Here is a 57,671-nt window from a genome sequence, read left to right as displayed (position 1 = left end):
AGTTCATCTGGAAATTGGTACAGGTAAGGGCCAGTTTATTGTTGGTATGTCTGAGCAAAATAATGATATAAACTTTATCGGGATTGAACTAGCAAAAAGTATTTTGGTTAGTGCTGTACAAAAAGTATTGGATTCTAATCAAAAAAATATACGATTAATTAATGAGGACGCAAATAATTTAACCGAGCTATTTGGGGAAAATGAAGTGGATAAGATTTATTTGAATTTTTCTGATCCATGGCCAAAGGCGAGGCATGCAAAACGTAGACTAACTTATAAATCATTTTTAGACCAATACCGCCATATTTTAAAAGATGATGGTGAACTTGTTCTTAAGACGGACAACCGAGGATTATTTGAATATTCGCTTGTTAGCTTTTCTCAATATGGTTTGATCTTAGACGAAGTTTTGCTTGATTTACATGAGGTTAATGACCCGACTAACGTGATGACAGAATATGAAGAAAAATTCTCTAATAAAGGTCAAAACATCTATCGCTGTAAGGCGCGTTTTCCTAAATAAAAAATGAACGGAGCTATTGTAGCTCCGTTCATTTTTTAACTAGAAGCTTCTGTTGCTGCAACATCAATGATTGTACCAGTAGCAGCGTCAACATAAAATTCATATTGTGTATTAACGCCATCTACCGTTCTTGTAACACCACCACGGTAAACACTGTAATCCAACCCGTTTTTCACTAATTGTTCGGGTTTCATATATATCCACGATCCACTAACTGGACCCTGTTGCTTGAATGCTTCTTTTGCGATTTTTAATGCTTTTTCAGGAGAAACATGTTGTCGTCTAGTAATTTGATCACTAATTATGTAGCCAGCTAAAGCACCAACTCCAGCAGCAATCGTGATTTTTTTCCAATCCATTCGCACTTCACCTCAAGGTTAAAATTTTTAATTTAGTATTAGTATACCTGATTTTAGAAAAAATAGAAAACATCAACACATCTAAAAAGTGGAAACAATATCTATGTTTCGTTACAATTACATTATGTCAGTTAACATGGAGGTCATACATATGAATCAAGATACTTTGGAATTATTTCGTACTTTAACTGAATTACCAGGTGCTCCTGGCAATGAGCATTTTGTTAGAAAGTTTATGAAACAGGAGTTATCTAAATACGCAGATGACATTATTCAAGATAACCTTGGTGGCGTTTTTGGTGTGAAAAAGGGTACAGGACCGAAAGTTATGGTTGCTGGTCACATGGACGAAGTTGGTTTTATGGTTACCCAAGTAACTAAGAATGGGATGATTCGCTTTCAAACACTAGGTGGATGGTGGTCACAAGTATTACTTGCCCAACGTGTTCAAATCATTACAGACAACGGTCCTATAGTTGGGGTAATTGGTTCGATTCCACCTCATAATTTAACACCTGAACAACGTAACAAACCAATGGATATAAAAAATATGATGATTGATATTGGTGCAGACGATGAAGAAGATGTTAAACGAATTGGTGTAAAACCTGGACAACAAATTGTACCGATTACGCCATTTACGCCAATGGCGAATGAGAAAAAGCTTTTAGCAAAAGCTTGGGATAACCGCTATGGCTGTGGACTTTCCATTGAGCTATTAAAAGAACTGCAAGGTGTAGAATTACCAAATGAATTATACTCTGGTGCGACAGTACAAGAAGAAGTGGGTTTACGTGGCGCCCAAGTTGCAGCTAATATGATTAAACCAGATATATTTTACGCTTTAGATGCTTCACCTGCAAATGACATGTCTGGTGATGATAAAGAGTTTGGACAACTAGGTAAAGGTGCTTTATTACGTATCTTTGATCGTTCTATGATTACACACAAAGGAATGCGTGAATTTATTTTAGACACGGCTGAATCAAATGATATTCCTTATCAGTATTTCATTTCTCAAGGTGGAACAGATGCAGGACGTGTGCATCTAAGTAATGAGGGTGTACCTTCTGCAGTTGTTGGGATTTGCTCACGTTATATTCATACACATGCTTCTATCGTTCATGTCGATGATTATGCAGCTGCAAAAGAGTTAATTGTTAAACTTGTAAAAGCAACAGACCAAAATACGCTTGAACAAATTAGAAAAAACGTATAACTTCAGAGGAGGGACTAACGAGATTAAGCATCATTCGTTAGTCCTTCTTACGTTTGTACCAAAGCTAAAAAATAATAATATTTTTATAAACTTTGTTTGAACCTTTATTTCATATTTTCTATAGAGTGCGTCGTAACACAAGATGATGAGAGAATACAACGCAAGCAGTCATGAGTTCCCTTATATTCCTGTTTCTAACCAATTTTGAATCTGAGCGGTCATACAGTACGCTATATTAATAAAATGACATTGAAATCAATGCAATTAGGGTAAATAACGGATCTCATGACCGCCAAGATTTCCTTAGATTTTTGAGCGGTTATGAGAGACCTTATTTTCCTATTTTAGGCGATTTTAAAATCTAAGCGGCTATACAGTACGCTATTTCAGCAAAATGCACACGTAATTAATGAAATAAGGGCAAATAAGGGATCTGGTAGCCGCTAAAATAATATAAACGAAGATTTCGGACAAATAACGGATCTCATAGCCGCCAAAATCGAACATAGATGGCGGGTGAGTTAGTTACTGCGCATTTTACATCTACTCCGTATATCCAAAAACAATATAATTAATAAAACGAAGCAAAAGGAATGAAAAAAAATGATTATATATATCGGTTCAAAAAACCCGACAAAGATTAAGGCAGTAGAAAATATATTCTCTGAATTTGAAGTCAAAGCAGTTGAAGCAGCATCCAATGTATCACCTCAACCATTTACCGATCAAGAAACGCTCATAGGTGCTGTTAACCGTGCAAAAGAGTGTGCCGCTAAAGCAGAAGGTGTAATTGGGATTGGCTTAGAAGGTGGAGTCATGAAGTTAGGTGAAAAGATGCTTTTATGTAACTGGGGAGCGCTTGTCGATGAAACAGGTGAAGTGTATGTAGCAAGTGGTGCTCGAATCCCTCTACCACGTGAGATCACAGAACAACTAGAAGCGGGAAAAGAGCTAGGAGAAGTGATGGATCTTTTTACTAAGAAAACAAATGTTAGGAAACATGAAGGCGCAATTGGAATTTTTACAAAGGGATATGTTGGTAGAGAAGCGATGTTTACCCATGTGATGGAATTACTAAGAGGACAATATGAATTTAATAAAAAAGTGTAACCAATTATATCACAAAAAACTTGATCAATAGCTAACGGGTTCAGTTTTGAGATAGTTTAACCAGGTTTAGCATTATAAACAGCAAACAAAATGCTCAGAAAAAATTCTGAGCATTTTTTCATACTATTTGATTGTTCTTATTAAAACAAAGACCTAATCTTTTAAAGAAGGCGTCATCGCAGGATCAGCACCGTACCATGTTTGATGATCATTTTCCTGTGTATATGGTTCTATCCAGATAACACCGAAGTGAAATATTTGATCTTCTGTATATAAATTTGTTTTACATTCAATTCCATTGCTCAAATAATTACCTGTATAGTCGTAACCATCTTCCACCTCCATACCAAAACTCGCCTCTATACCTATTGTAAGTTTGATACGGCCCTTGTAGAATGCAATCGCTTCTAGCCTTTCACCGCTTTCAATATCTCCCTTTACATCAATCGATGGTAGGCAACATTGAATTTTCTGGTTTTTAGATCCTTTGCTAAATTTATATTGAATCATATATCTCCCATCAACATTTATGCATCTTTTGTCTAAAGGAACTCTTATTGCCTTGAATTGTATTTCTTCATTATCATAAACAACTTAATAGGACCAATAGGAGTTAGTAACATTAATATCCCACTTTCTATCGATTTGAATTAGTATTCTCATGTTTGTAAACTCTAGAGCTCTAGTTGAACATACCTTTTTTGTTTCACCTATGTAAATTTTAACATGAAATTCCAAACAAACATTTCAGGAAAAGGAATACCTCATTATTTGCAAGACGTAAAAATAGGAGTACAAAACGCTGCGCGAATTGTACTCCTATTTAATGTGTTATTTCTTGTTCTTTGTAGTACTGAGCCCGTTGGTTAAGCACAAGTTTTTTTGCATTATTTATAGATATACTCCATTACTTCTAATGCCTGATCAATCGTCTCCACGGTTACATTTGCTTTATTGGATAGTTCTTTTAATGGGTGGATTAGTGACTCAGGTCTCACGATTATAGTAGGTTTTTTTAGTGTAATTGCTGTGGAAGCATCCATTGCTGTATTCCATTGCTTATACTTCTCACCAAATAGAGCAATGACGACATCTGCTTTTTGCAATAACACTTCCGTACGAAAGTTGTTTATTGCTGATGCAGCATCATCACGATAGACATTTCCTGGCTGTTCACCTAGCACCTTTTCTCCAATTGCATCAGATAAATCGTGGTCTTCTTGTGGGCCAACAAATTCAATGGGTAAATTCTTTGCTTTTGCCTTTTCTTTTAAATGATTGCGCCAATCATCATGTATTTGTCCCGCTAAGTACACTGTTAAGTTCATATAGTCCCCTCCAATTGATTTTCTAATTACTATTTACCCATTATCTGTATTATATATGCCTGATTTTGGAGAATCCAATTGTTGAATTCAATCAAACCTTGTCAAATTTTTAATTCATAGTATTATAGAAAGGGGAGAAATGTATTAAGGGGGAATAAAGGACTAGATTTAACAGGAGGCTCCGAAAATGAAAATAACAAAATGGCATTTTGCCATCATTTTTGCAATCTTAGTTTTCCTCATGAGTGGTTGTAGTGAAACAGAGGAAGAAGTTTTGAAGGAAGCACAAGACATTGCGAGTGCTAAGTTTGAAGAAGAAAGTTTGGAATCCAACCAAGATGTAGAACATTTCTCACTTTTCTTACCAGAAGGCTTTACTATTGTAGAAGAAACAATGAATAATCTCTTACTCGAAAAAGAGGATAAGACTTATATCTTATTTTATAATCCACTTGAAGAGAAGACGAGTAGACTTAATTATGAAGCTGCGAATGCAATGGGGAATTTCACCTTACTGGAATCATTTGAGACAGATGATCGATTTGGCTATATAAGTGTTACCACATCTGGAGATGAAGAGGCTTCGTATGAGTTGCAAATTGGTGTAGGTGGTGCAAAAATCACTACAATGACCACACTCGACGACTTAGTGGAAGATACAGAAACTTTAATGCAAATGGCTAACTCGATTGCTTACACACAACAATAATTGAAACTTAATATAAAACTTGGTATCAACCAAGCGCATAAATCAAACACACGTAATTTTTATTGTATTTATTACGTGTGTTTTCATCTGAGATAAATTAAGCTTAATATTAGCTATACATACTAAGAATTGAACATTGCTCCACACTAATAGAAGGTTACTTTCACAAGGAGGATCAATATGAACTTTTTAGCAAAAAAAGGTGTGACACTGTCACCGAAAGAATACTTTATTACTGCATTAAGTTATATGGCGCTTGGACTTTTTTCTTCTCTTATTATTGGTTTAATTATTAAAACAGCAGGTGAACAATTAGCAAAGTTATTTGGCGAACTTGCATTATTTGATTGGTTAATTGAAATGGGCGACTTCGCAATGCAACCGATTGTCGTTGGTGGCGCAATTGGAGTTGCAATAGCATACGGACTAAAAGCCCCACCACTTGTTTTGTTTTCGGTATTATTTGCGGGGGCATTTGGTTATAGCCTCGGTGGTCCAGCTGGAAGTTACGTCGCAGCATTGTTTGCAACTGAATTCGGTAAGCTTATTTATAAAGAAACAAAAGTAGATATTATTCTAACACCGTTAGTAACCATTGTTGTTGGTTTTACTGCTGGAAAACTGATTGGGCCACCGATTGATACGTTTATGACAGGATTTGGTGACGTTATTAATTGGTCGACAGAACAACAACCGTTTATTATGGGTATTATTGTTGCTGTACTGATGGGGTGGGCGTTAACTGCTCCAATTTCAAGTGCCGCAATTGCATTTATGCTTTCATTGGATGGTTTAGCCGCAGGGGCAGCAACGATTGGTTGTGCAGCTCAAATGGTTGGTTTTGCTGTCGCTAGTTATAGAGACAATGGTATGGGTGGTGTTGTTGCTCAAGGGGTCGGTACGTCTATGCTTCAAGTTGCAAATATCTTACGAAAACCTATTATTATTTTACCTCCTACTATTGCGGGAATTATTTTAGCACCAATTGCAAGTGTGTGGCTAGATATGACGAATAACGAGGCTGGTGCAGGTATGGGGACAGCAGGATTTGTTGGTCAGATTATGACATTTGAAACGATGGGCTTTACCATAGAGGTTTTCTGGATGGTATTAATCCTCCACATTATTGCACCGGCGATCATTAGTCTTGTTGTTTCTGAACTTATGAGAAAAGCAGGATGGATTAAGCTTGGAGACATGAAAATAAAGTATGAATAATATATACTTGTTATTTAGGAGTTGATACAGTTGATAAAATTAGAATCAGTCGAACAATTTCATGAACAAATAAATAGTGGTGAAAAGGTAGTATTTTTATTCTCTGCAGACTGGTGTCCCGATTGCCGAGTGATAGAGCCACTTTTGCCAGAAATAGAAGAAAAATATCATAGCCTTACGTTTATATATGTCGACCGAGATCAATATATTGATGTTTGTGCAGAAAATGATATCTTTGGCATTCCTAGTTTTTTGGCATTTTCTGGTGGCAAGGAAGCTGGTCGTTTTGTGAGTAAAGATCGTAAAACACAACAGGAGATCGAGACTTTTCTAAATGGGTTAGACATATAGGTACACTATCTTCTTCTAGTGGCAAACCAGTAGAAGAAGTATTTTTGATAAAATCGACATAAATGCTAAAATTACAATTAGTTATTTTCTTCCTAAATGGAGATTGGAAAGGAGGAAATGGATATGAAAATGACAAGCATAAAAATGAAAAAGATTTTGGAGGAACGCTTTCAAAATCCAGACTGGAGAACGTCATTTAACAGAGATAAAGATATTTTTCGCGTTGAGTGGAAAGATACAAAACAAGGGATTTCGATAACCGTACCAAATGTAGTGGCAAAATATGAACAACGAGGGGAAGCTGCTGTTGCTGATTTAGAATATCATGTAAAAGAAGCATTGAAAATCATGAATGTCGAACATGTGTTGACTGGAAAGGAAAAAAATATCTTTCCTGTGATCAGGGCTACATCTTTTCCTAAGAAAACAAAATCGGGGATGAAGCTCATCTATTCGGATCATACTGCTGAAACGCGAATCTATTATGCGTTAGATCTTGGTTCAACCTATAAATTGATTGATGAAGAGATGCTAGAAAAAGAAGGTTGGACAATGGACAGGATTAGAGAGATCTCCATCTTCAATGTGCGCTCACTAGAAACTAATCCGAAAATTGATACAGTAGCAGACAACGACTTTTATTTTGTAGGTGCCCAAGATGGGTACGACGCAAGTAGAATTCTAAACGAATCGTTGTTGGAAGAAATGAAGGCAAATAGTAAAGGGGAACTAGCTGTCGCGGTTCCACATCAGGATGTATTAATTTTTGCTGATATTCAAAATGATACGGGCTATGACATTTTAGCTCAGATGACGATGAAGTTTTTTGCAGAAGGTCGTGTTCCTATTACTTCTTTACCTTTTATATATGAGGATAAGAAATTAGAACCTATTTTTATTCTAGCAAAAAACCGTCCTACTGAGCCCAAAAATACAAAAGGGGATGAATAATACATGGATATTTTTTATAATAAAGAAGGTATTGGTGATGTATTAATTTTGCCAATTAAGCAAGGTGATCGTTATGAGACTACATATGAAACATTTGGGGATGTAGTAAAGATTACGGACAAAACAAGTGGTGAACTATTAGGGTATAACATTTTTAATGCATCTAATTATTTTGCAATCAATGACAATGGAAAAATTAGTCTAACAGATGATTTGTTAAATGAAATCAGAACTGCTTTCGAAAAAAATAACCTAGAAGATAAGCTTGATATCGATTTATCACCTAAATTTGTTGTAGGCTTTGTACAAGAGAAAATGCCTCACGAAAATGCAGATAAGTTAAGCGTGTGTAAGGTAGATGTGGGTGATGAGCTTTTACAAATCGTATGCGGAGCACCAAATGTGGATCAAGGGCAAAAAGTGGTTATTGCTAAGGTTGGTGCCATTATGCCTAGTGGAATGGAAATCAAACCTGTTCAATTAAGAGGTATAGACTCTAGTGGCATGATCTGTTCTCAAAAAGAATTAGGTCTACCTAATGCGCCAGAAGAAAAGGGAATTTATGTGCTCGATGATGCTTATGAAATAGGTCAAGCCTTTCATTTCTAATAACCATAACAGGGTACAAGCCTTTGTCACCATTTTGTGACAAGGCTTTTTTCATACAATCAGAGAGTGTACATTTTCTACTTAGAAGTCTTTCGACGCAGTGGAAATATAGTTGTACCAAGCTTAAGAAAAAGGGCCTTGGTCTTCCCTTTAGGGACTACACATTCGCTAAAAGACGAGCGAATGCGAGTTTTTCTAATTGATCTATCCATTTCATACGGAAAACTGATAAAATGAGAGTTAAACAGTGACATAGAGAGAGTGAAAAGTAATGTGGGAGCATATAAAGAAAAAAATTAAATATATGTTTGACGAAGAATCGAAGGAAATTCCTTCATCAAAAGAGAGAAGTTATTCATTGGGGGAACAAAATACAGTTCAAACACGTGTTACCTATCAATATCCTAATGATCGGAATGTTGAAATTCCAATGAAAGCCCGTGCTCCTAAAATGGAAATATCAAGACCACAACAATCGTTGCAGCGAAGGAAAAGAGAACGTTTGGAAGAGAAATCAGAACAAACATCTGATCAAAGGGAACGGGTCCCTTTTAAACCAACGGATGTACCTTCTCCAGTTTATGGCTTTAAAAACAGGCCTAGTAAAGAGTCTTTAGACATCCCAGCTTTTATCCGTAAAGAAAATGATATAAATCATAAGGTAGAAGAGCAGGATCTTTCCTTTATTTCTAAGCATGAAGAAGTAGATTATGAAGAGAATCCTCCAGTGTCTAACTACATAGATAATGAGGTAGAAACAGTGGATTTACACGAAAGAAATGATCCATTTGTTCAAGAGGACTCAATCGATGAAGAGAAATACAAACCAGTCATAGAACCAGAAATAAATGTGACGGATAACAGTATCGATGTACCAGAAGCTAAGGCTGATCAACTAAATGAACCAATAATAGATTCAGATCCTATCGTTTTGAAAGAACAGGTGAGAGAAAGTAGGCAAACTCCGTTTAATGTCATGATGACGCCCAGGGACAAAAAGCGTCACCTAACTAAATCAATGACGGAAGAAAAAGTAGTGAAAGAAGATACCATTACGACAACAAATAAAGTACACCAGGGTCCACCAATTCACTTGTTAAATGACCGAGTAGAAAAGTCAACAGAGGATAGTACATGGGTAGAAGAACAAATCCAACTACTTCAGACCACTTTAAAACATTTTCACGTACGTGCAAAAGTTGTTAATGCGATGCAAGGACCTGCAGTTACCCGATTTGAAATTCAACCAGAGCCAGGGGTTAAAGTTAGTAAAATAAAAAACCTTAGTGATGATATTAAATTAAACTTAGCTGCTAGAGATATCAGGATGGAAGCCCCGATCCCAGGTAAAAATGCAATTGGAATAGAAGTTCCGAATCCGAAACCGCAGCCAGTTGTTCTACAAGAGCTCTTTGAAACAGATTCGTTTAAAAATGATCCTTCTCCATTAAGTGTAGCCTTAGGCTTAGATATTGCTGGACGACCGATTATTACAGATTTAAAAAAGATGCCACACGGTTTAATAGCTGGGGCAACCGGATCAGGTAAAAGTGTGTGTATTAATACGATTCTAATTAGTATGTTATATAAAGCGAATCATGAGGACGTAAGATTTTTACTCATTGATCCAAAGATGGTAGAGCTTGCACCCTATAATGAACTACCACATCTGGTTTCACCAGTTATAACCGATGTGAAGGCAGCCACGTCTGCGTTGAAATGGGCTGTCAATGAAATGGAAGATCGCTATGAAAAGTTTGTTCATGAAGGTGTAAGAGATATTGACCGATACAATAATAAGATCATGTCACAGAATCGTACATCTGAAAAATTACCTTACCTCGTCATTATTATTGATGAGTTAGCGGATTTAATGATGGCGTCTCCACAAGACGTTGAAGATGCAATTTGTCGAATTGCACAAAAGGCAAGGGCGTGTGGTATTCATTTGTTACTCGCAACGCAAAGACCATCTGTGGATGTTATTACTGGATTGATAAAAGCAAATATCCCTACTCGCATTGCTTTTAGTGTATCATCGCAAGTAGACTCTAGAACGATGCTTGATAATAGTGGAGCTGAGAAGTTATTAGGAAAAGGTGATATGTTATTTGTTGAAAATGGGGCTGGAAAAGCAGTTCGAATTCAGGGTGCTTTTGTTTCGGATGAAGAGATCTCACGTGTAACTGCATTTATCAAGAAATCTTCTCCACCAAACTATTTATTTGAACAAGAGCAATTATTACGACAACTAAATATGGACGAGGAAGAAGACGAATTATATGTAGAAGCGGTTGAGTTTGTTGTACAAAACAATGGAGCAAGTACTTCTCTATTGCAAAGAAGACTAAAGATTGGGTATAACCGTGCTGCGAGGCTTATTGATACAATGGAAATGAACGGAATTATTTCGGAGCAAAAGGGTAGTAAACCAAGAGATGTGCTTATTAGTGACCAGGACCTTGAGTCGCTCTTCTCTGATAAATATCTTTCATAACCACAGATTAAAATCAAATACTAAAGATTCATTCATAATTGTTTATTAAAAGTAACAGGTTATAACTTGTTTAAGAACGGCTATTCTAATATGATAGACAAAGACTAAGAAGTTTAAGGAGCAATTGTAATGAAGGAAATTACAAAAAAGTTAAATGGTGAAATTGAAAGACTAACAAATAAGACTTTTAAATTTGATGAGCGAATTAAAGAAGGTTGGTTTTCAGCCGTTTATTTTCTTAAAACAAAAGAAATTGCAGAAAAACTAGTCCCTGACAATCAAGTGACCATGCAATTTTTTCAAAAAGATAATGCAGTTCTTTGTGGTACTGATGAAGCGATTGCCTTGCTACATACATTTGCTGATCACCCGGAACAGTTAGAAATACGTTCTTTAAAAGATGGAGATAAAATAACCCCATTTGAGACAGTGTTAACCGTTACTGGCCCTTACCAATCGTTTGGTTATTTGGAAGGAATCATTGATGGAATTCTGGCGAGAAGAACGTCAGTCGCAACAAATGTATATAATGTGGTTAAAGCCGCACGTACTTCCGGAAAGCAAAAGCCAGTCATTTTTATGGGGGATCGCGATGATCATTATACCCAACAAGCTGGTGACGGCTATGCGGCCTTTATTGGTGGTTCTACCGCTCAAGCCACGCATGCCATGAATGAATGGTGGGGGAAAAAAGGAATGGGAACGATGCCCCATGCTATGATTCAAATGTTTGAGGGAGATATCGTTGCTGCTGCACATGCTTACAAGGAAGTATATCCGGATGATGATTTAATGGTCTTAGTTGATTACAATAATGATGTTATTAACGATTCTCTTAAAGTAGCTAGAGAGTTCAGAGACCAACTAATGGGGGTTCGCCTCGATACATCGAAAAATATGGTTGATAAGTATTTTTTAAGAAATCAACACTTGATGGGAACATTTGACCCTCGAGGTGTTAATCCTCAACTGATCTTTGCCTTACGTAAGGCTTTAGATGATGAAGGATATAATCACGTTAAAATCATTGTAAGTGGTGGTTTTAATGAGGAGAAAATTCGTGTGTTTGAACAACAGAATGTCCCTGTTGATGTTTATGGTGTCGGCAGAAATCTGTTAGATATCAACATCGGTTTTACAGGTGACAATGTATTACTGAATGGAAAAGATCAAGCAAAAGAGGGAAGACGTTATCGACCGAATCCGCGTTTGAAGGTCGTTGATTACACAAAATAGGGAATAATTAGAGGGAATATAAAGATGGTTATTCACCTATTCCAATTGATTTGCTATAATATTGTAATAGTTACCAGAGTGATCCGTATTTTTGTATCTTATTCATCACTCTTTTTGGAGGTTCTTGTTTATGACAACTTACCATTTTATTGGTATTAAGGGGACTGGAATGAGTGCACTGGCACAAATTCTTAATGACTCTGGAGAAAAAGTGCAAGGTTCAGATGTAGAGAAAGAATTTTTCACCCAGGCTGCTCTGGAGGAAAAAGAAATTCCGATTCACCCTTTTTCAAAGAATAACATCACAGAAGGATTAACAATTATCGCGGGTAATGCTTTTAAAGATGATCATGAGGAAATTCAAGAAGCAAAGCGACTAGGATTACCTTATTATCGCTATCATGAATTTTTGGGAGAATGGTTAAAACAATATACAAGTATTGCTATAACTGGTGCTCATGGCAAAACGTCAACGACTGGTTTACTTTCTCATGTCTTGGAACAAACCTATCCCATTTCTTATTTAATTGGAGACGGTTCGGGCAAAGGTCATGTGGATAGTAAATATTTTGTTTTTGAGGCTTGTGAGTATCGCAGACACTTTTTAAGCTATGAACCGGATTATTGTATTATGACTAACATTGATTTTGATCATCCTGATTATTTTACTAGCATTGAAGATGTATTCCAATCCTTTCAACAAATGGCTGGAAACGTAAAAAAAGGAATTGTTGCATGTGGAGATGATGAATATCTTCAACGAATTCAAGCAAAAGTTCCAGTAGTGTATTATGGGTTTTCCGATACGAATGATTTTCAAGCACAAAATGTTACAGAAACAGAAAATGGTACAACATTTGATGTATTTGTCAGAAATGACTTTTATGATTCATTTATCATCCCAACATACGGCAACCACAACGTGTTAAATGCTTTAGCTGTTATTGCTATTTGTCAATATGAAGGGATGAAGGCAGACGAGATTAAAAAATTGGATTCTTTTAAAGGCGTAAAGCGACGTTTTTCCGAAACAATTGTAGGAGACCAAATTCTTATTGATGATTATGCACACCATCCTACAGAAATTGAAGCTACAATTGAATCTGCAAGAAAAAAGTATCCAACAAAATCCATTACTGCTATATTCCAACCACATACGTACTCAAGAACGAAAACTTTCTTACAAGAGTTCGCAAGTAGCTTACGTAACGCTGATCATGTGTACTTATGTGACATATTTGGATCAGCTCGCGAAGGTGATAATAAGCTTACTATTGAAGATTTAAGGGTTCTAATTGAGAACTGTCACGTATTAGACTTGGATCAGACTGCAAAACTTAAAGAATATAAAGACAGCGTTTTGATCTTCATGGGTGCAGGAGATATCCAAAAGTTTCAAAAAGCATATGAATCGGAAATAAAAGGTATGAAAGAAGAAGGTTAATAATATAATTTGATAGAGGAATTTATCATTATATATAGAAGTAGTAAAGGGGAGGTAAATACCTTCCCTTTATTTTCTTTCTAATACGTTAAGTCTGTATAAAGTTTTGCTGCGAAGTGTAGTCGACGTGGCGAAAAACTTATTATTCCAAGTGTCTTGGTCATTCCTTTAGAGACTAACAGATTCGCTAAAGGCCGAGCATATGTGAGTTTTCTAATAAATGGAATGTAAGAAGAAATGATGATTACGTGAGTTTTGTATAAAACAAATGAATTTTGTGGATTTTAAGTATTAGAAGGTTTTAGGAGAGCTATAATGGGGTACATACTATAACATCAGTCCATGTAGGATACATATCGTACACATTTTAAAGGAGTTGGTCTAACTAAATGGTGAATTTACTCTATATCGCAGCAATTATAGTAGCTATTGCTTTTGCAGTTTTAGTGATCTATTTAGCAAAAGTCTTAAAAGCTACACAAAGAACAATGACACATGTGGCTGACACATTAGAAGGCCTTGAGAAGCAAATGGAAGGTATTACGTTAGAGACGACAGCGTTGCTAAACAAGACAAATACATTAGCGGAAGATATAAACACGAAAGCGACTAAAATGAATACGTTGGTTGATGGTATAAAAGGAATTGGCGACACAGTAAATGACTTCAATCAATCGCTCCGTGCTATGTCTACGAGTGTTACTTCCATGTCAACAAACAATCAAGAAGCTACTGCCCAAGCAATGAAATGGGGTACAGTGATCATGGAACTTTGGAAAAAGCGAAAACAATAGCCTGGCAAAACCTGAATCACTTTAAGTAAAGTAGGAGCAATTAGTACTTAATATATTTTTAGATCCACAAAATAAAGAAAAATATGGGAGGATTTAATATGAGTAACCAAGAAGAGCAAAATAATCAAAACCAAAACATTAATAGTAAGGACTTTTTAATTGGATCATTAATTGGTGGAATAGTGGGTGCTTCTGTAGCATTATTGTTTGCACCAAAATCAGGCAAAGAGTTAAGAGGAGATCTTAATCAAGGTGCGAGTTATGTAAAGGAACGCGCGAATGAATGGAAAGATGTAGCCTATGAAAAAGGAACTGAGTGGAAAGATATAGCACAAGAGAAGGGTACAGAGTGGAAAGATTATGCTCAGGAAACTTCTACAAAGCTAACTAAAAATGTAACAGAAAAATCAAATGAACTAGGTAACAAGTTCAAAGAAACTTCAAAGTCAATTCAGGATAAGATTAATAAAAGCCAAGACGTTACGGAACAAGCAGCGGAAGATGTTGCTCAAGCCATTGAAGAAGCATCTGAACAATTAGAAAATAAAAATAATTAATTATAAAGAGGTTGCTTAAACTTGAGCAACCTTTTTGTATACGATTTTTGTAGGATAGGGACACTAGGGTATGGATTTCAAATATAATAAATAGGGATGGGATTGTATTGACAATTAAAGTTATAGAAAATGAAATGCAATTTGAGGATATTAAAAATGACACTAAAGCGTTTATGTTATTAAAGCATAGCTTAACTTGTCCAATAAGTGCAGCTGCAGAAGCAGAATATCGTAGTTTTCAAGAAGAAGCTAATCTCCCTTTATATATACTTCATGTGCAAGAAGCTCGGGAACTCTCTAATACAATTGCTGACACATTCAAAGTGAAACATGAATCTCCACAAGTGTTACTTTTTAATAATGATCAAGTTGTTTGGCATGAATCTCATCAACGAATTAAACAAGATATACTTGCGAGTCATGCAGAAAAATTATAGTTGAATTAAGTTGATAAAAGATTCCTTGAAGGTGCCTTTATTCTACTCCATTTATAACAAGCACATGTTACATTCCATGTGCTTTTTTGTTCGAAATGAAATAATCTGATCCTATTAATATAATTTGAAAAATATGGTAAAATAAGAAAGGTAGTTATAGGAGAGGGGATCGTTCATTGCAGAAGAAACTAAGAAGATCAGTTCACGATAGGTCCATTGCGGGTGTATGCGTAGGTATAGCAGAGTATTTTGGTATTTCTTCTTTTGGAATAAGATTACTTTTTATTTTTTTACCTGCAAATCTAATCATTTATCTCATCCTCGTAAATACAATTCCTGATAGCCCTCCATCTTTATAAAATAACAAAAGGGAACCTGAATGGAATAATTCAAGTTCCCGATATTATGACCTTATTTACGCCTCCCATTGAATGCTGATGGAGTCATTTCGATTTAGTTCTTCGAAGAAAGTAGCAGGCTGTTCATTTTTTAAAATTTCAATCTTTCCTTTAATCTGAGAAAGGTCAAGATCAATATACCTAAAGATATCTTGAAAAATAAAGGGTGACTGTTCCTTCTTTTTAAGTTGAATACTGTTACCTGAAACCACTGAATCAGATAAATCTAATAAGTTTCCTTCACGATAGACTTCAACCATTTGTTTTTCTAATCGTAAAGGCTTGTGATTATAGATAATGGTTAACGAATAATTTGTATTTATTTCCATATCATCTAATATACTTTTGACCGTGGGCACATCACCGCTTTTAAAAGTTATTCGGTCACCCTCTTTTAACACGCCGTCAAGATTTGCGTCTTTTCCATTTAACAACAATGTGGAACTATATTTAGATATAGATTTGTTTTCCCCATTTATCGTAATAGAATATTGCCCTGCTTTAGATAGTAAATCTTGCTTTTGGATAAACGTGAAAAATTCTTTAACTGTTTTATTACTTGCAACCTTTATAGAATCATTATCCTGAACAACGTAATCCTTCTCCGTTTTATTATCGTTAACAAAAAGATCTGCGGTCAGCTTGTAAGGTGTGTCATTATAAAAAATGGTATAGGATGGCATATCACCAACTAATTCTTCAATTGTGATGGACGGCTCACTACCATCTTTTCCTTTTTCGACACTTAAAATATCCCCATGTTTGATGTGTTCATCCACTGTAATTGGCTCGTCATTTAACCAAACCTTTGGAGGTTGCCCATATGTACCTGGTAATGTGATATCACGACCATTCCATTTAATCATGTAGGCCATGCCAGGTCGTCCGTACTGCTTTTCAATGTTGATACCTGCTGCAAGTAAACAATCACCTACAGTAAGCTGTTTGACGTCAAATAAACGAATAGCCCGATCATTCACGGTCACGCTTATATACTGGACAGGATTTTGCTTGGCTGCAATAGCTATACCGATCGGCGTGATAAATTCAGGCCCCACTGGTAAAGTTTCTTTCTTATCGAGAGTAGGGATGGCATCCACACCTCTAACTGCAACCCGATTAGCTGGTAAGTTGAGCTTTGCGGCTAAACGACTTGTTAGCTCTGGTGTTTGACTGCCTCCTCCAACTAGCATTACGGCTTTTGGAGATTTATTATTTAATTCCATGATCTCGTTTGCAATTGCTTCCACAAGGCTATCAATGGACGAAGAAATTCCTTCTACTACTTCCTCATATTCTACTGTTTGTTCAAAACCTAATATATCCGTTATAGTTGAAGTTTTTTTCGTTGTAATTTCTTTTTTTACTTTCTCTGCTTCCGCAAAATCAAGTAAGAAATGGTCACTGATTGCTTCTGTAATTTCATCACCTGCCATGGGCACCATACCATATGCTGTGATCGTACCGGACTCTGTTAATGCTATATCACTTGTGCCAGCTCCAATATCAACAAGCGCAACATTTAATCTTCGCATTGATTGTGGAATCAACACATTAATGGCAGCAATCGGTTCTAACGTTAAAGCCTCCATCTCTAGATCTGCTCTTTGAAGTGCTGAAATCAATGATTCCACAACCACTTTTGGTAGGAAAGTTGCAATAATCTCTACTTTTGCTTTCTGCCCTTGCTGGTCAATTAAGGAACCAATTACTTGTCCATCTAATTCGTACTGTAAGACAGAATAACCAACACAATAATAATGTGTACTAGACGCCTGTAATTCTTCTTTAGCTAGATCAAATTGTGCCTTCTGGACAGCACTTAACTCAAGAAATAAAATATCTTCCTTTTCAATTAGAGGATGTTGTTCTATTTCCTTTGTAATCGTCGTTCGTTTTGTCTTGAGAGCTCTACCTGCTGCAGCTACACAAACTTTCGTCAAACTTATTTGATGCTTTTCCTCGAGTGCCTTCTTCACTTTTATAATAACGTTTGCAACAGACACAATGTCATGTATTTGCCCATCTAACATAGATCTTTCTTCATGTTCATGTACATAATAGTCGATAACTTCAAATTTACTACCGTTATTTTCTATAATTAATCCGACAACAGATCTTGTTCCAATATCTAGGGCAAAAATGCGCTCACTCATAATAATAAATTCCCTTCCGAATAAAAATGAAATAAAAGAAAGAATATACAAAATATTAAAAACTTAGTGGTGACAAGATGAATAAATTTAAGTATAATTAACCCTAATTATTATGAAATTACCACATTTATAAAATTTTTTAAATAGAAACAGGGGGATTCGCATTGAGTAATGAACAATTAGATCAGTTTCGTGCAAAGCTTGATGAGGTAAATCTAGAAATCTTAGATTTGATTAACAAGCGAGCGGAACTTGTTCAAAAGACCGGTCAAGTGAAAGAGAAGCAAGGTGCCAACCGCAGATACGATCCTGTAAGAGAACGAGATATGCTTAATCAAATTACGAAACATAATAATGGTCCATTTGAGAACTCTACCATTATTCACCTTTTTAAGGAAATATTCAAGGCTGGTTTGGAATTGCAAGAGGATGATCATAGTAAAGCGTTATTAGTATCTCGTAAGAAAAAGCCAGAAGATACGATAATTGAAATTAATGGAGAGAAGTTTGGCGACGGCAATCAACACTTTATTTTTGGTCCATGTGCGGTAGAAAGTTATGAACAAGTAGCTTCTGTTGCAGCAGAGATTAAGAAAAAAGGATTAAATTTGATCCGTGGTGGAGCTTTTAAACCAAGAACCTCACCTTATGATTTCCAAGGCCTAGGCTTTGAAGGGTTGAAGATTCTTAAACAAGTTGGCGAAGAATACGGTCTAGCTGTTGTTAGTGAAATTGTAAATCCTGCCCATATTGAACAGGCGTTAGATTATATTGATGTGATTCAAATTGGTGCACGTAACATGCAAAACTTTGAATTATTAAAAGCTGCTGGTGAAACGAATAAACCAGTCTTGTTAAAACGTGGAATGTCTGCAACCATTTCAGATTTCATTAATGCTGCAGAGTATATTAATTCAAGAGGAAATGGTCAAATCATTCTTTGTGAACGTGGTATCCGTACGTATGAAAAAGCAACACGTAACACACTGGATATTACAGCAGTACCAATCCTTAAACAGGAAACACACTTACCTGTCATGGTAGATGTTACGCACTCAACAGGAAGAAGAGACCTATTATTACCAGCTGCAAAAGCCGCTTTGGCTATTGGCGCTGATGGCGTAATGGCAGAAGTTCATCCTGACCCAGCAGTAGCTCTTTCCGATTCAGCACAGCAAATGGATTTTGATATGTTTGAGTCCTTTATGAATGAGTTACTAAAAAAATAAACATCTAAACACCCTTGCCTAACAATTTGGCAAGGGTGTTTTTATAAAGTACAAATATGTAATGGTGTAAATTTTCTGCTGTTTTGTGTCTTAAAAAATATAGAAAGGGGAAAAATGGAGGATATGTATTTCATTCTTTTCGCGCGATGTGTGTAGAATTTGATATAATAGAACATATGGGTTTACATACAAGATAAAATTTTTGTTGAAAAATATCATATTATTGCGGAACGCTTGATAGTATCGTATGATAAGTGAAAAGTAGACCGCGTTATTAAGGATTATTGGAGGTTATTATGTTATGAATGTAACAATATACGATGTAGCACGTGAGGCAAATGTTTCAATGGCAACTGTGTCAAGAGTAGTAAATGGAAATCCGAATGTAAAACCTGCAACTAGAAAAAAAGTCTTGAGCACGATTGAACGGTTAGGATATCGTCCTAATGCAGTGGCAAGAGGATTAGCAAGTAAGAAAACAACAACAGTAGGCGTAATCATTCCTGACATTTCAAGTATTTTCTTTTCTGAATTAGCGAGAGGTATTGATGATATAGCAACAATGTACAAATATAATATCATCTTGAGTAACTCCGATCAAAACAAAGATAAGGAGCTACAACTCATTAATACGATGTTGGAAAAGCAAGTAGATGGAATCGTATTTATGGGTGGTAAGATAACCGATGAACACGTAAGTCAGCTGAAAACATCACCAGTACCAGTTGCTTTTGCAGCTACGATCGACCCGACTGAAACTGTACCATCAGTAAATATTGATTATGAACAAGCATCATATGAAGCTACAAAATTACTTATCGAAAATGGTACTGCGCATCCAGCGTTCATAGCGGGCTCTGAAGATACAGCTATTAATGCACTGAAATATAACGGGTATGTTAAAGCTTTACAGGAATCAAACCAACAAGTAAATGAAGATTTAGTTATTAAAGGCGATTTCACATACGAATCCGGTATCGAAGCAGCAGAACAGTTGATTGCGCTTGAGAACAGGCCTACAGCTATTTTTGTTTCTTCCGATGAAATGGCTTTAGGGGTTATCCATGGCATACAAGATAGTGGATTACGTGTCCCTGAAGATATTGAAGTTTTTGGATTTGATAATACGAGACTTGCTACAATGGTTCGTCCAACTCTATCTACGATCGTTCAGCCGATGTACGATATTGGTGCTGTGGCAATGAGATTATTGACGAAATATATGAATAAAGAAGAAGTTACCGAACAAAATGTTATTTTACCGCACAGAATTATTGAAAGAAACTCAACAAAACCAAAATAATGTCGATATATAGTATATAAAGAAAAAACATTCCTTGGTCTGAAAAACAGGATCTCAACCAAGTTTGTTAGGGAGAGAGAAGATGAAAAAAACAGACATATTGACACCAATAGGCATTACTTTGGGTTTTATGATGGTTATGTTTGGTATTCTTTCGAGCGGGGGAATAGGTGGGATCGTTTCGTTCTTCCAGGTAGCTTCCGTGTTAATCGTTCTTGGTGGGCTATGTGCGGCATTACTTATTAATTTTAATTTAGATCAATTAAAAATAACGCATCGTGTATTGAAAGAGGCGTTTAATAAGAATGAGAATAGTCTTTCTGATTTAATTGAGTTATTTGTCCGCTTATCTGAAAGGGCAAGAAGAGAAGGATTGCTTGCACTTGAAAATGAGTTGGATGATGTGGACGATCCTTTTATCCGTAAAGGTGTACTACTAGCCATTGACGGAATTGAGCCAGAAGTTATAAATGATATTATGAGTGCTGAAATCACCGCAATGGAAGACCGACACCTAAAGGGAAGAATGATTATTGAAAAAGCTGGGGAGTACGCGCCGGCGTGGGGCATGATTGGTACACTTATTGGATTAGTACTTATGCTCAACAACTTATCAGATCCCACTACTTTAGGTCCAAATATGGCTGTAGCCTTATTGACTACTTTTTATGGTTCCGTGCTAGCTAACTTAGTATTTATTCCTATGGCTGGAAAACTAGAAATGAAGACAGATGAAGAAGTATTTATGAAACAAATTGTCATTGAAGGTGTTATAGGAGTTCAATCTGGTCAGAATCCAAGGGTTCTTAAGGAAAAATTGAGTGCTTTTCTGTCAGAAAATGATAAAAAAGCTGATGAAGAAGCAGCAGAAGAATTCATGGAGGAAACGGTCAATGAGGCCTAGAAAAAAGCGCATTGATAAAGGAGCTCCTAAGTGGATGGTCACATATGCAGATATGGTGACTCTAATTCTAGTATTCTTTGTTTTATTATTTTCCATGTCTCAAATTGACTTAGTTAAATTTGAAGCAATCGCAGAGTCGTTCCGGAACCGAATGGTTTTTGATGGGTATCCTTCTATCGTAGAGAAGGATCATCCTACAGAAAACATTGAAATTCAAGAGGATAAGGAAGGCGCTGAAGATCTTAAAAATGACGGTTCCGAGAAACAAGATATTGAAGATCTGAAAGAAGCTCCAAATGAAGTTGAGAGCGAAGTTGTAACAGAAGAAACTAATCAACAGACCAATAGTGATAAACAAGAAAACGAAGAAGACTCACTTGATGAATTGTTAAAAGAAGTAGAAGATTTCCTTGAAAAAAATGAATTGAATAATGTGATCACTGCAAATCGTACAGAGCAAGGTGTTGTATTGATTTTACAAGAAAAGGTACTATTTGATTCAGGTAAAGCGGATATCCTGAAATCTGGAGAACCATTTTTGGATAAAGTCGGTATGCTTTTGGGTAATATTCCGAACCAAGTAAGGGTAGAGGGCCACACAGATAACCGGCCAATATCAAATTACCGATTTCCTTCGAACTGGGAATTATCTGGTGCAAGAGCAAGTGGTGTGATTCGCTATTTGATTGATTCTACTGACATCGCAGATAATCGTTTTATTGCAGTTGGTTACGGTGATACAAAACCACTTGTAGAAAATAACTCTCCAGCGAATTGGAGTAAAAATAGAAGAGTGGAAATGGTTATTCTGGAGATAGATGAAGAAAATTAATAACAAAAAACTTCCTACAAAGAGGAAGTTTTTTGTTCGTTCAGAAAGAATAAAATTTCAACTGACAAGTTTTCTGATATTTTATGTGCCAAGTATATGCAAGAGCGCATCCTTTTGCGCACTATTACTGCAGGTGTACACAATGGGATGAACAGTTTCTAGTTCTTTTTACTAATTATTGAAACTTCATATTATTTCGAGTATATTGTAAAGCTTTATTCAGAATTTGATTATTCTTTTCTGATATTTCCTTCTTTCTAGGAATAGGCTTATAAAGGCCTTCAGGGTCATCCCACTTCGTTGGGAGTTTGACAGGTGACTCCTTTTCATAACGTTTAATCCATTCTATGGGTAAGTCTCCGGAAAAAACGGATTGATGACACATCACGTTCCAAATCTGTGCCCAAGCTCTTGGCACAACACGCCAAATATCATATCCTCCGCCACCTAGTGCAATCCACTTTCCGTCACAATATTTATGAGCTAGCTCGTGGGCCAACTGAGGGATCTTTTCATACGTTTTCATGGTTGAGCTAAGGTGGGTAAGTGGATCTAAATAATGTGCATCTACACCGTTTTGTGTGATAATCACATCAGGCTGAAAGTAATCAACAACTTCTATTAAAGCGGTTTCATAAACATCTAAGAACGATTCATCTTCTGTGAAAGCATCCAATGGGAAATTGAACGAGTAACCATAGCCAGCGTTAATCCCTCTTTCATTGATGTTACCAGTACCAGGATACAAATAACGGCCAGTTTCATGAATAGAAAACGTGCATACTTGTGGATCATCATAAAATGCGGCTTGCACCCCATCCCCATGGTGAGCATCCGTGTCCACGTATAGCACACGTACATTATATTTTTCTCTTAGGTATTTAATAGCAATAGCACCATCGTTATAAATACAAAACCCAGATGCTTGGTTTCTAAACCCGTGATGTAGTCCACCACCTAAGTTAAGTGCGTGGTTAGATTGACCGTTCATTACAGCATCCACAGCGGTTAAGGTTCCGCCAACTAACATGGCTGCAGCTTGATGCATGTTAGGGAAAATCGGAGTATCCTCTGTTCCTAATCCATAGCTTATAGCCTCTTCTTCGGGGAGAAGTCCTTCACCAGCTTTTTTTACGGCTTGGATATATTTTGAACTGTGTATTAGTCTAATTTCTTCCTCCGTCGCTATACGTGGCTCTAGGATATGTGAATTTGTCAATTTATTTTCAGCTTCTAATAAGTCTTTTGTCATTTTTACACGTACTTGATTAAATGGATGATCCGTATGAAAGTGATAATTCAAAAATTGATTGGAATAAACAAAAGAAGCATTACATTTTTTCATTGTTATGCTCCATTACATTTGGCCATAGTACTTCATAATTTTCTGCGCGCAAATCTTGAATAGTAGGTAAAGGATTCATTGTTTGTATTCTAAAAACAAGAATTTTGTATTTTGGATCATCTTTATACGGGTAAATGAGTACAGATGTGATTTTGACTTTTCTTTTTCCAAAGATCGCAGTAACTTTTGCTAAAATTCCTATTACATCCGGTACTTTAATCTCTATTTGAGAACTTTGGACATGTGTTCCAGTCAGTTGAATTAAGGTATGAAGCATATCTTTTTCCGTTACTATCCCAACTAGTTTGTCTTCACTTACGACAGGTAAGCATGCAAATTCTTCTTCATAAAAGATAGCAGCAATTTCTTCTACGAAGTCTAAGGGATGAATCGTAACAACAGGATGACTCATGATCGTTCGGATTGGGTTCTTAAGTTCATCAGCATCTACATTCTCATTGAAAATAGAAGGACTAGCGTCTCGAACATCACGGTCAGACACAATGCCTATTACTGCATTGTTCGCATCGACAATCGGTATATGCCTAATATGGTGCTCATTGAGTAATTGCAGAGCTCTGACAATTTGAGCATCTGGAGGAAGTGTAATGACTTTCGTTTTCATGATTTCTTGTACTAACATACTAAAACCCCTTTCTAAAACCCGTTCCGGGAAGCCTGAAACTCCTATACTTTCTTTTGTGATTTGTATTTTTCTTGTTGTAGGAAACGTAAGCGATCAAACAAAGTAATAGATTCATTTGGTACATGTTTACCGATTCTTACCATTAAACAATTCGCGGGGTGTGATATTATTTCCATATCATCGGTTGGAGCAGGGGTCAGACCACCAGCACTCATCATCTTTTCCATAATTTTTCGATAATCCCACACACTTAATTGTGTTTCTTTGAGGTCCCAGTGCCAATAGTACTCAGTTGAAATAACGATGTAATGTTCCATCATTTCATCCATCATTGCAACCTCAATAAGAGAAGAACCGAGCTTTAGTCCTCGGTATCCCGGCGCGATTTCAATAGCGCCTAATTCTAGAAGATTCTTCATATTAAATGTGGACCATCTCTCTAGCGGATCAGGAAAGAGGAACGTGACATAACCAACGATCATTGTTCCATCCCGGCATACTAAGATTCTTCCTTCTTCAAGTTCTGCAATTTCTATCAATGCTTGAAATTGTTTATTTGCTGGACGAAACGCAGTCAGCTTTTCATGAAAGGTACAATGTCTTAAGTCTGAGGAAGTTAGTGGGCCTTCTACGATTATAGGTCCAGAGTCTGATTCAATTGTCTTGGAATGATAGGTTTTTTTATGTTCCATGTAATCACCACCTATGTATAAACCTTATTACCCCTCATTATACAGGAAAAAAACGTCATTGTTAGTATTAGTCCCAAAAAAATAACCTCTGAATTATTCAGAGGTTATTACTATATTTATTCTTCTTCTTCTTGGTCCCCTTGTTGATCATCGGGTTCCTGTTGATCTGGTTCTGGTGGATTCTCTTCATCAGAACCCTCATCATCATTGTCATCATTGTCATCATTGTCAGGCTTTGGATCTGGTTTTGGCTTTGGATCTTTTGGTTTAGGTTCTGGTTCTGGTTCCGGTTCCGGCTCACTAAAGTCCCCAACTTCAACCGTCTTAGATGCATCTGATTCTTGACCGAAATAATCTACTGCTTTTACATGGTACACTGCTTTGTTGTCAGTAATATTGTATTCTAGATCAATGGTGTGTCCAATCAGTCTAAACGGTTCTCCTGGCTCGGATGCTCTAAAAATGCGATAACCAACAACATCTTTACTTGAAGACTTATTCCAGGTTAAGTTATTACCACTTTTCTGCACGGCTCCAGGTGACTTTGGTGCCTGCCCGTCATCGGTAATTTCTTCGGTATCCGTGTTAGGTATTTGTATATCTGCCCATACACCAGAGTTACTCCTAGGAATCAGTTCTTTTACATTATCTAGTTTGTCGTATTCATTTTCCTTTAACCACTCAGGATTAAAGGCAACACCATCACCTTGCGTAAATTCCTCAGGTGTTCTTTCACCTACGATATATGCCTCATCATCAATCAAGACATATTTTCCTTCGATTAGACTGTTATCTCGTTCAGATGGGACAAAGTTTGCATTGTAAATATCTGTACTAACCAACCCTAAATCACTACATATATCTGATGGTAATTTTCCAGATGTTACACAGTAAGAACGAGAGACAATACCGCCCGGTCGTTCAAAACGCTCGCTTGGTGCCATTAACTCAGGTTTTACTTCGGTTGCCGCATTAACTAACTGTGACCAGAAGGCAACATTTCGTCCACTATATCCACTGTCAAGCACTTTCGGATGGTCATATCCCATCCAACTTCCGACCGTAACATTTGGATTGGTAGCAACAAACCAAGTATCGTGAAATTTATTCGATGTACCAGTTTTACCTGCCCAATCCACGTTCGTATTATTTAAATAGGCTCTTGCGGCAGTTGCAGTACCACGTGCAAGCACATCACGCATCACATCAATCATTAAATAATTGGTCTGTGGTGTGAATACTTCTACGGGTTCTTCACTTTCATGCTGATAGATAATTTCTCCATCAACAGTTTCTATCTTTTCAATCATATAGGCATCTACAAATTTTCCGCCATTACCAAAAGTTGCATAGGCATTTGTGTTTTCTTCAACCGTCACACCGTTCGTTAATCCTCCTAATGACATAGATGGATTAGAATGATCACCTGCTGTTAAATTTGAGAAGCCCATTTTCTCTAAATATTTCGATACGGGATCATCATTGATTATTTGCATATATGTTTTTGCTGCAGGTACGTTATGTGATTTATACAATGCCTCTCTAACAGAAACTAAACCGTAATTTCCACCAGCATAGTTTCCAGGATTCCAAGGTTCAGGCATACCTGGATACTGAAAGACGGTATTCGTATCCGCGATAATCGATCCAGGTTGTACGACACCTGCTTCAAAAGCAGGAGCATAAACCAGTAATGGTTTCATCGTACTACCATTCGGTCTCGGTCCATTTGTAGCATGGTTTGTTTGTTCACGCTCAAAGTCACGTCCACCCACAAAACTGAGAATCTTACCAGTTTCATTCTCAATTAGGATACTTCCTACTTCTACAGGCTCCATTAAGACTTCCATTTCCCCTGTTTCTTCATTTTCCACCATAACTACTTCATTCGTTTTGGGGTCTCTAACTGCCTTGTCTCTACCATAGTTATCATATTCTTTCGCTAATACTTGAAATTTATCATAGATTTGTTTATCAATAGTCGTGTGAATTTTATACCCACTTTGAGCAAGGTGACGATTAGCAAGTATCGTATATTCTTCTACTAAAGTTTCACTATTTTCAAGGTCTTCTTTTGTGTACCCGTCTTTTGTAGCGAGCACATCAACTAGAATATCTGTTGCTCTTTGTTTTATTTCATTTGTTAAGTAAGGATAGTCTTCTAAAGGTGATGAAGTAGGTTCAGCTAAATTTGCTACAATATCGTAATTCATGGCTTCATCATATTCACTTTGGGTAATATAATCCTTCTCTAACATCCTTTGCAATACCGTTTTCATTCGATTTAATCCTGGCTCTAATCCTTCCGCATCTTTTATACTTCCACCATTTTGGAACGGTGTGTAGTAAGAAGGGCTTTGCGGTAGTCCAGCAATAAAGGCAGCTTGCGCAAGGTTAATATCTTTCGCATCTACACCAAAGATACCTTCTGCAGCTGTTTGAATACCCGCAATGTTTTGTCCAGAAGCATTTCTACCGAAAGGCACTATATTCAAATACGCTTCCAGAATCTCATCCTTTTCAAAGAAACGTTCTAAACGTAGTGCAAGCAAAATCTCCTTTGCTTTTCTTTCAAAGGATACCTCATTTGTTAACACTTGGTTTTTAATTAACTGTTGTGTTAATGTACTACCACCTGTTTTCGTAGAAGCATTTGTCGCTTCTTGAAACACCGCTCTAAAAATAGCTTTTGGAACTACTCCTGCATGTGTTTCAAAATACTCATCTTCTGTTGCGATGATTGCGTGTTTTACGTAAGGGGAAACGTCTTTTAATTCAATGACTTCACGATGTAGATCAGAGTTAATTTCCCCTAAGAACACTTCGTCTGCAAAGTATAATTCTGACGTTTCTTCATAGTTATATATGTCTTTTTCCATGCTAGCTTCTGTTCGGATTTCCTCGTCTTTTACAAGTGATGCAAAATAACCTGCGCCTACTCCACCAGCAAAAAACATACCAATAACTCCGATTACCATTAGAAAGAGAATAACATTCCAAACTACATCGTATGTAACGCGAGATGTTTTTTGGAAGATGCCTTTTCTCCACCAATTCTTTAATCCATTGAAAAATTTATAGAAAAAATTATTTGAATTCATTATGATACCTCCTAGACATCAATAATTATTATAGCATAGGCGTCAAATTGGAGACATAAAAAATTTTATTGCTATTGCAATAATTTTTTATATATGGTATTAATGTAACACAATCAAAATATTTTAAAGCTAAGAAAGATTGAAGTAGTAATATAGTTCCCTGAATTAGAGAACTGACGGTTGGTGCAAGTCAGTACAAAACTATGTTATGAATTACGTTCTGGAGCTTCTTCTATTGTATAGAAGACGGTGATACCTCATCGTTATTTTCTTAAGTGGCAATTTATTGCAACAAGGGTGGTACCGCGAGCATAACCTCGTCCCTTTTTTGGGAGGAGGTTTTTTTGTGTCCCTTTTTAGCCATCTTTTGAAATGTTGTGAGGAGCTTTAATAAAGAAGTGGAGTGATTTTGGTGAACATTTTAGAGGATTTAAGACAAAGAGGGTTAGTGCATCAAACAACAGACGATGAAGGTTTAGCGAAGCATTTACAAGAAAACATTGTGACATTGTACTGTGGGTTCGATCCAACAGCAGATAGTCTGCATATTGGGCACTTGTTACCAGCTATGATGTTAAAAAGATTTCAACGTGCTGGTCACCGTCCGATCGCTTTAATAGGTGGGGGGACGGGTATGATCGGTGATCCAAGCGGCCGTTCAACAGAGCGCTCTTTAAACACGCTTGAAGTAGTGCAAGGTTTTAGTGAAAGCATTAAGGAACAATTAGCGGGTATTCTTGATTTTGATAAGGGTGAAAATGCTGCGGTTGCAAGAAATAACTATGAATGGCTTTCACAAATGACAGTGATTGATTTCCTGCGTGATGTTGGTAAACACTTTGGAATTAATTACATGTTGTCAAAAGATTCGGTTGAATCACGCCTGGAAAATGGGATTTCCTTTACTGAATTTAGTTACATGATTCTTCAATCGGTTGATTTTATGAATTTATACGAGAAAGAAAACTGCACACTACAAATTGGTGGCAGTGACCAGTGGGGTAATATCACTGCGGGGATGGAATTAATTCGCAGAACAAAGAGTGTTGCTGAGTCTGAAGCAAAAGCATTTGGTTTAACAGTTCCATTAATTACGAAAGCAGACGGTACCAAGTTCGGTAAAACAGCAGGTGGAGCTGTATGGCTTGATCCAGAAAAAACGTCACCATATGAGTTTTACCAGTTCTGGATCAATACAGATGATCGTGATGTGATCAAGTTTATTAAGTTCTTTACATTCCTAGAAATGGATGAGATAAGCAGTCTTGAACAAGAATTAGAAGCTGCACCAGAGAAACGTGTACCACACACCCGTCTAGCTGAAGAAATGACAAAATTAGTTCACGGTGAAGAGGCATTAAAACAAGCACAAAAAATTACCGAGGCGTTATTTAGTGGAGAGCTTCAAGATTTAAATGGTGCAGAAATTGAACAAGGTTTTAAAGACGTACCTTCTGTTCATTTTGCGAAAGAAGAGATTAGCCTAATAGATCTATTAGTAGAAGCAAAAATCTCACCATCAAAACGCCAAGCGCGTGAAGATATTCAAAACGGTGCCGTGTACATTAATGGTGATCGTAACCAAGACCTTAAGCATGTGGTAGGTGCCGGCGATCGTATCGATGATAAGTTTACGATTATTCGTCGGGGGAAGAAAAAATACTTCCTCATTCGATTTGAATAGAATTAGTTTAGGTTTGGGCTACCAATTTTATTTGGTAGTCTTATTTTTTTTGTTGCAATATTTTGGAAGAAAGATTAATTTAAAAGTGATAGTTATTTATATAGAAGAGAGGGAGTGAGTTATGTTTTTGAAAAATAGAACAGAATCAAGAGAATTGTTGTCTTTCAGGTGTTTAAGGAACAGGATGGATTTAGATGAAAAGGATGAGAAGTACTATCATAATCTAGAGCAAGGGTATCAAGGTGAGTGTCAGTTTGATACATGGTTGACTAAGTTGAATGCTAGTAATCCTGTTATAGTGAATGATTTATTACTAGAACAAAATAATACCCAGTTTCAGATTGATTCCTCGTTGATTGTTAATCGAAAACTCCACATGTTCGAAGTTAAAAATTTTTATGGTGATTTTTTCATAGAAGGTGATCAATGGTTTAATAGAACAGGAACTGAAATTAAAAATCCGCTCCATCAGTTAAGGCGAGCTGAATCGCTTCTACGACAGTTTCTTCAAACTCTTTCGTTAAACGTAACCATCGAGCCTCACATCGTGTTTATTAATCCTCAATTTTATCTTTATCATGCGTCTCCCGATCTCCCAATTATTTTCTATCCACAATTAGAAAGGTTTTTCCAAACACTACATACGTCTCTAACTGGTGCCCAACGAAATAAGGACAGGTTGGCTAATTATTTAATCTCACATCATATAAAAGATGCTGCTTTTTCTAGAGTTCCTGCTTATAGTTTTGAGGAGTTGAGGAAAGGGGTAGTTTGTGGGAGGTGTAACGGTTATTTATCCGAATATTCAAGGGGTTTTTTTATATGTAAAAAATGCAAACAAACTGAAAATATAGACCATGCAGTTTTACGAAATATAGAGCAGTTTAAAATTTTATTCCCAGAAGAGAAACTTATATCAGGAGTTTTAAACGAGTGGTGTGCGATTGTTCCAATTAGGACTATTCAGAGAATATTGGGTAAAAATTATTATAAAATAGGCAAAGGAAGAGGTGCTTACTATATCGATCGTGTGTTGTGAAATAGAGGGTAGGGAGGGGCTAAAGATATTCTAATTTATTGGTGATATAAAGGAGGATAGAGCAATATCTGTTGTTTAACGAGATAAAACAACAGATAAAAGTGAAAGGAAAAGAAATACCTGTTGTTTAACAAGATAAAACAACAGATAAAAGTGAAAGGAAAAGAAATACCTGTTGTTTAACAAGATAAAACAACAGATAAAAGTGAAAGGAAAAGAAATACCTGTTGTTTAACGAGATAAAACAACAGATAAAAGTGAAAGGAAAAGAAATACCTGTTGTTTAACGAGATAAAACAACAGATAAAAGTGAAAGGAAGAAAAATACCTGTTGTGTAACGAACAAATCCCCCCCATTTGAAAGTGTCGAATCGAAACACAAACAAAAAAACACCGATTCCCCAAAAGGATTCGGTGTTTTAAACTTATTAACGAGAGTAGAATTCAACGATAAGTGGTTCGTTGATTTCAGCAGGTAACTCAGAACGCTCAGGTAAACGAGTGTAAGTACCTTCTAATTTTTCTGCATCAAAAGTTACGTATTCAGGTACGAAGTTGTTTACTTCTACTGATTCTTTGATGATGTCAAGGTTTAGAGATTTTTCACGTACACCAATTACTTGACCAGGAGCAACGCGGTAAGATGGGATATCTACGCGAGAACCATCAACAGTGATGTGTCCGTGGTTAACTAATTGACGAGCTTGTCTACGAGTACGTGCAAGACCTAAACGGTAAACTAAGTTATCTAGACGAGACTCAAGAAGAATCATGAAGTTCTCACCGTGGATCCCTTTCATTTTACCAGCTTGATCAAATAGGTTACGGAATTGACGTTCGTTGATTCCGTACATGAAGCGTAGTTTTTGCTTCTCTTGAAGCTGTAAACCATATTCAGATAATTTTCTACGTTGGTTTGGACCGTGTTGTCCAGGTGCGTAAGGGCGTTTTTCTAACTCCTTACCAGTACCAGTTAATGAAATTCCAAGACGACGAGACTTCTTCCATACAGGACCTGTATAGCGAGACATAGTACATCTCTCCTTTTATATATAAGATTTGCATAAAAATAAGACAGTGTGTTCCAATATCGCCAGTCATTTTGTTTTCATGTACCATCGCTCCAGCAGCAGAGAGTTACACGATACACCTCACTTTAGAGGAACAAAATGAAACAAACGGTGGTTCACATAAGCTACCTTTTTTACACAAACTCCATTATATGTTTTTTAGGTTCATAAGTCAATAGGATATGTTTTTCCTTAATTATTGTGAAAATAGTACTATATGTATAGGAAAGTTTAATACTTTCCTATATACTTAATAGTATACATTTACTACTTATGATAGGTGAGATCATTATGGGAATGCAACCTAATTTTATGAATAATGAGCTAAGAAAAACCTTTAAAGAGAAGTTTAACTATAAAAATGACGAAACAATCTTAGAGGTAGCGCAATTGATTAGTGAGTTTTTACCTTCAAAAGGATTAGCTATATATATGTACAATAGTTGGAAGGATAGCTATGAAATAAGTGCACATGTTAGTGATCACGCCATTCCTACAGATCAGTTTCTAGTTGAGCACCTAAAAAAAACACAGATTACTTCAGAAACGTTCAGTGAGTTGCCTACCATTTATAATGGGCAGCATTTATGCAAGGAAGTAACCACTGATGTAGTGGTAATGGTTCCTCTAGATAAGAGTGAAGAATTTGGTTACCTATGTATAATCCTAGATGGCTTCGAACCATCAAAGAATGACTTGCTGCAATTTGAGGTTGTAGCTCAAGAGACCTATAACCTGCTAAGTGGATTAGGTAACTTTTCACAAACTAAGGAAAAAGCAAATAAATATGAACTTTTATATAGAGTGACGCAAAAATTCCATTCTTCTATAAATACTAGTGATGTATTAGGAGAAGTCGTTCATACGTTAAGGAACGTATATCCGCAGTTTAGCTGCAATTTATTTTTATCACAGGATTATCAAAATGATGCTGGGCTGCCAATTAAAGAATTAATCTATAACGATAAATTCGCTAATAAGTCTAGTGTACAAGCTTTTTTAACTGGGAATGTGCGGATAGAAACGAATACAAATAACACGAAATCTCGCCTTTTTGCACCATTAAAAGGAAAGCAAGGGGTTTATGGTGTGCTTCAGATTACAGCACCTAATATATTGCAATTTCCTGAAGATGATATTGAATTTATTACCTTGCTAGCAACTACTGCTGGAAACGCGTTAGAAAATGCTCATTTATACCAACAATCCCAACAACTTATTTCTGATCTTCAATTGATTAATGAAACTTCACATACATTAAATTCTAATCTTCGACTATCTGAAACAACTACCTTTATGAGCAAACAAATTAAAAAATCATTTGGGGCTGAAGAAGTTGGTTTTATTCTCTTTAAAGATAATGAATCTCAAATATTAGAAGGCAGCACAAACTACTTTTTTGGAAAAGAAGCATCCGATTTACTTACCTATATTGTTCCATCGCTAACTGAAAGGAAAGAACCGCTCTTTATCGGTGATTTCAAGCGTAATTACGAAAAATGCAACACTTGCTTCTGTTCTGTTATGGCAATTCCGATGGTACAGTCAAAACAGATTATCGGTGCCGTTATTGTTTTGCATACAGAAGCGTTTTACTTTTCATTTGAAAAGTTCAAGCTAATTAATTCTCTAGTTCATCATTCAACTTTGGCATTTGTGAATTCCATGTTAAGAGAACAATTAGAAAGTCTTGTGATAACGGATTATTTGAGTAAGTTATACTCTAGAAAATACTTAGATGAACGACTAATAGAACATGTGAAGTTAGATTCTCAAGGTGCATTCCTACTAATTGATATTGATAATTTTAAAAAGTTTAATGATACATACGGACATGATGTTGGTGATGAATTAATTATCCAAGTAGCCTCCATCATTAAAAATAATATAATGGAAAACGCTTTTGCGGCTAGGTGGGGAGGAGAGGAATTAGCAGTTTATATTCCTGAGTCTACAATGAAGGAAGCAATGGTAATCGCCGAGAATTTAGTTCGCTTTGTTGCAACTTGCACAAAACCTCGGATAACAATCTCGATTGGGGTCTCGCATTGGGATGAAAAAAATAGGGAGAAAAAGAAGGATTTGGCTCACGCTATATTTGAAGAAGCTGACCAAGCTTTATATCATGCAAAAAGAACAGGGAAAAACAAAGTCGTACAAGCTGATTGAAAATAAAAAAGTAAGGGTACTTTGTGCAATACAAGATCCCTTACTTTTATTTGTTTTAAAGGTGAGCTTGCAAGATTGTCGCGAATTTTTCTAAATAAGTTTGGTCTATTTCATCAAATCGGTCCTTTGATGGACTATCAATGTCTAATACACCATACACATTTCCTTCTTTAAATAGCGGAATAACGATCTCAGAATTACTTGCTGCATCACAGGCAATATGTCCAGGGAATTGGTGAACATCTGCAATTCGTTGCGTTTTACCTTCTTTTACTGCAGTACCACAAACGCCTTTACCACTCTTAATTCTGACGCATGCAGGTAAGCCTTGAAATGGTCCTAATACTAACTCATCTTGCTTCCAAAGATAAAAACCAACCCAATTAACATCTGCCAAAAATTGGCCAAGTAGTGCAGAAGCATTGGAAAGGTTAGCAATCTCATCTGTTTCGCCGTCGAGTAACGCTTCTAATTGTTTTAAAAGTAATGCATAGTCTTTTTCTTTTGTACCTTCGTATTTTTTTACATCGAACAAGTAAATTCCTCCTTAAAATATGAAAAGAACTAAAATTCGACACCTCTAGTACGATATTTGACGAGAGAAAATTGCAGGACTCCGTACATCGATGTCGTAAAAAGTAATGAAAGGGAGATGAAGAAAATGAAAAAAAATGAAACAAAACAAAAGGTAATGGATGCTGCATGTACACTCTTTTATAACAAAGGGTATCACGGAACATCTGTTAGAGATATTGCCAAAAAGGCTTCTGTTAATGTTTCTTTAATAAATTATTATTTCTCCAGTAAGCAAGGCTTGTTAGAATCTGCAGTTATTACTTATTATGAAGAATATTTAATACAGATTGAACAGTCCCTTGCTGAGACCGAAAGCTTACAAGCGATGGTTAGACTAAAGAAAATGATTGAAGCAATTATACAATACAAACAGAAACGACATCAATTTACTTGTTTTATTCAACGTGAATTAACAATAGACTCCATATTTGTTAGAGAAATGATGGTTACGTATCTAGCAAAGGAAAATTATTTAATTAGTAAATTATTTAACGCAGCACTTGAGGGTACATCACACAGTACAATTGATCGAGAATTTTTATTATTACAACTAAAAGGAATGTTGTGCACGCCATATATCGCACCAAGACAATGGAAAAATCAAATTGTTTGGGATCAATCACATGATTTGTTTATATCGAAGTACACAAAATCAATTAACAAATGGTTAGATTATGTAGGAGAAACATACAAACAGGAAGTTACAGACAACGGTTCTACAAAAAAACAAAAATAGTAAGATTATCGAATGTAGAAAAAATATATCGTCTCCTCTTTCCTCTAAAACTCCTTCAAGATCTAGTAAATTCATTTAAAAAAGAAAATGGTGTCAAATTGTTAATAAATTTGAAAAAATTTAGCAAAAAATAGAATGAACATGGTATCATATGGTTAATACATAGCCAATTAATTATAAAAAAAATTATTTACATAGATTCGGAACGATAAGGGGGATAATTATGGCTTATGTCATAGGTAGTATTCTCGTCATAATAGCACTTATAATCTTTGGATTAATCTTAAGAAAAAGGGTATATGATGAAGTGGATCGACTTGAAAGTTGGAAGATGGATATTATGAACAGAAATGTAACTTCAGAGCTGGCAAGGGTGAAAAGCCTGAACCTTTCGGGAGAAACACAAGAAAAGTTTGAAGCTTGGAAAGGTCGCTGGGACCAAATCTTGACGAAAGAATTGCCTGATATCGAAGAATTTTTATTAGATGCCGAAGAATCTGCTGACCGATTCCGTATCCCATCTTCCAAACAGTACTTAAGAGCTGTGGACGATACTCTACGTGGGATAGAAATTAATATAGACCAGATGTTCAATGAATTGGAGCAATTACTTGATTCAGAACAAAATACTAGAAAAGACGTAGAACAAATTATTCCAACCATTAAAGGCCTTAGGAAAACGTTACTTAAACAACGACACTTATTTGGAAAAGCTGAAATTCAATTTGATGTTGAAATTGATAAGATAGAAAGTGAATTAAAAAAGTATCACTACTTAGTTGAAACTGGAAATTACTTTGAAGCACAACAATTAGTAAGTGGTATTAAGGAAAGCGTTTCTTTACTTGAGCAAAAATTAGACGAATTCCCAAATATATTTAAAAGATGTAAAAATGAACTTCCTGCACAAGTGGATGAGTTATTTGCAGGTATAAAAAACATGAAAGAAGAGGGCTATCGAATTGAACATCTTGGTTTCGAAAAAGAACTCCAAGCTATTCAGCAAAGCCTAATGGATGCAGTGGTTCAACTCGAGAGTGGTGATACAAGTAATGTTTTTGAGATTGTTGAACCGATTGAGGAAAGATTAAATGAAATGTACCATTTACTTGAAAAAGAAGCTGTTGCAAAATCATATGTAGAAAAGCATATGACAGGCTATTTCAAACTCATAGATGAAGTGGGTCAAGCATACGAACAAATGAATGAAGAAGTAGAGCTATTACAAGAAACATATTACTTAGAACAGTCAGACTTAGAATTGCATATGAGTTTAGAAAAATGGGTGAATCAACTAGAGAAGCAATATGAACAATTACAAGTGGATATAAAAGAAGAAAAAATAACAAACATTGAAATTAAAGAAAAAATTGAGACTGGCTTTAAAGAATTAGTTGATCTAAAAGAATCCCAAGAAGAGTTTAAAGAGCAGATAAAAACCATTAGAAAAGATGAAATAAACGCCAAGCAAAGAATTGTTGAAATGAGAAAAGAGTTGTTTGAGACAAATCGTAAGTTGCAAAAAAGTAATATTCCTGGTGTTCCATCTTTTATTTGGGAGTTACTGCAAGAAGCATCTCAAAAAAGTGAAGTTGTTTTGCAAAACCTTGAGGGAAAACCATTAGATATGGGGAAAGTGCAACATTCGTTGGGTGAAGCTGATAAAGCGGTACAGGCTGTTGTTACTCAAACAGAACAGTTATTGGAACAAGCTTATTTGGTAGAAACAGTTATCCAATACGCAAATCGATATAGAAGCCAATATGCATTATTAGCGGCTAAACTGTATGAAGCAGAACGCAAATTTAGAAACTTCGAATACGAAAATGCATTAGAGGAAGCAGCGAGTGCACTAGAGGCGATAGAGCCAGGAGCGCTAAAACGACTAGAGGAATATATCAAGATCCCAAGTTAGGGTGTTATACATGAAGAAATGGATTGTTGTTACTTTTGGTGCGGCATCTCTAGTTGTATGGTTTGCAGTCATATGGATTTTTCTAGGGATAGAGCATAGAGCTGAACAAAATACGGGGAAACTACACGACTCTTCTCAAAAAACGCTAAGCATACCGCTAATGGAAAATTACAAAAGGTTTGATGAACCTGTTGGCCAAGAAATAGCGGATGAAATTGATTCGAATGAAACAATGGAAAGTACGTCGGTATCTAAAACACAGAAAGCGCTACATGAACTTTCGGTTGACAATGAAGTTTCTATTGATGATTTATTAACTGCACTGGGAATTGAATACTAAAAGACAAAAGAAATATGAAATCCTTCCTTTCTATATTCAAAGGAAGGATTTTTGCTTTAAGAAAAATTATTTAGTTCATAGTTTGTATAAACTCCGCAGTAACAAGGAGAAAGTTTAAATAATCAAACATGTAATAAAAAAACACTGTAAAATAACCGATAAGTCATTTCCATATTTGTCTTATCGACTAATTATCCGTACAATGAAGACGAATTGTCTCCAATTTTGTTTTCATTACCCTGGATGTATGTTACTATATTGCAATGCAATAAGAGGCTAGCGAGGAGATTCTAAATGATTTATTTAGATAATAGTGCGACGACAAAACCATATCCAGAAGTGGTTGAAAGTTTTCGGCAAGTTTCTGAAAAGTATTATGGCAATCCATCTTCCGTTCATTCATTTGGAACAGAGGCAGAAAAGCTCTTGAGAATGGCAAAACAGCAAGCAGCTTCATTGTTACACGTACATGAAGATGAAATTGTGTTTACTTCTGGCGGAACAGAAGGAAATAACACTGCCATTAAAGGAATAGCGCTTGCGCATCAAAATAGGGGCAAACATATTATAACAACACAAATTGAACATCCATCTGTATTAGAAGCTTGTACAGCACTTGAACGGCTTGGTTTTGATGTTACTTATTTACCTGTTAACAAACAAGGCATCGTATCGGTTGAAGATGTAAAGAATGCTATAACAAAGGATACGATCTTAATTAGTATTATGCATGTGAATAATGAACTCGGAACGATACAACCAATTAAAGAAGTTGGAGCAATTGCTAAACAACATCCAAAGCTTTTTTTTCATGTTGATCATGTGCAAGGGTTTGGTAAAGTTTCCATACCTTTACATGATAGTGGAATTGATTTATGTACAATTTCAGGACATAAAATCCATGGATTAAAAGGAACAGGATTGTTATATATTAAACGAAATACAACTATTTTTCCGTTAATGCATGGTGGAGATCAAGAAATGGGCTATCGATCCGGTACAGAGAATTTAGCTGGCATCGTATCATTAGTAAAAGCAATACGGTTATATTTTGATCATGCTAACACGCGTACCAACCATGTGAAAAGGTTAAACGAAAAACTGCGGGCGTGTTTATCTGAAATAAATGGCTTAGTGATTAATACACCTGATCACGATTATGTGGATCATATTTTGAATTTTTCCCTGCCTGGTTTTAAGCCAGAAGTAGTTATTCACGCGCTGGGTGAAAAGGAAATTTATATTTCTACAAAATCAGCTTGTTCATCGAAGCAACCAGATGAAAGTGTAGTTCTAGCTGCATGTGGTTTAGATAAAGCGATAACGAAATCGGGACTGCGTGTAAGTTTAGCATACGATAATTGTGAGGAAGATATAGAGGCTTTTTGCGAAGCCTTGAAAATGATAAGAAACCAATTAAGCGAAGTAATGGGGTAGATGAATATGTTTTATGATCACATTGTAATACGATATGGAGAGTTATCTCTAAAAGGAAGAAACAGAAAGCTATTTACAACGAAACTTCATGAGCATGTTATAAAAAAACTAAAGCCATTTGAAGGAACTAGAGTAAAAAAGCTGAGAGATCGTATGTACATCATTTTAAATGGCGCAGATCCTGAACCGATTATTGAGGAATGTAGACACATCTTTGGAATTCAAAGTTTAAGTGTTGCCATTAAAGCGGAAAACGAACCAGATAAAATAAAAGAAGCAGCCTTGTTTGCATTGCAACAAGGAAAAAATGTCTCCACATTTAAGGTTACGACAAAGAGAGTAAACAAAGATTTTCCAATTGATTCGCAAGCGTTTAATCATATTGTGGGTGGACATTTACTCTCGAATACGGATGGATTTACAGTTGATGTTCATCATCCAGATATGGAAATTCATATAGATATTAGAAATGAAGCAACGTATATTACTTCAGCACGTATCTTGGGAGCAGGTGGCTTACCGGTAGGATCTTCCGGAAAAACTTTATTATTATTATCTGGTGGTATTGATAGTCCAGTTGCGGGTTACATGGCCATGAAGAGAGGCGTGCAATTGGAGGCTATTCATTTCCATTCCCCACCATATACGAGTGAAAGAGCCAAACAGAAGGTAATAGACCTAGCTGAAGTGTTATCTGAATATGGAAATAATATAAAGATTCACGTTGTTCCATTTACTAAACTGCAACAAAAAATCCATCGTGAAATTCCACATGGTTATTCCATGACGGTCATGCGTCGGATGATGATGCGAATTAGCGATCAAATCGCAAGAAAAGAAGGAATTTTATCGTTAACTACTGGAGAAAGCTTGGGACAAGTGGCAAGTCAAACAATGGAAAGCATGCATGCAATTAATGAAGTGACGAATTACCCTATTATTAGACCACTCGTTGCAATGGATAAAGAGGAAATCATACGCATATCACAACAAATCAATACGTATGATATTTCAATTCGTCCGCATGAGGACTGCTGTACAGTTTTTGTTCCTAAATCACCAAAAACAAAGCCAAGAACAGAGAAAGTCATTCAGTTTGAAGGCTTCAACGATTATGCTGCAGACATTGCTGAAACAATTGAAAATGTGGAAGTCATAGAAATTGCAAAAAGCACTAAAGACGACCAAGATATGATGGAGTTATTTTAATTAGAGCAGAAACGCATTAACTGGTACGGGATGAAACATCTACCAGTGAATTACATGAATGATTTACCCTTCTCCTGCGCATTCTAACAAATGTAACGAGGAGGAGGTGAAAAAGACATGGCAAGCAACAACAGTTCAAACCAATTATTAGTGCCTGGTGTAAGTCAAGCACTAGATCAAATGAAATATGAGATCGCACAAGAGTTTGGTGTAAGCTTAGGTGCTGATACAACTTCTCGTGCTAACGGTTCAGTTGGTGGAGAAATTACTAAACGACTAGTTCAAATGGCTGAACAACAACTAGGTGGTCAACCTAAATAATTATATATCAATGGCTTAAAAGGGTAGTGGATATTCCACTATCCTTTTTTACGCGTTAAGGCTAAGAATCCTGTCGTTGCGTAATCATTCTCCAAATGACGAGCGAATGCGAGTTTTTCTTATATATGGTTACATTCTTTTGTTTTTGTTAAAGATTATTGTACACTATAACAATAGAAAAGAATTTAAGAAGGGGACATCAACCATGGGAGAATTATGGCATGGCGGCAAGATCTATACGATGACATCAGAAGGTGACCTTGTAGACGCGGTATATGTGGAGCAAGGAGTCATTGTCGAAAAAGGGGATTATACGAGCTTAAAGACAAAGTATGAATCGGAAATAGATACTACATATAACTTAGAAGGAAAAGTGATGTATCCAGGATTAGTTGACAGTCATTTACATATTATTGGCCATGGCGAGAAAATTGCTCATTTAGACTTATCTATGATGACATCGCCTGACCAAGTAATAGATGCATTAAAAGACCGTGTAACAAGTCTAGAAAAGGATGAATGGCTAATTGGTGAGGGGTGGAATGAAAACCAATGGGAAGATCCGAGAATCTTACATCGTGATGAATTAGACGACATAAGTCCTGATAATCCAATGATTTTATCGAGGGTTTGTAGACATGCCGTTTTAGCTAATTCTTTAGCTATGGAGTTAGCTGGGGTAAATGGGGAAACGAGAGATCCTCAGGGAGGAAAAGTTATTCGAGATGAAAACGGACAAGCGACTGGCTATTTTCTTGACACTGCACAAGAATATATTAAAAATGTAGTGCCGCATGTAACGGAGAATCAATTAACAAAATTAGTGGAAACGTCCATTGATGATTTATTACAACTAGGTTTAGTCGGTGGACATAGTGAAGATTTAGCTTATTACGGTGGATTTAATAAGACCCTTCGCGCGTTTCAGCGAGCAATAGATGGGAAAGAAAGGAAATTCAGAGCGCATTTGCTTGTTCATCATGAAGTTTTTGAAGATAGAATACGATATCAGGAAGATGAAAAAGAGAATGACTATATTGAGTTAGGCGCAATGAAGATCTTTGCAGATGGAGCTTTGGGTGGAAGGACAGCTTGGTTATCTTCCCCTTATGAAGACGACCCGGATAATTATGGAATCCCTATTCATAGCACGGAAGAACTTGAAAATCTTGTTCAACAAGCTAGGCAACATGAAATGCCAGTTGCTGTGCATGCGATAGGTGATCAAGCTGTAATGGAGATTGCCAATATCATAAAAAAGTATCCGCTACATACGAATGGAAAACGCGATCGAATCATTCATGCACAAATTATCAATGATGAATTATTAGATATACTTAAAAGTATCAATGTTGTATTAGATATTCAGCCGACGTTTGTTGCTTCAGATTTTCCATGGATTATAGACCGCATTGGGGAAAAACGGGTGAAATATGCGTATCCGTGGAAGACATTCTTGGAGCGAAACATTCCTTGTGCAGCAGGTTCGGATGCACCGATTGAAAAGGTAGATCCATTACTAGGAATAGAAGCTGCAGTACTAAGAAAATCAAGTATCGATGGAAAATCGTACAATGAACAAGAGAAGCTAACTGTATATGAAGCATTAGCGTTATATACGGTAGGGAGTGCCTATATCATTGGACAAGAAAATAGCAGAGGGCAAATAGAAGAAGGATATCTAGCAGATTTTACAGTGCTCGACCAAGATTTATTCCATATTCCAGCTGATACCATTTCTAATGCTAGAGTAGAGTTTACCATCGTAAACGGTGATATTGTATATAGTAGAAGAGGATAAAACAGAAAAAAGCAACACTTCAACAGTTGAGGTGTTGCTTTTTTATTCGTTTTATAAGAAAGTTCGTTTTACACGATCCCAGTATGAATTATTCTTTAACTTCACTGTCTTAACTCTCTTATCGCTTAGTGTAATCGTTAAATCTTTGATATTCCGTATTGAGTATGCTTCATTATCAAGTCCTATAACTGGATAGTCATTCCCATCCTGTATAACTTCTAACTTTAGGGTGCGTTCTTTGTCCAAAACAAAAGAAGACCCTAATGTTCGGTAACGGTTGTTATTAAGTGAAGCTAATTCGGTTACTTGGAAACAAGGTAGTTTAGGGTCAATAACGGCCCCGTGCGTTGATTTATTGTACCCAGTACTTCCTGTAGGAGTTGCTACTATTAGCCCGTCCCCTCTAAAACGTTCAAAATGATTCCCGTCAATAGATACATCAATCACAATCGTTTTTATGATAGCGGAACGAATGGTAGCTTCGTTTAAGCATTGAAATTTGGATTCTCCATTAATCAGTACATCGATAACAGGGAACCTACGCACCTCAAGTTCTGCATGCATCATCGTATTAACCATCTCATCATAATGATCGAGGTTAAAATCACAATATAATCCTGCTTCATTTGATTTTGCAATGCCTACATACAAACAGTCCTGTCGGAAACCTGTATGTCTCACAGCCTGCAAGAAGGCCCCGTCACCACCTACACTAACAATAATATTGGCATCCTGGTACCTGTCAACAATGCTAAATCCATTTTTTCTAGCTAAGTCAAATAAAGGGGATAACTGTTGCTCAAGTTCATCATCTTGTGGATAGTAAAAATATAAGTTTCTGCGATTATCCATCATTGGCTCCTCCAATCTACTAATCACTACTCTTCCAATGTTATCATCATTTTTTAAATTTTCCCAGTTACAAAAAAATTCATCTCTAATTCGATGTTTAGTTTTGTCTGTTATTGAAATAATGAATGCTATGGAGGTGTAGACTGTGATATGGCTATTTGTTTTACTTGCCCTTTTACTATTTTTTATTTTTTGCTTATTCTTAAGGATCTATACGGTATTCCATTACATTCATCATCTAGATCAACATCTAATTCAGTTCGAAATTCGTATTGCTGGGATCCGGATTAAAAAAATGGAGATGGACCTGACTTTGGACATGGAAGAAGATGAAGATGTACAACTTAAAACTGGTGAGGAAGAAGAAAAGAAAAAACACACCAGTATTCATACGATTTTTCAAAACATTAAAAAGTACCGGGATATTATAAAAAGATTAGTAGAAAGTAAACCTGTTATTTTACAACATATTGCAAAAATCAACATACATAAATTTGAATGGTCAACGAAATTTGGGGTTGGAGACGCTAGTCATACAGGAATACTTTCTGGAGCAGTATGGGGGATAAAAGGTTGTATTGTCGGCTTTATCATTAATCATATGCGTATTAGAAAAAGACCAAAAATTGAAGTCATCCCACTATTTCAACAAAAACAGTCATATACCGCTATAACATGTATTGCTTCGATAAGATTAGGACAAGCTATTTATGCGATTATTCAACTAACTAAGCTATTTCAAAGAGAAATCAATAGTCTGTCAAAGAAAACAGCGTAAAACAGGAGGAATGAAAAATGAGTGAACAAGAACATCCCATCGAAGGTCTAATGACAACTGCCATGGAAAGCTTAAAGGATATGGTTGATGTAAATACAATCATTGGTGACCCAATTGAATCACCGGACGGAAGTGTCATTATCACCGTATCAAAAGTTGGTTTTGGATTTGCTGCTGGAGGTAGTGAATTTTATGGTGGACAAAGCAGTGACCAAGGTGATGGTGGGCAAAAGCTACCTTTTGGAGGTGGTAGTGGTGGTGGTGTTTCCATTACACCAACAGCATTTTTAATTGTAAACAAATCAGGGGTACAAATGATCCACCTTGATGAACAAACACATTTGTATGAGAAACTATTAGATGTAGCTCCGCAAGCCATTGATAAAATCCAAGAGATGTTTAAAGGGAAAGAAAAGAAGGAAGATAGTAGTAAAGAAGAAGACAAATAACCATAATCAATCCATTAGACAATACATAAAACTGCCGTCATAATACAGATGAAGGCAGTTTTTCTTTTCTGTTAGGACTACATATGACTTTAGAAGAGATAAATTTAAGCAAAACAAAACACATAGATGCAAGTATTAAAAAGGCCAGCGTTTTACTAGTTGGTTTTTATATACCTATCTAAAATGAAATAGGAAAGCCATGAATGGAGGTACAATCTTGGAACAAACTAAAACAGAAACGACTTTTGGAAAATTAGATCAAATGGTGGAAACGATGGAGCAGCATTTAAATTTATCGTATATTGAAAGTTTACCTGTTGCATTAGAATTTTTATTTACACATGAAAAGCCAGAAGGGTCAAATGATATTTTACTCCAGCAGTTAGAGAAGCTAGGAGAAAGTATTGCGTTAAGTGATTTATCTAAAGAGGAAATAAGAAAAACAATTCAACTATGTGTACTAAAAGGGATGAAAGGTGCTACGCAGCAACAGCATTTAATCACACCAGATACCGTAGCCATGTTTATTGGATATCTTGTCCAGAAGCTAATTGATCCAAAGCAAACCGTTCGGTTATTTGATCCTGCTTGCGGCTCAGCAAATTTGTTAACAGCTGTTGTTAATCAGTTAAAGCAAAAGGTTGAGAGTTACGGAAGTGATGTAGACCCAACTTTAATTCAGTTAGCGTTGATGAATGCTAATCTCCAACAGTCAGAAATAGAGTTCTTTCATCAAGACAGTTTGCGTTCGTTTTTACTTGAACCGGTAGATCTGGTTGTTTCGGATCTTCCAGTTGGTTATTATCCTGATGATGTACAGGCGAAAGAATATGAATTGAAGGCGGATGAAGGGCATTCTTACGCACATCACCTGTTTATCGAGCAGAGTTTAAAATATACAAAGGAAGCTGGGTACTTACTATTTGTTATCCCGAATTTCTTATTTGAAAGTGACCAAGCAAAAAAATTGCATGGTTTTCTACACAAGCATGCACATATTGTTGGTTTATTACAATTGCCGATGTCTATTTTTAAGTCAGAGTCTAATGCGAAAAGTATATTAATCCTGCAAAAGAAGGGGAACAATACGAAGGCGCCTAAGCAAGCATTAATGGCACAGCTCCCATCCTTTAAAGATGTGCGTGCAATGAATAACATCTTAGAAAAAATAAATCATTGGTTTCAAGAAGAAGGATTTTAAATAATTAGAAAATAACAAATTTGTGACGCAAGCGTTATCATTGATGTTTGTTATTGCAAACTTCTTCGAGCGATGGTTAAAATGGAGTAGGTCCTAATCTCGAACCTATTTTATGAAAGGGTTGAAAAACGTTGAGCAATATATTAGCAATTAATGCCGGTAGTTCATCATTGAAATTCCAACTAATAGAAATGCCGGAGGAAAATGTTCTAGCAAAAGGAATAGTGGAAAGAATTGGTCTGAATGATTCCATTTTCACGATTGAAGTAGAAGATAAAGATACGACAGTAAAAGATATCCATGATCACGCGGAAGCAGTTAAAATGTTATTAGAAAAACTTACTGCATCTGGTGTTATTCAATCATTAAATGAAATTGATGGTATTGGTCACCGTGTTGTACATGGTGGTGAAAAATTCAGTGATTCCGTTCGTATTTCTGAAGAAGTAATTAAACAGATTGATGAAGTATCTGAATTAGCACCTTTGCATAACCCTGCAAACCTGACAGGAATCCAAGCTTTCAAGGAAGTTTTACCAGATGTTCCTTCGGTAGCGGTATTTGATACAGCGTTTCACCAAACAATGCCCGAAGAGTCATTTTTATATAGTTTGCCATATGAATATTATGAAAAGTATGGAATAAGAAAATATGGATTCCATGGTACTTCTCATAAATATGTCTCTGAAAGAGCATCGGAATTACTTGGAATACCTCTAAATCAATTGCGTTTACTTTCTTGTCACCTTGGTAACGGTGCAAGTATTGCCGCGATTGAAAACGGAAAATCAATTGATACGTCCATGGGCTTCACGCCACTTGCTGGTGTAACCATGGGTACTAGATCAGGAAATATTGATCCAGCGCTCATTCCATATATTATGGAGAAAACAGGGAAAACAGCAGCAGAAGTAATGAACGTATTAAATAAAGAAAGTGGTATGCTTGCTTTATCTGGTTTCTCAAGTGATTTAAGAGATATCCAGGAAAAAGCGGAAAGTGGAGATCGTCGTGCCGAATTGGCATTAGAAGTTTTTGCTGAGAGAATTCACAAATATATTGGGTCTTATGCTGCAAGAATGCATGGTGTCGATGCGATTATCTTTACTGCAGGTGTTGGGGAGAACAGCATCTCTGTCCGTGAGCGAGTGTTAAAAGGGTTAGAATTCATGGGTGTTTACTGGGATCCATCCTTAAATAACGTACGAGGAAAAGAAGCGTTTATAAACTATCCTCACTCACCTGTAAAAGTTATTGTAATTCCAACAAATGAAGAAGTAATGATTGCGAGAGATACAATTAGATTAACGCAACCAGTTTCGCAACACTAAAAGTGATCACAACCTTTTTCTGTACTAGTAAGTCTAGTATGGAAGAAGGTTTTTTTCATGAACGCACAACTGATAATGAATTTGATACGGAATATACGTTCTTATTTGTAGACGAGCTTTTTCACAATCGGTTATAATTACTTTAGAGGGAGGTGGGAACGTATGTACTTAGACTACCTGAAAAATTGTTAATGTTTAGTTTAAATACAAAGAAGCAATATGTAATGACGTTTATTTCTCTACAAATAATGGTCAAGGAGGAATACTATGCGTGAATTACCCCATTTTCACAACTGGCACAATGTCCCCTCAGGTTTCTACACAAAAACTACTTTAAGAAATGATTTCAAACGAAAACCATTAGATGAAGCAAAACCAGATGCGACGCTGAAAGCGATAGGCGGCGGCATATGGAGAGATTTTGTATTGTATCATATCAATCACACTATCCCAATAAAGCCTAGGCAGGTTGATATAAGTACATTAGATTTTTCAGTACATTACTTAAGTCAAGCTCTCTATCGCATAAATAAACATGCAAAAAAACATAGAGATACAAAGCAACAAAGCTATTTGGACAGTAATTATCAAGTAGTTAGTGCAGCGAAAACAAAACAATTAAAATATTATGAGCTTAAGAATGTAGTTTTAGATAAATTATTAGAAGAGAAAAAAGCAACGGTAATAGGATATCATAAAATGTTTAATTACTATTATTTGTTGATCACATGTGGAGAATATTCTTTCCACAAACCAATCCACAAGAAAAATATTGATAATTACAATGACCTTGGTGTATTAGATCAAATAATTGCTGCAGAGCATGACAAACAACTTGATATTAACTTCTATCAGGCTGAAAAATTGCTAAGATGCTACATTAGTGTAACCACTACTCAAATACCTCATTTAGATTCTAAAAAAGATAATTCAGTTTAAAGCGCAATTACATCCATTGTTAATACTTTGTTTATCTTCATTGATTATGCCTATTCTTCCTCTACTAGCGCATTTTCCCATTCCTATTGAATTTTTGAAACCATCTAATACAACGTTTGTACTGTGAAATACAAAAGAATTAGACTTTTTTAAGTATTAGTAAATAAGTATAATGTAAAGCCATGTTTTGGAGGGAGAATGTTGAGTGAGAAAAATATTCTTAAAGAGATAAGCGACTGGGAACACAAGTTAGAATCGTATCAATCATCTGATTTAGAAAGAGTATATGATAACTGGAAAGCACTGACCATGAATCAGATAAGCCCAAGTATAAAACAGGGTTTGTTTTCTAATTTAGATAATTTTTTGTTTCATACCCACGCCTACCTTCAAGGTTCTTCGATGCAGATGGAGGCAAGAAACAGAATTTTAACAATCGCTAGGGTATTTGATCCAGATATTGATGCTATTACAGACCTAAATAAGTTGTCGATTGATCAATTGACTTATCTTGCGCAACAACAAATCTCTAAAGGAAGAATGCATTCGTTTATGCAGGGTGGGATGACAGGTACTGGTGGCATTTTACTGACAGGTATCGATTTTCCGCTCTTAGTTATTATGAACCTTCGAGTTGTTCAATTAATTGGCTTATCGTTTGGTCATGAAATGAATCATCCTTTTGAAATGATGTTATCGTTAAAAGTATTCCATGCAGCTACACTTCCGAAAAGATTTCAAAACCATGCATGGGAAGATCTCATGAAGGAAATAGAAACAACGATGTATATGTATGAAGGAGACGACAAGTTAACCGATCCGACTTGGATTGATCAACCAATGAAACAAATTGGTAAAAATATCCTCATCTTAATAGCAAGAAAAAAACTGTTACAAGGAATCCCGCTAATAAGTATCGGTATTGGGGCATTTTCAAACTATCAATTAACGAGCCAAGTGACAAATTATGCGCTACGTTTTTATCAAAAGAGATTACTCTTGCGTAAAGGAATCGACAATGAAAAAGCGAAGGGACTATGACAAGTAGTCCCTTCGCTTTTTAAATTTTATCACGTACAACTAATACGTCACATTTTGCATAACGTGTAATACTTTCTGATACACTACCAATCAAAAACCTTTCAACTGCATTTAATCCTGTTGCACCACAAATAATAAGGTCAGCTTGGTATTGTTTAGCAACATCTTTCGGAATTTTAACTTTAGGGGAGCCATATTCGATATTTAATTCTACATTGGTTATTCCAGCACTTGTTGCTCTCTTGCGGTAATCTTCTAACAATTGATTGGCATACACTTCGGACCTGTACGCTAACGTTTGATCATACGCTTCAGCAGAGGAAAAAGTTCTAGTATCAACAACATGGGAAAGAATCATCTTTCCATTATTTCTTTTTGCAACTTCAATAGCCTTTTCAAAGGCTCTCTCTGATGCTCTTGAACCATCAACTGCAACAACAATGTTTTTATATTCGAAATTCAAAGTCTCACTCTCCCTTCGAATTGGTTACTCTTATTATATCATGAGAACTGATCAAAATTGGTAAGAAATTCATCGAACTAATTACAATAACATGAACATACTAAAAATGGAGGTGAGGACGTGAAAAAGAGCAATTTTCTAGACACTAGCGTGGTGACAGATGGCGATCAAATCATAAATCAACAATTAATAGAAAGCTATCATAGCGGAGTTATCGATCATGATGTTGAGGCGAGGAAAAGAGAAATCGAAACCGAAGCATAAAAGAGATAGCACAGAATAAAAGTGGTATCCTTCAAATTTTATTATTGGAAGGTACCACTTTTGCATTTTTAACAACGAATGGTCAAAATATGTTATATTTTTATACGTACATGAAATAGATAGAGAAAATAGGGAGGTCAAAAAATTGAATATTGGCATACCGAAAGAGATAAAGAACAATGAAAATCGTGTTGCGATGACACCAGCAGGGGTAATTACCCTTTCGCAAGCTGGACATAGCGTATTTGTGGAAACAGAAGCAGGTTTAGGATCCGGTTTTACGGATGAGCAATACCAGCAAGCTGGTGCAACTATTGTGAATGATGCTTTTGAAGCCTGGAATCAGGAAATGGTGATGAAGGTAAAAGAGCCTTTACCAGATGAGTATAAGTTCTTTCATGATGGATTAATATTATTTACATACTTACACTTAGCACCAGAGCCAGCGCTTACGGAAGCTTTAATTAAGCACAACGTAGTTGGAATTGCTTATGAAACAGTTCAATTACCTAACTATTCATTGCCTTTGTTAACTCCGATGAGTGAAGTTGCAGGTAGGATGGCTGCTCAAATTGGAGCGCAATTTTTAGAAAAATCAAAAGGTGGCAGAGGTATCTTGCTATCGGGTATTCCAGGTGTGAAAAGAGGGAAGGTTACGATCATTGGTGGCGGTGTCGTAGGTACAAATGCAGCGAAAGTCGCAATTGGTTTGGGCGCTGATGTGACCATTATTGACTTGAACCCAGAGCGTCTCCGTCAACTTGATGATATATTTGGGTCTTCCATTAACACTCTGATGTCAAACCCACTTACGATTGCGGATGCACTAAGAGAGTCCGACCTTGTGATAGGAGCGGTACTTATACCCGGAGCAAAAGCACCGAAATTAGTCACGGAGGAAATGGTTAAATCAATGCCGGAAGGATCCGTTATTGTCGATGTTGCTATCGATCAAGGTGGTATATTTGAAACTACGGATAAAATAACAACACACGATAATCCAACATATACAAAGCACGGTGTATTACACTATGCTGTGGCAAATATGCCTGGAGCTGTTCCAAGAACATCAACGATTGGACTTACCAATGTTACGATTCCTTATGCTTTACAAATAGCTAACAAAGGGTATAAAAAAGCTTGTCTAGATAATGAGGCATTACTAAAAGGGATTAATACACTTCAAGGTTATGTTACTTATCAAGCAGTAGCTGAAGCACATGGTCTTGAATATAGTAATGTTAAAGACTTAGTTCGTTAGGATAATGAGATAAAAACTGCCCGCCAAGTCGCGGGCAGTTTGCTTGTATTCAAACTTTATTTAATAATTTGAAGTTCTTTTGGGTATTTGGTTAATAATTCTGGCCCCTCTTTTGTTACAAAGACTTGATCTTCTATTCTCACCCCTCCTATATGGGGAACATAGATACCTGGTTCAATGGTAAAGCTCATACCTTTCTGTATCTTCAACGTATTGTTTGAATTTAAGGAAGGATATTCATGTACATCTATCCCAATTCCGTGGCCAAGACGGTGAGTAAAATAATTCCCATATCCCGCTTCTTTGATATGTGATCGTGCAATTCGATTCAGTAAGCCAATATCCGTATCACTTTTCACTGCATCAATTGCTTTCTGTTGCGCTGTTAATACTGTATTATAAATATCCTCTTGTTTCTGTGAAATGCTTTGATAGGCCACGGTTCGTGTTATATCTGAACAATACCCTTCAAAAACAACCCCAAGATCAAAAAGAACGAGATCACCACTATTAATTTGATCAAGACTTGGCGTACCATGTGGTGATGCTGTTTTTTGTCCGGATAAAACCATAGTAGAAAATGACATATCACGAATACCCTGCTGTTTCAAGATGTATTCAATTTGTGCTACAATTTCTAACTCACCTTTTCCCGCTTCAATGGATTCGATTCCAGTTTTCACTCCGAGGTCTGCTAATTGAGCAGCTTGTTTTAGTAATTTGTATTCTGATTGATCTTTAAGTAAACGTAACGAAGCTAACAACTCGTTTATGTTTTTGAATCGGCAACTAGGCAAGATTCCTTGTAGAGCTTCTTGTCGCTCTACTGTCATGTGGTTTTTTTCTATCCCTATTGATAGTGGTGGGTGATTGTTTACATGCTGGGCAAACAATTCCCAAGGGTTTTCTGAATCGGAATAAGTTAATATGTCACCTTTCCATCCTGAGGCTAATGCATCCGCCTTTTCCATTGCAGGTACGATTAGTGTCGTGTCCCCACTTTTAGTAATATAGACTGCAACTAACCGTTCGTGTGGATCTGTATAATAGTTACTTATGTAATATACATTTGCTTTAGAGGTTATAAAAACAGCGTCAACATTTTCGTTAGCCATCGAGGTTAGTAGTTTATTTATTCTTTCCAAGTCTGCTTCATCCTTTCCTATGAATAAGTATCTTTATTGTATTGTATACTTATTTAGATTCTACAGAAAGTTTATCGCATAATTTTTTTGATGAAGAGATGTTAACTAGTACATAGTAGATACAAAATGCGAAGCAATTATTGCTTATTATAATGAAGCTATCGCGTTCGAACGCGTCTGAGGATGAACCTTGATTTAACACGTTCGTAAGAGGTGTATTCGAACGCGTCAGAGAGTGAACCTTGAGCTAACGCGTTCGCAAGAGGTGCGTTCGAACGCGTCAGAGAGCGAACCTTGATTTAACGCGTTGGTAAGAGGTGCATTCGAACGCGTCAGAGAGCGAACCCTGAGCTAACGCGTTCGCAAGAGGTGCGTTCGAACGCGTCTGAGGATGAACCTTGAGCTAACGCGTTGGTAAGAGGTGCATTCGAACGCGTCAGAGAGCGAACCCTGATTTAACGCGTTAGAAAGCAGTGATTCCGTAATAGCTAAATTAACTACGTCGCACTTTATATATAGTGTCTTAAGAATTTAAATGTTATGACAAGATCGAATAGTACTTAGTTCTTTTCCATTTATAGTTTCGTTTGTTATGATAAGAATAGAAAAAAATTTAAGAAAAAATGAAACGTTTTATAAATACAATCGTATTCCTATTACAGGGATATACAGAGAAGAGGTGTATGAGTGGGATTATTCTCTAAAATTTTTTCAAAAAAAGAAACGAGACCAGAAGTAAAGGAGCGAACGCCACTTTCAATAGAAATAGGAGATATTGTTGAATATGACTTATCAGACTATGAAGTTGTAGGGAAAATTACGTATCGACAAGGCTCATATGAATGGATCAGTTATCAACTAATAGAAGGAAACAACACAATTTGGTTAGCAGCTGAAATGGATGATGAGTTGGAATTAGGTATATACAAAACCATACATTTACCTGTAACAGAAAAATACCCTAAAAAACTATCCTATGAAGGAAAAGATTATTACCTTGATGAGGAAGGCGAAGCAAGGGTTGTTGGTGAAGGTAGAAGCAAAAATATAAATGGTAGAATGATGGAATATGCAGAATACTGTGATGAAGAGGAAGAGCACTTTATAAGCTTAGAACATTGGGGTAGCGAGATTGAAGCAAGTTATGGTTATCCTATAGAAGCATTTGAATTAAAAATAATAGCAGGTTCTAATTAATAAGGAGGATTATTTATGTTTAAATTTTTTAGTCGTGTAAAAACAGTTGTGGGATCAGAATTAAATGCAATGTTGGATAAAGCAGAAGATCCGGTAAAAATGTTAGATCAGTTTATGAGAGAAATGGAATCTGATATAAGAGAAGTAGAAAGTGCAGTAGCAAAACAAATAGCCAATGAAAAAATGCTAAAGCGTAAGCATGATGATGCACAAGCGCTAGTTGACAAAAGACAGGCACAGGCGGAAAAGGCGATTGAAGCTGGAAATGAAGACTTAGCAAGAAGAGCTTTACAAGATAAGAAAACGCAAGATCAACAAGCAACTAGCTTGAAAGAGTCTTGGGAAAGAGCAAAAACAGATGCAGATCAATTAAGAACAAAGTTAGATGAAATGAAAAAAGAGTATCAAGACATGAAGTTGAAAAAAGATTCACTAAAAGCACGTGCAGAATCTGCAAAAACTAGAACAAAAATGAATCGTACCATGTCTTCTATCGGAAATGATGATTCTAAACGTGGTTTTGAACGCATGGAAGAAAAAGTGATGCAATTTGAAGCAGAAGCAGATACAAGTGAAGATCTTTCAGCTGCAAGCAAATCATTGGACGATGAGTTTGATAATTTAGAAAATGACGGTGTAGATGATGAGTTAGCTGCGCTTAAAAAGAAAATGGGGAAAGAGTAAGATAAGTAACCCAAATTATGTTAGAATGTGACCCATAGACATATAAATGGGTAGGAGCTATATCTCTAATAAACCCTTGTATAACACAAGGGTTTATTTATTAGTATTATTCAATTACGTAAATCATACGTTTTACTAGAAAGGGGGAGAAATGTGAACAAAATATTTGTTAGTGCCATTATGCTTTTTTTAGTAATGATTCTGGCTGCCTGTGGTTCAGAGTATGAGTTTAGTACAACAGAAGAACCCAATGTAACTGTACAAGACATACCGCAAGAGCCTTCTAAAGAAGAATTAATCAGTCAAATAGAATCTACCAACACGAATAATATTGAACCTTTAATAGCCAATAGTTTTCATTTGTTAGATGTTGTAAAAGGAGAAGATAGTATAGCAAATGTTTATGCAACCAATCAATTTGAAGTTGCAGAGCTTGTTTCATTGTTAACTAAGGTTATAGAGCCTGAACAAACAAGCGAGGTAGTGGACAATCAACAAATACTCATTTATCCAAATCACTTTGTGACTATAAGGCCAAGTGATGAAGATGCTGCTACAACATTAATTGAAGTTGCGAGTGACCAATTTGTCCGAGACAACTATGAGCCAAACTATTTGAATACCTTCTTCGCGTTCATGATCCTAAATAGAGTATTAGATGTGGACGATTGGGGGAAGAAACGTAGTTCATCATGTAAAAATGGGGCTTGCTATGGAGGTTACTCATCCTCCAAAAGCTATAACAACGGTGGATTTAATACAAACAGAGGGATGTCGTCCGTTCGCGGTGGAGGTCCTAGTTCCGGAAAATAAGAGGAGGTTTTTTTAATGATAATAGAAGGAATGATTTCAACATTTATTTATTTTGTTATTGCGATTATCGTGGTATTTATTGGATTAGTCATTTTTGAATTAATTACATCAAAATATAAGGATTGGGATGAAATATCAGGTGGGAATCAAGCAGTTGCTCTATCGATTGCAGGGAAGATAATTGGTATTTGTATTATCTTATCATTTGCCATTTATAACAGCATTAATATTTGGGAAACACTTATATGGGGAGCGTATGGTGTGGTGCTACAAATGATTGCATATTTGTTATTTGAAGCATTTACAAGAAAGTTCTCTGTGGAAGAGAAAATAAAAGAAAACAACATTGCAGTTGGTATCGTAACAATGGCTGTATCGATAGGTTTAGCCTTCGTTATTGGTGCATCTATTACATAAAGATAAGCTCCAATGGTACGGGTCTGGCTCATAGATGGGTCAGGCCTTGATTTTTGTTTTTTCTAAGTTTAAAAATTGTATGTAGTATAAATAACGGAGTGATACAGATTGGATCAAGCAAAAATAAAACAAAGTCATTTTATCTATTGGGCATCAGGTATTGTTTCCATTTGTGGAATCATCTTTGAAGTTTTATTTGGTGCTTTAGGCTCTTACATATTAGGGGACGGTGTTAAACAATACACACTCACGATTTCCTTGTTTCTTACAGGTATGGGGATTGGTGCTAGCTTAAGTGAAAAGGTTACAAAAAATCTAGTGTTGTCCTTTGTATATATCGAATTTATGGTAGCGTTAATAGGTGGATTTTCTAGTTTTCTCATGTTTGGCTTTACTGCTTTTTCGCCTTCAGGTACAGATGCACTATTTTTATACGGCGTTACATTAACCGTTGGTGCTCTTACAGGAGTAGAGTTACCTATTCTAATTAGAAAAGCAAATGAAATTGGTGTTTCATTGAATCGAAGTACAGCTCGTGTGCTTTTCTCTGATTATGCGGGAGGATTAATAGGTGGGTTACTATTTGTATTTTTACTTAGACCACAACTAGGCATTGTCAAAACCGCTTTTCTAGTAGGATTAATTAATCTCTCTGTTGCACTCGTGGTCATTTGGTTATTTAGAAAAGAAATTAGAAGGGTAACGCGTCATTTCTTTGTCGGGGGAATGATCGGTATCCTTTTACTAGCTGGCTTGTTATTTGGAGAAGCAATGGCTTTAACCTTTGAGCAGAAACTATATAAAGACCCTATCATTCATATGGAAGAAAGTGAGTACCAAAAAATAATACTTACCCGAGATAAAGACGACGTACGCTTATACTTAAATGGCGGTTTACAGTTAAGTTCCATTGATGAATATCGTTACCATGAAGTGTTGGTCCATCCACCTATGGCACTTGCAGACGAACATGACAATGTGCTTGTGTTAGGAGGCGGAGATGGTCTTGCTGTTAAAGAATTGTTAAAGTATGAAGATGTGAAGAACATTACACTCGTTGATCTAGACCCTGCGGTTGTGGACCTAGCAAACAACCATCCATACTTATTAGAATTGAACGAAGGCGCAATAAAAAATAAAAAAGTAGAGGTTATCAATCAAGATGCTTTTCAATTTTTGGAAGAAACTGACGAGTGGTTTGATGTGATTATTGTTGATTTACCAGACCCAAATGATGAAAGTTTAAACAAGCTTTATACGAAAGAGTTTTATTCCTTAGCACGAAATCATTTAGTTCCTGGTGGAGCAATGATGATCCAAGCGACCAGTCCCGTATTTGCCAGGGAAGTTTACTGGACCATCTCGACCACTGTAGCATCCACAGGCTTATATACGGAAAACCTTCATGTGGATGTTCCTAGTTTTGGGAACTGGGGTTTCGTATTTGCTAGTCGTGATCCTATTAATCTTCCTGATTTAGAAATAGCTGTTCCCACCCGCTTTTTAACAACAGATCTGCTACCTAGTCTTGCTACATTTGGAAAAGATGAAGGAGAGCATATTCTCGATCAAAATGAAGATGAAGTGAAGTTGCGTCCGAATACGTTAATTGATCCTATCTTAATTCAATTATATGAAAAGTCTTGGGAAAATTATTAACTCTCATTGCATCGCTTGCGAAAAACTTTGTGCTATCTATTTTAAAAAAGTTCAAAATGGGTATAGATTAATGAATAACAAAGTTTTTAAGGAGTGAGCGTTAAAATGAAAGTATCCTTTCATGGACAATCCGTCGTGCAAGTGCAAACAAAAACACATAATATTCTTATTGACCCGTTTATTACTGGTAACGGTACATGTGATTTAGAAGTAGATGATGTAAAACCAGATGTTATATTACTTACACATGGACATAACGATCACGTTGGTGACACGATAGATATTGCCCAAAAAAATAATTCCCTTGTAGTGGCACCAAATGAACTTGCAGTCTATTTAGAATCAAGAGGGCTACATACACATCCGATGCATATAGGTGGTGCACATCAATTTGAGTTTGGAAAAGTGAAACTAACACCAGCTTTTCACGGTTCCATGTTTGTAGATGAGGATGGAAATAAAATTTATGGTGGAATGCCAGCAGGAATTTTACTTTTTGTTGAAGGTAAGACAATTTATCATGCAGGTGATACCGCATTGTTCTCTGATTTGAAATTAATTGGTGATATGAATGAGATTGATCTTGCTTTCTTACCTATTGGAGACAATTTCACGATGGGTCCAGATGATGCATTAATTGCTGCGGAATGGGTGAAAGCAAAAACAGTCGTACCGATTCACTACAATACATTCCCTTTAATTGAACAAGACGGGGACGCATTTGCAAGCAAAGTAAAACCTGGGAAGGGCATCGCACTAAATCCAGGTGAAGGTATAGAACTATAGATAATTCGAAAAGACACTTTACCAATAATCCTAGCTAATGACGTAGTATCTATATACTGCGCAGCAATTCCTCGACCCGCTTCACAAGTGAAATTGGCTCCCTTTCCGAGGAGGAATCACGAAAAATCCCAGAACCCGGATTTTTC

At 36.3% G+C, this 57,671-nt stretch carries 56 protein-coding genes and 1 other annotated feature (1 of these 57 running past the window's edge); of the genes, 43 read left to right on the top strand and 13 right to left on the bottom strand.

The genetic code is table 11. From position 1 onward, the window contains the following. Positions 1-523, top strand: the 3' portion of a protein-coding gene (gene trmB / locus NYQ66_RS04485; protein WP_259867300.1) for a tRNA (guanosine(46)-N7)-methyltransferase TrmB. The gene continues 119 nt to the left of window position 1, outside the view; only the last 523 of its 642 coding nucleotides appear in the window; its start codon lies beyond the left edge, outside the window; it ends in the stop codon at positions 521-523. Positions 524-558: 35 nt separating this feature from the next. On the opposite strand, the gene NYQ66_RS04480 is transcribed toward trmB, so the two are convergent. Beyond that, positions 559-882, bottom strand: a complete 324-nt coding sequence (locus NYQ66_RS04480; protein WP_259867298.1) for a PepSY domain-containing protein — start codon at positions 880-882, stop codon at positions 559-561. Positions 883-1,033: 151 nt separating this feature from the next. Between NYQ66_RS04480 and NYQ66_RS04475 the strand changes: the two genes are divergently transcribed. Then, positions 1,034-2,101, top strand: coding sequence for a M42 family metallopeptidase (locus NYQ66_RS04475; RefSeq protein ID WP_259867296.1), 1,068 nt, complete (start codon positions 1,034-1,036; stop codon positions 2,099-2,101). Positions 2,102-2,704: 603 nt separating this feature from the next. Next, positions 2,705-3,211 (top strand): DUF84 family protein, encoded by a 507-nt coding sequence (locus NYQ66_RS04470; RefSeq protein ID WP_259867294.1) that lies wholly within the window; start codon positions 2,705-2,707, stop codon positions 3,209-3,211. Between the two features lie 153 nt (positions 3,212-3,364). Here NYQ66_RS04470 and NYQ66_RS04465 read toward each other — a convergent pair whose 3' ends face one another. Continuing rightward, a complete protein-coding gene (locus NYQ66_RS04465) occupies positions 3,365-3,721 on the bottom strand; it encodes a hypothetical protein (RefSeq protein WP_259867292.1) in 357 nt (118 codons plus the stop codon). Between the two features lie 377 nt (positions 3,722-4,098). Then, positions 4,099-4,539 (bottom strand): YtoQ family protein, encoded by a 441-nt coding sequence (locus tag NYQ66_RS04460; protein WP_259867290.1) that lies wholly within the window; start codon positions 4,537-4,539, stop codon positions 4,099-4,101. Between the two features lie 187 nt (positions 4,540-4,726). Between NYQ66_RS04460 and NYQ66_RS04455 the strand changes: the two genes are divergently transcribed. The 12 genes from NYQ66_RS04455 to NYQ66_RS04400 all read left to right on the top strand — a co-directional run bounded on the left by NYQ66_RS04455 (position 4,727) and on the right by NYQ66_RS04400 (position 15,701). Further along, the gene (locus NYQ66_RS04455) at positions 4,727-5,248 is read left to right on the top strand and encodes a hypothetical protein (RefSeq protein ID WP_259867288.1); all 522 of its coding nucleotides are present in this window, start codon (positions 4,727-4,729) and stop codon (positions 5,246-5,248) included. Positions 5,249-5,428: 180 nt separating this feature from the next. Beyond that, positions 5,429-6,466, top strand: a complete 1,038-nt coding sequence (locus tag NYQ66_RS04450) for a PTS transporter subunit IIC (protein ID WP_259867286.1) — start codon at positions 5,429-5,431, stop codon at positions 6,464-6,466. Between the two features lie 30 nt (positions 6,467-6,496). After that, positions 6,497-6,817, top strand: coding sequence for a thioredoxin family protein (locus NYQ66_RS04445; protein WP_259867283.1), 321 nt, complete (start codon positions 6,497-6,499; stop codon positions 6,815-6,817). A 123-nt stretch (positions 6,818-6,940) separates the two neighbouring features. Continuing rightward, a complete protein-coding gene (locus NYQ66_RS04440) occupies positions 6,941-7,768 on the top strand; it encodes a DUF1444 domain-containing protein (protein ID WP_259867280.1) in 828 nt (275 codons plus the stop codon). Between the two features lie 3 nt (positions 7,769-7,771). Further along, positions 7,772-8,377, top strand: a complete 606-nt coding sequence (ytpR, locus tag NYQ66_RS04435) for a YtpR family tRNA-binding protein (protein ID WP_259867278.1) — start codon at positions 7,772-7,774, stop codon at positions 8,375-8,377. A 271-nt stretch (positions 8,378-8,648) separates the two neighbouring features. Beyond that, positions 8,649-10,874, top strand: coding sequence for a DNA translocase FtsK (locus NYQ66_RS04430; protein WP_259867276.1), 2,226 nt, complete (start codon positions 8,649-8,651; stop codon positions 10,872-10,874). Positions 10,875-11,003: 129 nt separating this feature from the next. Then, positions 11,004-12,110, top strand: a complete 1,107-nt coding sequence (locus NYQ66_RS04425; protein WP_259867275.1) for a nicotinate phosphoribosyltransferase — start codon at positions 11,004-11,006, stop codon at positions 12,108-12,110. Positions 12,111-12,240: 130 nt separating this feature from the next. Next, entirely contained in the window at positions 12,241-13,554 is a 1,314-nt protein-coding gene (gene murC, locus NYQ66_RS04420; protein WP_259867273.1) for a UDP-N-acetylmuramate--L-alanine ligase, read from the top strand. A 389-nt stretch (positions 13,555-13,943) separates the two neighbouring features. After that, positions 13,944-14,348, top strand: a complete 405-nt coding sequence (locus NYQ66_RS04415) for a DUF948 domain-containing protein (RefSeq protein ID WP_259867271.1) — start codon at positions 13,944-13,946, stop codon at positions 14,346-14,348. 98 nt (positions 14,349-14,446) lie between these two features. Beyond that, positions 14,447-14,905 (top strand): YtxH domain-containing protein, encoded by a 459-nt coding sequence (locus NYQ66_RS04410; protein ID WP_259867268.1) that lies wholly within the window; start codon positions 14,447-14,449, stop codon positions 14,903-14,905. Between the two features lie 107 nt (positions 14,906-15,012). Beyond that, positions 15,013-15,342 (top strand): bacillithiol system redox-active protein YtxJ, encoded by a 330-nt coding sequence (ytxJ, locus tag NYQ66_RS04405; protein ID WP_259867266.1) that lies wholly within the window; start codon positions 15,013-15,015, stop codon positions 15,340-15,342. A gap of 176 nt (positions 15,343-15,518) precedes the next feature. Further along, positions 15,519-15,701: a PspC domain-containing protein gene (locus NYQ66_RS04400; protein ID WP_259867264.1), complete on the top strand. Its 183-nt coding sequence runs from the start codon at positions 15,519-15,521 to the stop codon at positions 15,699-15,701. Positions 15,702-15,757: 56 nt separating this feature from the next. Here NYQ66_RS04400 and NYQ66_RS04395 read toward each other — a convergent pair whose 3' ends face one another. After that, positions 15,758-17,896: a cell division protein FtsA gene (locus NYQ66_RS04395; protein ID WP_259867262.1), complete on the bottom strand. Its 2,139-nt coding sequence runs from the start codon at positions 17,894-17,896 to the stop codon at positions 15,758-15,760. A 164-nt stretch (positions 17,897-18,060) separates the two neighbouring features. On the opposite strand from NYQ66_RS04395, the gene NYQ66_RS04390 reads away from it, so the two are divergent. The 4 genes from NYQ66_RS04390 (at position 18,061) to NYQ66_RS04375 (ending at position 22,164) form a co-directional block, all read left to right on the top strand. Continuing rightward, complete coding sequence (locus tag NYQ66_RS04390) at positions 18,061-19,125, top strand: bifunctional 3-deoxy-7-phosphoheptulonate synthase/chorismate mutase (protein ID WP_259867260.1); 1,065 nt, start codon at positions 18,061-18,063, stop codon at positions 19,123-19,125. A gap of 301 nt (positions 19,126-19,426) precedes the next feature. After that, positions 19,427-20,428: a catabolite control protein A gene (gene ccpA / locus NYQ66_RS04385; protein WP_259867258.1), complete on the top strand. Its 1,002-nt coding sequence runs from the start codon at positions 19,427-19,429 to the stop codon at positions 20,426-20,428. A gap of 82 nt (positions 20,429-20,510) precedes the next feature. After that, positions 20,511-21,332, top strand: coding sequence for a flagellar motor protein MotP (gene motP, locus NYQ66_RS04380; protein ID WP_259867256.1), 822 nt, complete (start codon positions 20,511-20,513; stop codon positions 21,330-21,332). Then, positions 21,322-22,164 carry a flagellar motor protein MotB gene (locus tag NYQ66_RS04375; protein ID WP_259867253.1) on the top strand — a complete coding sequence of 281 codons (843 nt, stop codon included), beginning with the start codon at positions 21,322-21,324 and terminating at the stop codon, positions 22,162-22,164. The genes motP and NYQ66_RS04375 overlap by 11 nt, the downstream gene beginning before the upstream one ends. Positions 22,165-22,339: 175 nt before the next feature. On the opposite strand, the gene NYQ66_RS04370 is transcribed toward NYQ66_RS04375, so the two are convergent. The 4 genes from NYQ66_RS04370 to NYQ66_RS04355 form a co-directional block, all read right to left on the bottom strand. Continuing rightward, on the bottom strand, positions 22,340-23,509 hold the full coding sequence (locus tag NYQ66_RS04370) for an acetoin utilization protein AcuC (RefSeq protein WP_259867251.1): 1,170 nt from the start codon (positions 23,507-23,509) through the stop codon (positions 22,340-22,342). Continuing rightward, positions 23,496-24,152, bottom strand: a complete 657-nt coding sequence (locus NYQ66_RS04365; RefSeq protein WP_259867250.1) for an acetoin utilization AcuB family protein — start codon at positions 24,150-24,152, stop codon at positions 23,496-23,498. The genes NYQ66_RS04370 and NYQ66_RS04365 overlap by 14 nt, the downstream gene beginning before the upstream one ends. A gap of 44 nt (positions 24,153-24,196) precedes the next feature. After that, entirely contained in the window at positions 24,197-24,847 is a 651-nt protein-coding gene (locus tag NYQ66_RS04360; protein WP_259867248.1) for a GNAT family N-acetyltransferase, read from the bottom strand. A gap of 116 nt (positions 24,848-24,963) precedes the next feature. After that, positions 24,964-27,948, bottom strand: a complete 2,985-nt coding sequence (locus tag NYQ66_RS04355; protein WP_259867246.1) for a transglycosylase domain-containing protein — start codon at positions 27,946-27,948, stop codon at positions 24,964-24,966. A gap of 122 nt (positions 27,949-28,070) precedes the next feature. Further along, positions 28,071-28,276, top strand: a binding site (T-box leader). Positions 28,277-28,360: 84 nt separating this feature from the next. Between NYQ66_RS04355 and tyrS the strand changes: the two genes are divergently transcribed. Beyond that, positions 28,361-29,632 (top strand): tyrosine--tRNA ligase, encoded by a 1,272-nt coding sequence (tyrS, locus tag NYQ66_RS04350; RefSeq protein ID WP_259867244.1) that lies wholly within the window; start codon positions 28,361-28,363, stop codon positions 29,630-29,632. Positions 29,633-29,816: 184 nt separating this feature from the next. Next, complete coding sequence (locus NYQ66_RS04345) at positions 29,817-30,671, top strand: nuclease-related domain-containing protein (protein ID WP_259867242.1); 855 nt, start codon at positions 29,817-29,819, stop codon at positions 30,669-30,671. Between the two features lie 428 nt (positions 30,672-31,099). On the opposite strand, the gene rpsD is transcribed toward NYQ66_RS04345, so the two are convergent. After that, positions 31,100-31,702 (bottom strand): 30S ribosomal protein S4, encoded by a 603-nt coding sequence (gene rpsD / locus NYQ66_RS04340; RefSeq protein ID WP_259867240.1) that lies wholly within the window; start codon positions 31,700-31,702, stop codon positions 31,100-31,102. Between the two features lie 330 nt (positions 31,703-32,032). Between rpsD and NYQ66_RS04335 the strand changes: the two genes are divergently transcribed. Beyond that, positions 32,033-33,910, top strand: a complete 1,878-nt coding sequence (locus tag NYQ66_RS04335; protein WP_259867238.1) for a sensor domain-containing diguanylate cyclase — start codon at positions 32,033-32,035, stop codon at positions 33,908-33,910. Positions 33,911-33,965: 55 nt separating this feature from the next. On the opposite strand, the gene NYQ66_RS04330 is transcribed toward NYQ66_RS04335, so the two are convergent. Continuing rightward, a complete protein-coding gene (locus NYQ66_RS04330; RefSeq protein ID WP_259867235.1) occupies positions 33,966-34,445 on the bottom strand; it encodes a GAF domain-containing protein in 480 nt (159 codons plus the stop codon). Between the two features lie 126 nt (positions 34,446-34,571). Between NYQ66_RS04330 and refZ the strand changes: the two genes are divergently transcribed. From refZ to NYQ66_RS04295, 7 genes are all read left to right on the top strand, one after another. After that, a complete protein-coding gene (refZ, locus tag NYQ66_RS04325) occupies positions 34,572-35,222 on the top strand; it encodes a forespore capture DNA-binding protein RefZ (protein ID WP_259867233.1) in 651 nt (216 codons plus the stop codon). A 223-nt stretch (positions 35,223-35,445) separates the two neighbouring features. Continuing rightward, positions 35,446-37,137: a septation ring formation regulator EzrA gene (gene ezrA, locus NYQ66_RS04320; RefSeq protein ID WP_259867231.1), complete on the top strand. Its 1,692-nt coding sequence runs from the start codon at positions 35,446-35,448 to the stop codon at positions 37,135-37,137. Between the two features lie 10 nt (positions 37,138-37,147). Next, the gene (locus NYQ66_RS04315) at positions 37,148-37,477 is read left to right on the top strand and encodes a hypothetical protein (RefSeq protein WP_259867229.1); all 330 of its coding nucleotides are present in this window, start codon (positions 37,148-37,150) and stop codon (positions 37,475-37,477) included. Between the two features lie 294 nt (positions 37,478-37,771). Further along, complete coding sequence (locus tag NYQ66_RS04310; protein WP_259867227.1) at positions 37,772-38,914, top strand: cysteine desulfurase family protein; 1,143 nt, start codon at positions 37,772-37,774, stop codon at positions 38,912-38,914. A gap of 6 nt (positions 38,915-38,920) precedes the next feature. Then, entirely contained in the window at positions 38,921-40,123 is a 1,203-nt protein-coding gene (gene thiI, locus NYQ66_RS04305; protein WP_259867225.1) for a tRNA uracil 4-sulfurtransferase ThiI, read from the top strand. 117 nt (positions 40,124-40,240) lie between these two features. After that, positions 40,241-40,444: an alpha/beta-type small acid-soluble spore protein gene (locus NYQ66_RS04300; RefSeq protein WP_259867223.1), complete on the top strand. Its 204-nt coding sequence runs from the start codon at positions 40,241-40,243 to the stop codon at positions 40,442-40,444. Between the two features lie 205 nt (positions 40,445-40,649). Next, positions 40,650-42,245: an amidohydrolase gene (locus NYQ66_RS04295; RefSeq protein ID WP_259867220.1), complete on the top strand. Its 1,596-nt coding sequence runs from the start codon at positions 40,650-40,652 to the stop codon at positions 42,243-42,245. A 51-nt stretch (positions 42,246-42,296) separates the two neighbouring features. Here NYQ66_RS04295 and NYQ66_RS04290 read toward each other — a convergent pair whose 3' ends face one another. Further along, positions 42,297-43,097, bottom strand: coding sequence for an NAD kinase (locus NYQ66_RS04290; RefSeq protein ID WP_259867217.1), 801 nt, complete (start codon positions 43,095-43,097; stop codon positions 42,297-42,299). A 145-nt stretch (positions 43,098-43,242) separates the two neighbouring features. Between NYQ66_RS04290 and NYQ66_RS04285 the strand changes: the two genes are divergently transcribed. The 6 genes from NYQ66_RS04285 to NYQ66_RS04260 all read left to right on the top strand — a co-directional run bounded on the left by NYQ66_RS04285 (position 43,243) and on the right by NYQ66_RS04260 (position 48,836). Then, on the top strand, positions 43,243-43,875 hold the full coding sequence (locus tag NYQ66_RS04285) for a DUF2953 domain-containing protein (RefSeq protein ID WP_259867215.1): 633 nt from the start codon (positions 43,243-43,245) through the stop codon (positions 43,873-43,875). A 17-nt stretch (positions 43,876-43,892) separates the two neighbouring features. After that, complete coding sequence (gene ytfJ / locus NYQ66_RS04280; RefSeq protein ID WP_259867212.1) at positions 43,893-44,324, top strand: GerW family sporulation protein; 432 nt, start codon at positions 43,893-43,895, stop codon at positions 44,322-44,324. 217 nt (positions 44,325-44,541) lie between these two features. Next, positions 44,542-45,525, top strand: a complete 984-nt coding sequence (locus NYQ66_RS04275) for a class I SAM-dependent methyltransferase (RefSeq protein WP_259867210.1) — start codon at positions 44,542-44,544, stop codon at positions 45,523-45,525. Positions 45,526-45,656: 131 nt separating this feature from the next. Then, positions 45,657-46,856, top strand: coding sequence for an acetate kinase (locus NYQ66_RS04270; RefSeq protein ID WP_259867208.1), 1,200 nt, complete (start codon positions 45,657-45,659; stop codon positions 46,854-46,856). A 267-nt stretch (positions 46,857-47,123) separates the two neighbouring features. Next, positions 47,124-47,795, top strand: coding sequence for a YkyB family protein (locus NYQ66_RS04265; RefSeq protein ID WP_259867206.1), 672 nt, complete (start codon positions 47,124-47,126; stop codon positions 47,793-47,795). Between the two features lie 201 nt (positions 47,796-47,996). Continuing rightward, positions 47,997-48,836, top strand: a complete 840-nt coding sequence (locus NYQ66_RS04260) for an EcsC family protein (RefSeq protein ID WP_259867204.1) — start codon at positions 47,997-47,999, stop codon at positions 48,834-48,836. 19 nt (positions 48,837-48,855) lie between these two features. Here NYQ66_RS04260 and NYQ66_RS04255 read toward each other — a convergent pair whose 3' ends face one another. Continuing rightward, positions 48,856-49,299, bottom strand: coding sequence for a universal stress protein (locus NYQ66_RS04255; RefSeq protein WP_259867202.1), 444 nt, complete (start codon positions 49,297-49,299; stop codon positions 48,856-48,858). Positions 49,300-49,419: 120 nt separating this feature from the next. Here NYQ66_RS04255 and NYQ66_RS04250 point away from each other — a divergent pair, with 120 nt between their 5' ends. Together NYQ66_RS04250 and ald are read left to right on the top strand one after the other, a co-directional pair. After that, positions 49,420-49,563, top strand: coding sequence for a hypothetical protein (locus NYQ66_RS04250; RefSeq protein WP_259867200.1), 144 nt, complete (start codon positions 49,420-49,422; stop codon positions 49,561-49,563). A 145-nt stretch (positions 49,564-49,708) separates the two neighbouring features. Next, positions 49,709-50,824, top strand: coding sequence for an alanine dehydrogenase (ald, locus tag NYQ66_RS04245; protein WP_259867199.1), 1,116 nt, complete (start codon positions 49,709-49,711; stop codon positions 50,822-50,824). 56 nt (positions 50,825-50,880) lie between these two features. Here the strand turns inward: ald and NYQ66_RS04240 are convergent, their stop codons facing one another. Beyond that, positions 50,881-51,969 carry a M24 family metallopeptidase gene (locus NYQ66_RS04240; RefSeq protein WP_259867197.1) on the bottom strand — a complete coding sequence of 363 codons (1,089 nt, stop codon included), beginning with the start codon at positions 51,967-51,969 and terminating at the stop codon, positions 50,881-50,883. Between the two features lie 687 nt (positions 51,970-52,656). Here NYQ66_RS04240 and NYQ66_RS04235 point away from each other — a divergent pair. The 6 genes from NYQ66_RS04235 to NYQ66_RS04210 all read left to right on the top strand — a co-directional run bounded on the left by NYQ66_RS04235 (position 52,657) and on the right by NYQ66_RS04210 (position 57,525). Beyond that, on the top strand, positions 52,657-53,166 hold the full coding sequence (locus NYQ66_RS04235) for a DUF4178 domain-containing protein (protein WP_259867196.1): 510 nt from the start codon (positions 52,657-52,659) through the stop codon (positions 53,164-53,166). 15 nt (positions 53,167-53,181) lie between these two features. After that, entirely contained in the window at positions 53,182-53,850 is a 669-nt protein-coding gene (locus NYQ66_RS04230) for a PspA/IM30 family protein (protein WP_259867194.1), read from the top strand. A 153-nt stretch (positions 53,851-54,003) separates the two neighbouring features. Beyond that, complete coding sequence (locus NYQ66_RS04225; protein ID WP_259867192.1) at positions 54,004-54,663, top strand: DUF4247 domain-containing protein; 660 nt, start codon at positions 54,004-54,006, stop codon at positions 54,661-54,663. Positions 54,664-54,678: 15 nt separating this feature from the next. Beyond that, positions 54,679-55,080, top strand: a complete 402-nt coding sequence (locus tag NYQ66_RS04220) for a DUF350 domain-containing protein (RefSeq protein WP_407652043.1) — start codon at positions 54,679-54,681, stop codon at positions 55,078-55,080. A 108-nt stretch (positions 55,081-55,188) separates the two neighbouring features. Next, positions 55,189-56,739, top strand: coding sequence for a polyamine aminopropyltransferase (locus tag NYQ66_RS04215; RefSeq protein WP_259867190.1), 1,551 nt, complete (start codon positions 55,189-55,191; stop codon positions 56,737-56,739). 105 nt (positions 56,740-56,844) lie between these two features. Further along, positions 56,845-57,525: a metal-dependent hydrolase gene (locus NYQ66_RS04210; RefSeq protein ID WP_259867189.1), complete on the top strand. Its 681-nt coding sequence runs from the start codon at positions 56,845-56,847 to the stop codon at positions 57,523-57,525. The last annotated feature ends 146 nt before the right edge of the window (positions 57,526-57,671 follow it).

The sequence above is a fragment of the Aquibacillus koreensis genome (assembly GCF_025154055.1).
GTDB classification, from domain to species: Bacteria; Bacillota; Bacilli; order Bacillales; family Amphibacillaceae; genus Aquibacillus_C; species Aquibacillus_C koreensis.
Note: the sequence above shows the minus strand (reverse complement) of the source record. Positions and strands in the feature narration are given on the sequence as shown.

Coding starts and splice junctions, on each gene's coding strand:
- NYQ66_RS04440 (WP_259867280.1), top strand. CDS start 6,941: ATGAAAATGACAAGCATAAAAATGAAAAAGATTTTGGAGGAACGCTTT.
- NYQ66_RS04220 (WP_407652043.1), top strand. CDS start 54,679: ATGATAATAGAAGGAATGATTTCAACATTTATTTATTTTGTTATTGCG.
- NYQ66_RS04300 (WP_259867223.1), top strand. CDS start 40,241: ATGGCAAGCAACAACAGTTCAAACCAATTATTAGTGCCTGGTGTAAGT.
- NYQ66_RS04460 (WP_259867290.1), bottom strand. CDS start 4,539: ATGAACTTAACAGTGTACTTAGCGGGACAAATACATGATGATTGGCGC.
- NYQ66_RS04230 (WP_259867194.1), top strand. CDS start 53,182: ATGTTTAAATTTTTTAGTCGTGTAAAAACAGTTGTGGGATCAGAATTA.
- NYQ66_RS04410 (WP_259867268.1), top strand. CDS start 14,447: ATGAGTAACCAAGAAGAGCAAAATAATCAAAACCAAAACATTAATAGT.
- NYQ66_RS04210 (WP_259867189.1), top strand. CDS start 56,845: ATGAAAGTATCCTTTCATGGACAATCCGTCGTGCAAGTGCAAACAAAA.
- NYQ66_RS04475 (WP_259867296.1), top strand. CDS start 1,034: ATGAATCAAGATACTTTGGAATTATTTCGTACTTTAACTGAATTACCA.
- NYQ66_RS04430 (WP_259867276.1), top strand. CDS start 8,649: ATGTGGGAGCATATAAAGAAAAAAATTAAATATATGTTTGACGAAGAA.
- NYQ66_RS04425 (WP_259867275.1), top strand. CDS start 11,004: ATGAAGGAAATTACAAAAAAGTTAAATGGTGAAATTGAAAGACTAACA.
- refZ (WP_259867233.1), top strand. CDS start 34,572: ATGAAAAAAAATGAAACAAAACAAAAGGTAATGGATGCTGCATGTACA.
- NYQ66_RS04375 (WP_259867253.1), top strand. CDS start 21,322: ATGAGGCCTAGAAAAAAGCGCATTGATAAAGGAGCTCCTAAGTGGATG.
- NYQ66_RS04310 (WP_259867227.1), top strand. CDS start 37,772: ATGATTTATTTAGATAATAGTGCGACGACAAAACCATATCCAGAAGTG.
- NYQ66_RS04480 (WP_259867298.1), bottom strand. CDS start 882: ATGGATTGGAAAAAAATCACGATTGCTGCTGGAGTTGGTGCTTTAGCT.
- NYQ66_RS04315 (WP_259867229.1), top strand. CDS start 37,148: ATGAAGAAATGGATTGTTGTTACTTTTGGTGCGGCATCTCTAGTTGTA.
- NYQ66_RS04265 (WP_259867206.1), top strand. CDS start 47,124: ATGCGTGAATTACCCCATTTTCACAACTGGCACAATGTCCCCTCAGGT.
- NYQ66_RS04335 (WP_259867238.1), top strand. CDS start 32,033: ATGGGAATGCAACCTAATTTTATGAATAATGAGCTAAGAAAAACCTTT.
- NYQ66_RS04290 (WP_259867217.1), bottom strand. CDS start 43,097: ATGGATAATCGCAGAAACTTATATTTTTACTATCCACAAGATGATGAA.
- ezrA (WP_259867231.1), top strand. CDS start 35,446: ATGGCTTATGTCATAGGTAGTATTCTCGTCATAATAGCACTTATAATC.
- NYQ66_RS04360 (WP_259867248.1), bottom strand. CDS start 24,847: ATGGAACATAAAAAAACCTATCATTCCAAGACAATTGAATCAGACTCT.
- rpsD (WP_259867240.1), bottom strand. CDS start 31,702: ATGTCTCGCTATACAGGTCCTGTATGGAAGAAGTCTCGTCGTCTTGGA.
- murC (WP_259867273.1), top strand. CDS start 12,241: ATGACAACTTACCATTTTATTGGTATTAAGGGGACTGGAATGAGTGCA.
- NYQ66_RS04450 (WP_259867286.1), top strand. CDS start 5,429: ATGAACTTTTTAGCAAAAAAAGGTGTGACACTGTCACCGAAAGAATAC.
- thiI (WP_259867225.1), top strand. CDS start 38,921: ATGTTTTATGATCACATTGTAATACGATATGGAGAGTTATCTCTAAAA.
- NYQ66_RS04415 (WP_259867271.1), top strand. CDS start 13,944: ATGGTGAATTTACTCTATATCGCAGCAATTATAGTAGCTATTGCTTTT.
- NYQ66_RS04465 (WP_259867292.1), bottom strand. CDS start 3,721: ATGATTCAATATAAATTTAGCAAAGGATCTAAAAACCAGAAAATTCAA.
- NYQ66_RS04470 (WP_259867294.1), top strand. CDS start 2,705: ATGATTATATATATCGGTTCAAAAAACCCGACAAAGATTAAGGCAGTA.
- NYQ66_RS04295 (WP_259867220.1), top strand. CDS start 40,650: ATGGGAGAATTATGGCATGGCGGCAAGATCTATACGATGACATCAGAA.
- NYQ66_RS04370 (WP_259867251.1), bottom strand. CDS start 23,509: ATGAAAAAATGTAATGCTTCTTTTGTTTATTCCAATCAATTTTTGAAT.
- NYQ66_RS04345 (WP_259867242.1), top strand. CDS start 29,817: ATGGATTTAGATGAAAAGGATGAGAAGTACTATCATAATCTAGAGCAA.
- ytfJ (WP_259867212.1), top strand. CDS start 43,893: ATGAGTGAACAAGAACATCCCATCGAAGGTCTAATGACAACTGCCATG.
- NYQ66_RS04395 (WP_259867262.1), bottom strand. CDS start 17,896: ATGAGTGAGCGCATTTTTGCCCTAGATATTGGAACAAGATCTGTTGTC.
- NYQ66_RS04455 (WP_259867288.1), top strand. CDS start 4,727: ATGAAAATAACAAAATGGCATTTTGCCATCATTTTTGCAATCTTAGTT.
- NYQ66_RS04355 (WP_259867246.1), bottom strand. CDS start 27,948: ATGAATTCAAATAATTTTTTCTATAAATTTTTCAATGGATTAAAGAAT.
- NYQ66_RS04365 (WP_259867250.1), bottom strand. CDS start 24,152: ATGTTAGTACAAGAAATCATGAAAACGAAAGTCATTACACTTCCTCCA.
- ytpR (WP_259867278.1), top strand. CDS start 7,772: ATGGATATTTTTTATAATAAAGAAGGTATTGGTGATGTATTAATTTTG.
- motP (WP_259867256.1), top strand. CDS start 20,511: ATGAAAAAAACAGACATATTGACACCAATAGGCATTACTTTGGGTTTT.
- ccpA (WP_259867258.1), top strand. CDS start 19,427: ATGAATGTAACAATATACGATGTAGCACGTGAGGCAAATGTTTCAATG.